Source organism: Kitasatospora sp. NPDC085464, assembly GCF_044541955.1.
Taxonomy (GTDB): Bacteria; Actinomycetota; Actinomycetes; order Streptomycetales; family Streptomycetaceae; genus Kitasatospora.
In genome coordinates this window covers 1-57,671 of sequence record NZ_JBITTM010000022.1, presented here as the reverse complement: position 1 = coordinate 57,671, position 57,671 = coordinate 1, and the positions used below count along the sequence as shown (strand labels likewise).

General features: G+C 73.9%; 40 protein-coding genes and 1 rRNA gene (1 of these 41 running past the window's edge). 12 read left to right on the top strand and 29 right to left on the bottom strand.

Translation table 11 applies throughout. From position 1 onward, the window contains the following. The 4 genes from ACIGG8_RS20680 to ACIGG8_RS20665 all read right to left on the bottom strand — a co-directional run. On the bottom strand, positions 1-1,146 hold the 5' portion of the coding sequence (locus tag ACIGG8_RS20680) for an IucA/IucC family protein (RefSeq protein ID WP_396549661.1). It extends 678 nt beyond the left edge of the window; the window shows 1,146 of its 1,824 coding nt (coding positions 1-1,146); it begins with the start codon at positions 1,144-1,146; the stop codon falls past the left edge of the window. Then, positions 1,124-2,545 (bottom strand): lysine N(6)-hydroxylase/L-ornithine N(5)-oxygenase family protein, encoded by a 1,422-nt coding sequence (locus tag ACIGG8_RS20675; RefSeq protein ID WP_396549660.1) that lies wholly within the window; start codon positions 2,543-2,545, stop codon positions 1,124-1,126. The genes ACIGG8_RS20680 and ACIGG8_RS20675 overlap by 23 nt, the downstream gene beginning before the upstream one ends. A gap of 155 nt (positions 2,546-2,700) precedes the next feature. Next, positions 2,701-3,372: a GNAT family N-acetyltransferase gene (locus ACIGG8_RS20670; RefSeq protein WP_396549748.1), complete on the bottom strand. Its 672-nt coding sequence runs from the start codon at positions 3,370-3,372 to the stop codon at positions 2,701-2,703. After that, on the bottom strand, positions 3,264-5,090 hold the full coding sequence (locus ACIGG8_RS20665; RefSeq protein WP_396549659.1) for an IucA/IucC family protein: 1,827 nt from the start codon (positions 5,088-5,090) through the stop codon (positions 3,264-3,266). The genes ACIGG8_RS20670 and ACIGG8_RS20665 overlap by 109 nt, the downstream gene beginning before the upstream one ends. Positions 5,091-5,589: 499 nt before the next feature. Between ACIGG8_RS20665 and ACIGG8_RS20660 the strand changes: the two genes are divergently transcribed. Next, complete coding sequence (locus tag ACIGG8_RS20660) at positions 5,590-6,792, top strand: trypsin-like serine peptidase (RefSeq protein WP_396549657.1); 1,203 nt, start codon at positions 5,590-5,592, stop codon at positions 6,790-6,792. Positions 6,793-6,846: 54 nt separating this feature from the next. Further along, positions 6,847-7,965, top strand: a complete 1,119-nt coding sequence (locus tag ACIGG8_RS20655) for a trypsin-like serine peptidase (RefSeq protein WP_396549655.1) — start codon at positions 6,847-6,849, stop codon at positions 7,963-7,965. A 122-nt stretch (positions 7,966-8,087) separates the two neighbouring features. Here the strand turns inward: ACIGG8_RS20655 and hflX are convergent, their stop codons facing one another. From hflX to miaA, 5 genes are all read right to left on the bottom strand, one after another. Next, positions 8,088-9,590 (bottom strand): GTPase HflX, encoded by a 1,503-nt coding sequence (hflX, locus tag ACIGG8_RS20650; protein WP_350523380.1) that lies wholly within the window; start codon positions 9,588-9,590, stop codon positions 8,088-8,090. A 342-nt stretch (positions 9,591-9,932) separates the two neighbouring features. After that, positions 9,933-12,113 carry a RelA/SpoT family protein gene (locus ACIGG8_RS20645; protein WP_396549653.1) on the bottom strand — a complete coding sequence of 727 codons (2,181 nt, stop codon included), beginning with the start codon at positions 12,111-12,113 and terminating at the stop codon, positions 9,933-9,935. Positions 12,114-12,305: 192 nt separating this feature from the next. Further along, positions 12,306-13,217 carry a diaminopimelate epimerase gene (dapF, locus tag ACIGG8_RS20640; protein ID WP_396549651.1) on the bottom strand — a complete coding sequence of 304 codons (912 nt, stop codon included), beginning with the start codon at positions 13,215-13,217 and terminating at the stop codon, positions 12,306-12,308. Positions 13,218-13,249: 32 nt separating this feature from the next. Continuing rightward, the gene (locus ACIGG8_RS20635) at positions 13,250-13,762 is read right to left on the bottom strand and encodes a hypothetical protein (protein WP_350523383.1); all 513 of its coding nucleotides are present in this window, start codon (positions 13,760-13,762) and stop codon (positions 13,250-13,252) included. Between the two features lie 227 nt (positions 13,763-13,989). Then, positions 13,990-14,934 (bottom strand): tRNA (adenosine(37)-N6)-dimethylallyltransferase MiaA, encoded by a 945-nt coding sequence (gene miaA / locus ACIGG8_RS20630; protein ID WP_396549649.1) that lies wholly within the window; start codon positions 14,932-14,934, stop codon positions 13,990-13,992. 208 nt (positions 14,935-15,142) lie between these two features. Between miaA and ACIGG8_RS20625 the strand changes: the two genes are divergently transcribed. After that, positions 15,143-15,388 carry an antitoxin gene (locus ACIGG8_RS20625; RefSeq protein ID WP_396549647.1) on the top strand — a complete coding sequence of 82 codons (246 nt, stop codon included), beginning with the start codon at positions 15,143-15,145 and terminating at the stop codon, positions 15,386-15,388. Between the two features lie 6 nt (positions 15,389-15,394). Here the strand turns inward: ACIGG8_RS20625 and ACIGG8_RS20620 are convergent, their stop codons facing one another. Further along, entirely contained in the window at positions 15,395-16,093 is a 699-nt protein-coding gene (locus ACIGG8_RS20620; RefSeq protein WP_396549646.1) for a class III extradiol dioxygenase subunit B-like domain-containing protein, read from the bottom strand. A gap of 78 nt (positions 16,094-16,171) precedes the next feature. Continuing rightward, a complete protein-coding gene (gene miaB / locus ACIGG8_RS20615) occupies positions 16,172-17,674 on the bottom strand; it encodes a tRNA (N6-isopentenyl adenosine(37)-C2)-methylthiotransferase MiaB (protein ID WP_350523387.1) in 1,503 nt (500 codons plus the stop codon). A gap of 140 nt (positions 17,675-17,814) precedes the next feature. Here miaB and ACIGG8_RS20610 point away from each other — a divergent pair, with 140 nt between their 5' ends. Further along, positions 17,815-18,834 carry a TAXI family TRAP transporter solute-binding subunit gene (locus tag ACIGG8_RS20610; protein ID WP_396549644.1) on the top strand — a complete coding sequence of 340 codons (1,020 nt, stop codon included), beginning with the start codon at positions 17,815-17,817 and terminating at the stop codon, positions 18,832-18,834. Between the two features lie 103 nt (positions 18,835-18,937). On the opposite strand, the gene ACIGG8_RS20605 is transcribed toward ACIGG8_RS20610, so the two are convergent. Together ACIGG8_RS20605 and ACIGG8_RS20600 are read right to left on the bottom strand one after the other, a co-directional pair. After that, positions 18,938-20,362, bottom strand: coding sequence for a HAMP domain-containing sensor histidine kinase (locus ACIGG8_RS20605; RefSeq protein ID WP_350523389.1), 1,425 nt, complete (start codon positions 20,360-20,362; stop codon positions 18,938-18,940). A gap of 6 nt (positions 20,363-20,368) precedes the next feature. After that, positions 20,369-21,127 (bottom strand): response regulator transcription factor, encoded by a 759-nt coding sequence (locus tag ACIGG8_RS20600; protein ID WP_396549642.1) that lies wholly within the window; start codon positions 21,125-21,127, stop codon positions 20,369-20,371. A gap of 389 nt (positions 21,128-21,516) precedes the next feature. On the opposite strand from ACIGG8_RS20600, the gene ACIGG8_RS20595 reads away from it, so the two are divergent. From ACIGG8_RS20595 to ACIGG8_RS20575, 5 genes are all read left to right on the top strand, one after another. After that, complete coding sequence (locus ACIGG8_RS20595) at positions 21,517-22,290, top strand: amino acid ABC transporter ATP-binding protein (protein WP_350523391.1); 774 nt, start codon at positions 21,517-21,519, stop codon at positions 22,288-22,290. 118 nt (positions 22,291-22,408) lie between these two features. After that, positions 22,409-23,308: a glutamate ABC transporter substrate-binding protein gene (locus ACIGG8_RS20590; protein ID WP_350523392.1), complete on the top strand. Its 900-nt coding sequence runs from the start codon at positions 22,409-22,411 to the stop codon at positions 23,306-23,308. Between the two features lie 50 nt (positions 23,309-23,358). After that, positions 23,359-24,009: an amino acid ABC transporter permease gene (locus ACIGG8_RS20585; protein WP_350523393.1), complete on the top strand. Its 651-nt coding sequence runs from the start codon at positions 23,359-23,361 to the stop codon at positions 24,007-24,009. A gap of 150 nt (positions 24,010-24,159) precedes the next feature. Continuing rightward, a complete protein-coding gene (locus tag ACIGG8_RS20580) occupies positions 24,160-25,008 on the top strand; it encodes an amino acid ABC transporter permease (RefSeq protein WP_396549641.1) in 849 nt (282 codons plus the stop codon). A gap of 122 nt (positions 25,009-25,130) precedes the next feature. Then, positions 25,131-26,906 (top strand): FAD-dependent monooxygenase, encoded by a 1,776-nt coding sequence (locus tag ACIGG8_RS20575; protein WP_396549639.1) that lies wholly within the window; start codon positions 25,131-25,133, stop codon positions 26,904-26,906. A gap of 16 nt (positions 26,907-26,922) precedes the next feature. Here ACIGG8_RS20575 and rny read toward each other — a convergent pair whose 3' ends face one another. The 6 genes from rny to ACIGG8_RS20545 form a co-directional block, all read right to left on the bottom strand. Next, positions 26,923-28,392 carry a ribonuclease Y gene (gene rny / locus ACIGG8_RS20570; protein WP_396549638.1) on the bottom strand — a complete coding sequence of 490 codons (1,470 nt, stop codon included), beginning with the start codon at positions 28,390-28,392 and terminating at the stop codon, positions 26,923-26,925. Positions 28,393-28,524: 132 nt separating this feature from the next. Beyond that, on the bottom strand, positions 28,525-29,637 hold the full coding sequence (locus tag ACIGG8_RS20565) for a regulatory protein RecX (RefSeq protein WP_396549636.1): 1,113 nt from the start codon (positions 29,635-29,637) through the stop codon (positions 28,525-28,527). Between the two features lie 4 nt (positions 29,638-29,641). Continuing rightward, the gene (gene recA, locus ACIGG8_RS20560) at positions 29,642-30,760 is read right to left on the bottom strand and encodes a recombinase RecA (RefSeq protein WP_396549634.1); all 1,119 of its coding nucleotides are present in this window, start codon (positions 30,758-30,760) and stop codon (positions 29,642-29,644) included. 197 nt (positions 30,761-30,957) lie between these two features. Then, a complete protein-coding gene (locus ACIGG8_RS20555) occupies positions 30,958-32,229 on the bottom strand; it encodes an AI-2E family transporter (RefSeq protein WP_396549633.1) in 1,272 nt (423 codons plus the stop codon). Positions 32,230-32,276: 47 nt separating this feature from the next. Further along, positions 32,277-32,471 (bottom strand): DUF3046 domain-containing protein, encoded by a 195-nt coding sequence (locus tag ACIGG8_RS20550; RefSeq protein ID WP_350523398.1) that lies wholly within the window; start codon positions 32,469-32,471, stop codon positions 32,277-32,279. 153 nt (positions 32,472-32,624) lie between these two features. Continuing rightward, entirely contained in the window at positions 32,625-34,223 is a 1,599-nt protein-coding gene (locus ACIGG8_RS20545) for a S8 family serine peptidase (RefSeq protein WP_396549632.1), read from the bottom strand. Between the two features lie 206 nt (positions 34,224-34,429). On the opposite strand from ACIGG8_RS20545, the gene ACIGG8_RS20540 reads away from it, so the two are divergent. Continuing rightward, positions 34,430-39,187 (top strand): ATP-dependent helicase, encoded by a 4,758-nt coding sequence (locus ACIGG8_RS20540; protein ID WP_396549630.1) that lies wholly within the window; start codon positions 34,430-34,432, stop codon positions 39,185-39,187. Positions 39,188-39,615: 428 nt separating this feature from the next. Here the strand turns inward: ACIGG8_RS20540 and ACIGG8_RS20535 are convergent, their stop codons facing one another. The 8 genes from ACIGG8_RS20535 to ACIGG8_RS20500 all read right to left on the bottom strand — a co-directional run bounded on the left by ACIGG8_RS20535 (position 39,616) and on the right by ACIGG8_RS20500 (position 52,717). Then, the gene (locus tag ACIGG8_RS20535; protein WP_049660741.1) at positions 39,616-39,984 is read right to left on the bottom strand and encodes a helix-turn-helix domain-containing protein; all 369 of its coding nucleotides are present in this window, start codon (positions 39,982-39,984) and stop codon (positions 39,616-39,618) included. A gap of 316 nt (positions 39,985-40,300) precedes the next feature. Further along, on the bottom strand, positions 40,301-40,783 hold the full coding sequence (locus ACIGG8_RS20530; RefSeq protein WP_396549628.1) for a CinA family protein: 483 nt from the start codon (positions 40,781-40,783) through the stop codon (positions 40,301-40,303). Between the two features lie 16 nt (positions 40,784-40,799). Beyond that, positions 40,800-41,438, bottom strand: coding sequence for a CDP-diacylglycerol--glycerol-3-phosphate 3-phosphatidyltransferase (pgsA, locus tag ACIGG8_RS20525; RefSeq protein WP_350523401.1), 639 nt, complete (start codon positions 41,436-41,438; stop codon positions 40,800-40,802). Then, positions 41,435-42,925 (bottom strand): 30S ribosomal protein S12 methylthiotransferase RimO, encoded by a 1,491-nt coding sequence (gene rimO, locus ACIGG8_RS20520; protein ID WP_396549626.1) that lies wholly within the window; start codon positions 42,923-42,925, stop codon positions 41,435-41,437. Before rimO ends, pgsA begins: the two co-directional genes overlap by 4 nt. Positions 42,926-43,021: 96 nt before the next feature. Further along, the gene (locus ACIGG8_RS20515) at positions 43,022-43,885 is read right to left on the bottom strand and encodes a RodZ domain-containing protein (RefSeq protein ID WP_350523403.1); all 864 of its coding nucleotides are present in this window, start codon (positions 43,883-43,885) and stop codon (positions 43,022-43,024) included. A 340-nt stretch (positions 43,886-44,225) separates the two neighbouring features. Then, the gene (locus ACIGG8_RS20510) at positions 44,226-46,907 is read right to left on the bottom strand and encodes a DNA translocase FtsK (protein WP_396549625.1); all 2,682 of its coding nucleotides are present in this window, start codon (positions 46,905-46,907) and stop codon (positions 44,226-44,228) included. Positions 46,908-47,054: 147 nt separating this feature from the next. Continuing rightward, on the bottom strand, positions 47,055-47,693 hold the full coding sequence (locus ACIGG8_RS20505) for a response regulator (protein WP_350523416.1): 639 nt from the start codon (positions 47,691-47,693) through the stop codon (positions 47,055-47,057). Between the two features lie 344 nt (positions 47,694-48,037). Next, on the bottom strand, positions 48,038-52,717 hold the full coding sequence (locus ACIGG8_RS20500) for a HAMP domain-containing protein (protein WP_396549623.1): 4,680 nt from the start codon (positions 52,715-52,717) through the stop codon (positions 48,038-48,040). 414 nt (positions 52,718-53,131) lie between these two features. Between ACIGG8_RS20500 and ACIGG8_RS20495 the strand changes: the two genes are divergently transcribed. Together ACIGG8_RS20495 and ACIGG8_RS20490 are read left to right on the top strand one after the other, a co-directional pair. Then, positions 53,132-55,693, top strand: a complete 2,562-nt coding sequence (locus ACIGG8_RS20495) for a SpoIIE family protein phosphatase (protein ID WP_396549621.1) — start codon at positions 53,132-53,134, stop codon at positions 55,691-55,693. 340 nt (positions 55,694-56,033) lie between these two features. Next, positions 56,034-56,597, top strand: a complete 564-nt coding sequence (locus ACIGG8_RS20490; RefSeq protein ID WP_396549619.1) for an acetate uptake transporter — start codon at positions 56,034-56,036, stop codon at positions 56,595-56,597. Between the two features lie 84 nt (positions 56,598-56,681). Here the strand turns inward: ACIGG8_RS20490 and ACIGG8_RS20485 are convergent, their stop codons facing one another. Continuing rightward, the gene (locus tag ACIGG8_RS20485; protein ID WP_396549618.1) at positions 56,682-57,527 is read right to left on the bottom strand and encodes a phosphatase PAP2 family protein; all 846 of its coding nucleotides are present in this window, start codon (positions 57,525-57,527) and stop codon (positions 56,682-56,684) included. Between the two features lie 61 nt (positions 57,528-57,588). Beyond that, positions 57,589-57,671: ribosomal RNA gene (gene rrf, locus ACIGG8_RS20480) — 5S ribosomal RNA — on the bottom strand; the annotation flags it as partial.

Sequence of the window (57,671 nt, the reverse complement as noted above, 5' to 3'; positions counted from 1 at the left end):
CAGGGTGCGGGCGCGCTCGCCGCCGTCCAGGAAGGGGCCGAGCGGTTCGCGCCAGATCGCGCCGAGGAGTTCCTTGTACTGGTACGGGGCCTCGGGCATCGCGCCGTAGACGGGGTGGTCGACGGTGACGGAGGCGATCTCGCCGAGGAGGATCACCCGGCACTCGTCGCGCAGGAACGGGTCGGCGTCGCGCAGGCCGTGCAGCCAGGCGGTGACGGCGGGCGCGGCCAGGGTGCGTTCGGTGGGCAGGCCGCGCCAGACCAGGGTGTTGAGGATGGACAGGGGCAGCTTGACGGTGCAGCGCTCGGGGTGGGCGGTGTTGAAGAAGGAGCGGATGGACTGCTGGGGCAGCCGTGGGTCGCCGTCCGAGGGCAGCGGGACGATCTCGCCGGAGGCGATCCAGGGCGCGAACAGGGGCAGGACCGTCTCCTCCCACTGCCAGGGGTGGACGGGCAGCAGCAGGTAGTCGTCGGCGTCCGGGCCGAGGGCGGCGCGCAGTGCCCCGACGTCGTCCAGCTCGCGGGCGTACAGCTGCTCGGGGTGTTCCAGGCCGGGCACGCCCCGGTACTCGGCGAGCCGGCGGTGGACGGCGATCCAGGGCAGTGGGCGCGGGCTGCGGGCCTCCGGGGCCCAGCGGGCGGCGTCGCCGGCGGAGAAGCCGATCCGGCCCTTGTTGGGGACGATCCAGGGGTGGCCGCCCTGCCGGCCCTCCAGCGCGGTGTGGTCGAGCTCGGCGAGTTCGGCGGCGGTGAGCGCGGTGGCGAGCTGGCGGGCGTCGGAGGTCAGGGTGGCGGAGAGTTCGCGGATCAGGTGGGCGGTGGTCTCGCCGCGCATGCCGAGGGTCTGCCGGGCGTACGGCAGGAAGCGCAGCGGGTCCAGTCCGTCGGGGCGGGAGCAGCTGATCGACTCGGGCTCGACCTGCCATCCGTCGTAGGCGCCGCGCCGGGCGGTGAAGCGGTACTCGACCTCGGGCAGCTTCAGCAGGTACTCGCCGTCGAGGGCCCCGGGCGCGGGTTTGAGCAGTTCCTCGTAGGCGAACTCGCCGAGCATCTTGGCGAGCAGGGCGCGGCCGGCCCGCTGCCAGTGCCCGGCGGTGAGGTGCGGGGGCAGGTAGAGCGGCGGTTCAGCGGCCGACGGTTGCGGCACGGGTCAGCTCCTGGGGGCGGGGGAGGACGGGGGTCTGTTCGAGGGGTGCGCTGACGGGCGGTGGCGGGACGGACGGCGCGAAGCCGGTCCAGGCGGTGCGGTCGGGCAGCCGGTGGACGGTCCGCCCGGTGACGGCGTTGAGGATCACGGCGGCGCGGTGGGCGCCGAGTCCCAGGTCGGGGGTGCCGACGCCGTGGGTGTGCAGTTCGGCGTTCTGGACGTAGAGGCCGCCGGTGAGCCCGGGCCGGGTGGCGACCCGGTGGTCCAGGTCGACCCGGTAGCGCCCGGCCTCGTCCCAGTCGATGAGGTCGGCGAGCGGTTCGAGCGCGGCCGGGCGGGCGGCCCGGTAGCCGGTGGCGAGCACGACGGCGTCGGTGCGCAGGAGGTGCTCGGCGCCGGAGTCGGTGTGCCGGCAGTGCAGTTCGAGGCCGCCGCGGGTGCCGGTGACGGCGGTGCCGGTGACGGCGGTGCCGGGGGTGATCTCGACCGGGGCGTCGTCGATCGGGCGGCCGATGGTGCGCTCGTAGAGGTGGTCGTGGATCTCGGCGAGGGTCTCGGCGCTGGCGGCCTTGTGGAGCTGCCACTGGGCGGTGACCAGGGCGTCCCGGACGGGTCCGGGCAGGCCGTGGAAGTAGCGGGTGTAGTCGGGGGTGAAGTGCTCCAGGCCGAGCTTGGAGTACTCCATGGGTGCGAGGGCCCGGGTGCGGGTGAGCCAGCGCAGCCGGACGCCGTCGTCCCCGTGGCGGCGGAGCAGGTCGAGGAAGACCTCGGCGCCGGACTGCCCGCTGCCGATCACGGTGATGTCCCGGGCGCCGGCCAGGTCGGCGCGGCGGTCCAGGTAGTCGGCGGAGTGGAAGGCCCGTGGGTGGTCGGCGAGGCCGGCGAAGGCGTCGGGCAGGACCGGGCGGGTGCCGACGCCGAGGGCCAGGTTGCGGGCCCGTACGGTGGACCGCCGACCGGTCGCGGTGTCGGTCAGCTCGACCCGGTAGCAGGGCTCCTCCCCCGGTGCGGCGGCCCAGTGCAGGGCGGTGACCTCGGTGCCGAAGCGGCAGTTGGCCAGCCGCTCGGCGGCCCAGCGGCAGTAGTGGTCGTACTCGCGGCGCGGCAGCTGGAAGCGCTCGGCGAAGTAGAACGGGAACAGCCGGTCCTGTTCGCGCAGGTAGTTGAGGAAGGACCACGGGCTGGTCGGGTCCACCAGCGAGACCAGGTCGGCGAGGAACGGCACCTGCATCCGGGCGCCGTCCACCAGCATCCCGTGGTGCCAGCGGAACTCCGGGCGCTGGTCGCAGAAGAGCGTGCGCAGGCCGGGGACGGGCTGGGCGAGCGCGGCGAGCGAGAGGTTGAACGGGCCGATGCCGACGCCGAGCAGGTCGTACGGCGGCGGTGCTGGGGTGTCCACGGGGTGTCCTAGGCGGGGTCGGGGCCGGGCTGATCGGCCGGGGCCGGGGGCGGATCGGCCGGGGCCGGGGGCGGGACGGTCGGGCCGGGAGGGATCGGGGCGGGGCGTGGTCGGCCCGGGCGGGTCGGGTGCTGCACGGGCCCCGCGGGTCGGGGCTACACGGCGCGGGGAGCCCGGGCCCGCACCATCAGGGCGGCGCGCTTGTCGGGCAGGTCGAGTTCGGCGGCCGCCCGGAACCCGGCCCGTTCGAAGGCCCGGACCGAGCGCCGGTTGCGGACGTCCGGTTCCGCGACGACCCGCTCGCAGGCCGGGCGGCGGCGCAGGATCCGTTCGGCGAGCGCGGCCAGCAGGACGGCCCCGAGCCCCCGGCCACGGCTGGCGGCGGGGCCGAGCAGCAGGTGGACGCCGGTGTCGTGCGGCCGGGCCGGGTAGTGCGCGGCCAGCGGGTCGAGGTCGGCGCGGTAGACCTCCCAGTAGCTCATCGGCTCGCCGTCGAGCAGGCCGAGGCAGGGGACGCTGCGGCCGTCGCCGTCCAGCTGCGCCCGGACGTGCCGGCCGGTGGCCTCCGGCGGCCCGGCGAGCTCCCAGAACGCCGCGACCTCGGGGTCGTTCATCCACCCGGCGAGCAGCTCCAGGTCGGCGGGCAGCCGGACCGGGCTGAGCCGGAACTCGCCGGCCGGGGTGGGGATCGCGCCCCACCCGGGCAGGTCGTCCAGCATCAGCCACCCGCCACCGGGTTGGGGATGTCCACGTAGACGGACTGGCTGGCGACCGGGCCGACCAGTTCGTCCATGCCGTTGATCCGGGTGAGCAGGTTGGCCTTGCAGGGCAGCGTGGGCGCGTCCAGCAGCAGGGCGGGCAGCGCCGAGCCGGTGGCGGCGACCCGCGGTCCGGCCAGGAACCGGCGCAGCGCGGCCAGCAGCACCGTCTCGTCGGCCAGTCGCTGGGAGCCGAGGGCGCCGATCAGGCCGAGGACGTGGTTGATCCCGAGGTAGTAGGCGAAGTGGTGGTCGATGACCGGGTCCGGCAGGAAGGTGTCGCTGTCGGCGCCGAGGCCGGGCAGCCGGGTGGTGAGCCGTTCGGCGGCGCTCTCCCGGTAGTAGTAGCCCTGGTTGTCGCGGTAGCGGCCGCCGCTCGGCCAGCCGTCGGCGTCCAGCAGGACGAGGCTGTTCTGCTGGTGCGCCTCCAGGGCGATGCCGCCCCGGCCGTCCAGCCACAGGATGGGGAGCACCACGGCGTCCAGGTAGCGCAGGAACCATTCGGCCGTCACCGTCGGCAGCGGGCGGCCGCAGCGCACGGCGAGCGTCCGCAGGGTGTCGCCGAGCCGGGAGGGCACGGTGTCGCCGGTGCCGAGCGGCTGTTCGGCGACCAGTCCGGCGACGCACAGCGCGCGCTCGGCGGGCGCGAAGGGCTGGGCGCGCAGCACGGTGTCCAGGCCGCCCGGGTCGCCGAGCGCCGGGTGGTCGACGCCGATCCAGGCCGGGTCGCGGACGATGTCGAAGCCGGGGTGGGCGGCCCGCCACTCGGCGGCCAGGCCGCTCTCCAGCAGCCGGTGCATCTCCAGGCCGCGGTGCAGTTCCTTGCGCAGGTTCTCCCGGCGGGAGTTGGTGATCCGCAGGCCGAGCGAGAGCTTGAGCATCCAGGGGGTGCCGGGCCGGTAGACGGTGCGCACCGAGGAGGTGGGGTGCCAGGGTTCGCCGGCCGGGCCGAGGTCGTGCAGCAGTCCGTCGGCGAGCAGCGCGGCGACGGCCGGGCGGTGGGCGAGCTCGCGGGCCTGCCAGGGGTGCAGGGGCAGGGCTGCGGTGCCGGGCGGCAGGGCGAGGCGGCCGTCGAGCAGCCCGGCGGTGAGCCGGTCGGCGCTCTCGGCGACGGCGGATCCCGCGGCGAGCAGCTCGCGGTCCACGGCGTACCAGTGGAGTTGGAAGGAGCCGTGCAGTTCGGGCGAGTAGGCGGCGCTCTGCGCGGGGCCGAGGCCGTCGCGGCTCTTCGGGGTGGGGTGCAGCGGGTGGCCCAGCAGCAGGGACTGCTCGGCGGCGAGGAAGTGCGAGCGCTCCGGTCCGCCGGGCACGGCGGCGGTGCGGCGGTGCGCGAGGATCTCGGCGGTGCGGACGACCGAGTCGGCGACCCGGGCGGCGAGGTCGGCGACCTGCCCGGGGTCGGGTCGCTCGGCGGCCGCGGCGGCGAGCAGCGCGGCGGCGGTGACGGCGTCCACCGGGGCGTCGGCCCCCTCCGGCACGACGCCGCCCGCGCCGGCCGCGAGGGTGGCCGGACCGAAGCGGTGCCAGCCGCCGGGCGACCAGTAGCGGACCGGGGCGGTGAGCCGGGCGGCGCCGCCGAGGACGGCGATCCGCAGCCGGCCGTCCGGGCCGGGCCGGGCCCCGGTCTCCCGCGTCCAGCAGCGCAACAGGGCTTCCACGGCGGCCTGTTCGGCGGCGACGGAAGGGTCGGGGTGCAGCAGCGGGTCGGGCCCGGGCTGGTGCTCCTCGCGCACGGGCTCCGCCGGCTGCGGCGGTTCGGGCGGGGCTCCGGTGAGGGCGGTGCTCAAGGCTGCTCCTTGGGGCGCGTGGGGGTGCGGACGCGCGCTGTGGTGGAGGGGTCGGCGAGCGCTCTCACCGTCGCGTCAGGTAAGGGTTACCTATCCCTGAGGGGTGATCACAAGGACGGCTCACTCGTCCGGGTGAAGATCGGGGATTGTCCACCATCGGGGCGAAATGCCCTGCTGTGCCAACGAGCCGACCGGTCCCACGTCACGGACCGGCGACCTCCTGACGGGCCCGCAACCGGGGGGCGGACACGGTCGTCCTCGTCCGCGATGGAAGACTCCAGGACGGCGGGCCCGCCCACGGCGGACCGGCCGCGCACGGACGACCCGTCACCGGACGGGCCGACACCGACCGGGCCGACACCGGACGGACGGGCCCTCACCGGGCAGGCCGACACCGGGCAGGCCGACACCGGCCGGGCCCGGAAACGCCCCGGCGACGACCGGCCCGGAACAGACCGACCCAGCACAGAACCGACCGAGCACAGGGGGAAGCGCACAGATGCCTACGATCCACCGATCAGCCCTGGCCGCCGCCGTGGTCGCCGGAACCCTGCTCGCCGTGAGCGCCTGCGGGCCGGACGGCCCGGCGGGCGACGGCCCGGGCAGCGCCGCGCCGCCGCCGTCCTCGGCCGCGGCGACCGGCGGCAGCGGCGGGGGTGGCGTGATCGGCGGGATCACCCTTCCCTCCGGCCTGCCGACCAGCCTGCTGGAGGGCCTGCCGAGGAGCTGGGACGACCTGAAGAAGTGGAAGTTCGAGGACTGGGACAAGTGGGCGTCCAAGCACGTCTTCGACAACCCGGTGGTGAAGGATTTCTGGGACCCGGACAAGATGGGCGACTCCAAGCCCGCCGAGCCGGCCCCGCCCGCCACCAAGCCCGCCCCGGCCACCCCCGCGCCCGCCACCGACGACGGCGTGACCGACCCCGAACCGCCGGTGGTCAACGCCGTCGCGCTGCCCCGCCCGTACACCAAGCAGCCCTCCGGCAAGGTGTTCTTCTCCGCCAAGGGCGGCCGCGGCAACTGCTCGGCGACGGTGATCGCCGACCCGCAGCACCCGGGCCGGAGCAACCTGGTCTGGACGGCCGGCCACTGCGTGCACGAGGGCAAGGGCGGCAGCTTCTACAAGGACCTGGTGTTCGTGCCCGCCTACAACAACTCGGGCGCCTCCAGCGGCGGCAAGCGCGCACCGCTGTCCGAACTGGCCCCGCTCGGCACCTGGTGGGCCGACCAGGTCACCACCTCGCCGCAGTGGATGGTCGAGGGCGGCGGCACCGGCGACGCCGCCAACCAGTACGACTTCGCCGTCATGCGCGTGCACAACCAGAACGACACCGGCAAGTCCCTGGAGGAGACGGTCGGTTCGGCCGTCCCGGTGTGGTTCGACGCCCCGCGCGACAAGCTGAACGTCTCGGCCGTCGGCTACCCGCTGCTCAAGCCGTTCGACGGCCAGGAGCTGTACAAGTGCGACGGCGGCAAGCCGACCCGGCTCTCCTTCGACGCCAAGCGCCCGACGATGCTCACGATCGGCTGCAACATGACCCAGGGCTCCAGCGGCGGCGGCTGGTTCGCCACCATGCCCGACGGGAAGACCGCCCTGGTCAGCAACACCTCGATCGGCACCCAGGACCACACCTCGCTCAGCGGCCCGTACCTGGAGACGGTCGCCAAGCAGGCCCTGGACTGGATCTCCAGGAAGCAGTAGCCGCCACCGGGGGGCGGAACGGAAACACCAGCACAGCACGGGGGACGATCCAGCATGCCGACGAACACCAGCCGGGCACGCCGCGCCAGGACGGCCGGCGCCGCGCTGCTCGCCGCGGCCGCCCTGGCCGCGGCCGGCTGCGGCCCGGACGGTCCCGCCCGGCCGGTCGCCCCGCCCCCCGCCCTCCCCACCTCCGCGCCCACCAGCCTGGGCGACCTGACGGGCTGGAAGCTGGAGGACTGGACGAAGTACGTCGCCGACAGCAGGTTCGCCAACGAGACGGCGGCGGGCTTCTGGTCGGCCGCCCGGATGGACGCCGCCAAGCCCCGGCCCACCCCGGAGTACTCGCTCACCGCCCCAGCCGCCGCCGGCGTCGAACGGGACGCCCCGCCCGCCGCCGTCCCGGCCCAGCCCCAGCCGCACCCGTACGGCCAGGCCACCGCCGTGGTCGGCCGGCTCTTCATGACCACGCCGCAGGGCGACGCGGCCTGCTCCGCCACCGTGGTCGCCGACCCGGTCAACCCCGGGCGCAGCAACCTCGTCTACACCGCCGCGCACTGCCTGCACGACGGCAAGGGCGGCGGCTGGCAGAAGAACCTGGTGTTCGTGCCCGGCTTCAACCGGGACGGCCAGGCGGCCCGCGGCAAGCCGCACTCCGACGCGCAGAGCGCCCCGTACGGCCGGTGGACGGCGGTGCGCGCGCTGGTGTCGCCGACCTGGCTCCAGGAGAGCGGCGTCGGCGCCCACAACCAGTTCGACTACGGGATCCTGCGGGTGCGCGCCGAGAACGGCTCCGGCGCGTCCCTGGAGGAGACGGTCGGCGGCTCGGTCCCGGTCTGGTTCAACGCCCCGCGCGACCGGATCACCGCGGCCGCGGCCTACGGCTACCCGGCCGAGCGGCCCTTCGACGGCACGGAGCTGGACCACTGCGACTCCCCGGTCCCGCCCGGCCGCCTCTCCTTCGACCCGACCCGCCCGCCGATGTACGTGATCGGCTGCGCCATGACCGCCGGGTCGAGCGGCGGCGGCTGGTTCGTCACCAGGGACGGCAAGCCCAACCTGATCAGCGTCGGCGCGATCGGCGACCGCAGTCCGGCCGGGTACCAGGCCGGCCCTTCGCTGCAGGACCAGGCGAAGCAGGCCTTCGACTTCTTCGCCAAGAACGTCCGCTAGCCCCGTCCGCCGGCCCCGTCAGCGAGCCCTCCGACGGGCCCCGGCCTACGACCCGCGCGAGCACGCGGAGGGCCCCTAGAAACCGCCCGGCGGTTTCTAGGGGCCCTCCGTGCGCTTGCGCGTCAGCCCTGCAGGGCCACCGCGAAGTGCTCCAGCTCGGCGGCCAGCTCGGCCGCCACCTTGGCGTGCAGCAGCGTGCCCTCGCCGGTGTGCTCGGTGGAGAGCAGCTCGCCCTCCGCGTGCACCCGGGAGACCAGCGCGCCCTGGGTGTAGGGCACCAGGGCCCGCACCTCGACGGCCGGTCGCGGCAGCTCGTCGTCGATGAGCTTGAGCAGCTCCTCGATGCCCGCGCCGCTGCGGGCCGACACCACGATGGCGTGCGGCTCGCGGCGCAGCAGGCGCTGCAGCACGTGCGGGTCGGCGGCGTCCGCCTTGTTGATCACCACGATCTCCGGCACGTTCTGTGCGTCGACCGAGACGATGACCTCGCGGACGGCGGCCAGCTGCGTCTCCGGCTCGGGGTGCGAGCCGTCCACCACGTGCAGGATGAGGTCCGCGTCGGCGACCTCCTCCATGGTCGAGCGGAAGGCCTCGACCAGGTGGTGCGGCAGGTGCCGGACGAAGCCGACGGTGTCGGCCAGGGTGTAGACCCGCCCGCTCGGGGTCTGGGCCCGGCGGACCGTCGGGTCCAGGGTGGCGAACAGCGCGTTCTCCACCAGCACGCCCGCGCCGGTGAGCCGGTTGAGCAGGGAGGACTTGCCGGCGTTGGTGTACCCGGCGATGGCCACCGACGGCACCTGGTGGCGCTTGCGCTCCTGGCGCTTGGTGTCGCGGCCCTTCTTCATGTCGGCGATCTCCCTGCGGAGCTTCGCCATCTTCTCGCGGATCCGGCGCCGGTCGGTCTCGATCTTGGTCTCACCGGGACCACGGGTGGCCATGCCGCCGCCGGACGAGCCGGAGCCGCCACCACCCATCTGCCGGGACAACGACTGACCCCAGCCTCGCAGCCGCGGCAGCATGTACTGCATCTGGGCGAGCGAGACCTGCGCCTTGCCCTCCCGGGACTTGGCGTGCTGGGCGAAGATGTCCAGGATCAGGGCCGTCCGGTCGACGACCTTGACCTTGACCACGTCCTCCAGGTGGATCAGCTGGCCGGGGGTGAGCTCACCGTCGCAGACCACGGTGTCGGCGCCGCTGGAGGCGACGATGTCGCGCAGCTCCTTCGCCTTGCCGGAGCCGATGTAGGTGGCCGCGTCGGGCTTGTCGCGGCGCTGGATGACGCCGTCCAGCACCTCGGAGCCGGCGGTCTCGGCGAGCGCGGCGAGCTCCGCCATGGAGTTCTCCGCCTCCTCCAGCGTGCCGTCGGTCCAGACGCCGACGAGCACCACGCGCTCCAGGCGGAGCTGGCGGTACTCGACCTCGGTGACGTCTTCGAGTTCGGTGGAGAGGCCGGCAACCCGGCGCAGGGCGGCGCGCTCGCTGCGGTCGTACTGGTCGCCGTCGTAGTGGTGGCCGAGGTCCTCGTCGATGGCCGCGAGGTCCTCGTCCATGAGGGCTTCCGCCCGCAGACCGTCGAAGCGGCGCGGAGCGTCGGCGTGGTCGCGGGTGTCGAACGTGGAGGTCATTCTGTCCTTTGGCTCGCTGGTACGGGTGGCTCGGGGGACCGGACGGTCCCCTCAGGAGTCTGCCCAGCTGCCGCCCCGGCTACCGTCCGGGCGGGGTGAGCTACCCCTCGGGTCCTCGGGTGACACCCGGGGCTCCTGTGCCCTGGGAACGCCGCGGACCGGCCGTGAATTCCCCATGATGGTCGCACGCCCGGCGCGGGCGGGTCATCCCCATTTCACCGGAGCGCGGCGGGTCGGCCCGGCCCGACCCGCCGTGCCCCCGGGCCGTGGGGGGCCGGCACCCAGCCCCCGGCCCGGCGCTCGACCCCCGGCCCGGTGTCCGACCGCCCCCCGCGCCGGCGCCTACCCTCCCGCCGGGCCGTGCGGACGGCTGACGTCGAACACCCCGGAGACCCGCAGCATCGCCCGCATCAGCCCCGGCAGCGCGCCCGGCGCGGGCAGTTCGACGGTGTAGGTGTGCCGGACCCGCGACTCCTGCGGCGGCTCGACCTCGGCCGACACGATGCCGACCCCCTGGGCGGAGATCGCCGCCGTGAGGTCGGCCAGCAGCCGGGGCCGGTTCAGCGCCTCGGCCCGCAGGGTGGCCCGGTGCCCGGCCGCCGGGGCGTCCTGCGGCTGCCAGCGGACCTCCAGCGCGACCCGTCCGTCGGCCCGCATCCGCTCCCCCGCCGGGCAACCGGTGCGGTGCACGGCCACCGCGCCGCCGCGGATCGGGTAGCCGGCCACCTCGTCCGGCGGGACGGGCGTGCAGCAGCGCGCCAGCCGTACGGTCGCCCCGGGCCGTCCGGCCACCGCGACCGGGGCGGCCCGCTTCTCGGCGGTGCGCCGGCCGGGCGGGGCGGGCTGGGCCGCGGCCGGGCCGGTGCGGACGGCCGGCAGCCGGGCCGGCGGGTCGGCCAGCCAGCGCTCGATGGCCAGCCGGGCGGCGGGGGTGCGGGCGTGCGCCAGCCATTCGGGGGCGGGGCCGGAGGGCTGGCCGCCGCCCGCCGGCAGGGTCTCGGTGAGCACCGCGATCAGGTCGCCGTCCTCCAGCACGGTGGAGAGCGCGCTGAGCCGCCCGTTGACCCGGACCCCGATACACCGGTGGCCGGTCTCCTCGCCGAGCAGGTAGGCCGCGTCCACGCACGTGGCGCCGGCCCTCAGCTGAAGCGTTTCGCCGCCTTCCGTCACCACGGTGATCTCGCGGTCGCCGGCCAGGTCGGCGGTGAGCGCGGACCAGAAGGCGTCCGGGTCGGGCGTCTCCTGCTGCCACTCCAGCAGTCGGCTGAGCCAGCCCGGCCGGGCCGGGTCGGTGCGGTCCAGTTCGTCGGCGTCCTGGGCGGTGGCGGCCGGGGAGGGGTCTCCCAGCGCGACCACCCCGGTCTCGGCGACGTCGTGCATCCGGCGGGTGCGGACCAGCACCTCGACCACCGCGCCGCCGCTCAGCGCCACGGCGGTGTGCAGCGACTGGTAGAGGTTGAACTTGGGCGCGGCGACGAAGTCCTTGAACTCCCCGGGCAGCGGCGTCCAGCAGGTGTGGAGTTCGCCGAGCACGGCGTAGCAGTCCGCGTTCTCCTCGACCACCACCAGCAGCCGCCCGAAGTCGGCCGGCCGCGGGCCCTGCGGCCGGCCGTCCGGTCCGGGCGCGCCGGTCCGTCTGAGCAGCACCCGGTGCAGCGAGACGCAGTGCCGGGGCCGGACGGTCACCTCGGCGGCCACCCCGGCCTCGGCCAGCTGCCGGGCCAGCTGCCGGGCGAAGGGCTCCAGCACCGTGTCCGGCCCCGCCTCGTGACCGGCCATCAGGGCGCGGGTGCGGGCGTGCTCCTCGGGGTGCAGGGTGGCGAAGACGATGTCCTCCAGCTCCGCCTTGAGCACCTGGATGCCGAGCCGTTCGGCCAGCGGGATCAGCACGTCCCGGGTGACCTTGGCGATCCGCACCTGGCTGGCCGGCTTCATGTGCCGGATGGTGCGCATGTTGTGCAGCCGGTCGGCCAGCTTGATCACCATCACCCGGACGTCGTCCCCGGTGGCGACCAGCATCTTGCGGAAGGTCTCTGCCTCGGCGGCGGCACCGAAGTCGACCTTCTCCAGCTTCGTCACCCCGTCGACCAGGTAGGCGACTTCGGGCCCGAAGCTCGCGCCCACCTGGTCCAGGGTCAACTCGGTGTCCTCGACGGTGTCGTGGAGCAGCGAGGCGACCAGGGTGGTGGTCCCGGCGCCGAGTTGGGCCAGGATCATGGTGACGGCCAGCGGGTGGGTGATGTACGGCTCGCCGCTCTTGCGCTTCTGGCCGCGGTGGCTGGCCTCGGCGAGCCGGTACGCCCGGGCGAGCAGGCCGAGGTCGGCCTGCGGGTGGTGCCGGCGGTGCACCCGGACGAGCGGTTCCAGGGCGTCCGGCACGGGCGGCCGCCCGGTGGCCAGTAACGCGGCCCGGCCGGCCCGGCCGAGGGCTGCCCGGCCGAGCTCTCCGAGGGGCCTCCTGGCCCCGGCCTGCCGTACGGTCGTCGGCTGCCCCGTCAGGGACTGCCCGGCTTCGATGGTCATCGGCACCTCCGGCAACGTCGCCGGGCGCGGCCCCTCCAGAGGGGGTGATCCTGCTACCCCTCCCAGGGGTGATCGACCCGGTGGTCCATGCTACCGAGCAGAGCACGTTCCGCGACGCCGTGGTTCCCGTCCGCGACCGGTATCACCCGATCGGGGGGATTCGTCACCGCACGAATTGGGCAAACCGGGCCGTCAGCCGCGGTGCACGGACTCCCACCAGCGCCCGTCCAGCCGTCCCTCGGCCACGATCACCGCCGGCCCGGTCATCTGCACCCCGCCGTCCGGGTGCTCGGTGATGACCAGTCGGCCCCCCAGCACGTCCACGGTGTACGCGACGGACTCGCCGGTGACGGCCGGGTCGACGCCGTCCCGGCGGATGGCGGCCACCGCGACGGCGCAGGCCCCGGTGCCGCAGGAGCGGGTCTCGCCCGAGCCGCGCTCGTGCACCCGCATCGCGACGTGCCGCGGCCCGCGGTCCACCACGAACTCGACGTTGACGCCCTCCGGGTAGACGCCCTCCGGGCTGGTGAGCGGCGCGTCGACCAGCTTCCCGGCGTGGTCGAGGCTCTCCACGAAGGCCACCGCGTGCGGGTTGCCCATGTTGACGTTCAGCGCCGGCCAGCGCCGCTCGCCGACCGCGACCTCGATGCCGTCCGGCCCGGGCAGCCGGGCGCGGCCCATGTCGATGGTGACGTCGCCGGGCGTGCCGTCCTCGGCGGCCTCCGCGACCGTCGCGGTGAGCACCCCGGAGCGGGTCGCGACGGCCAGCTCGCCGGGCTTGGCCAGGCCGGCCTCGACCAGGAAGCGGGCGAAGACCCGCAGGCCGTTGCCGCACATCTCGGCGATGCTGCCGTCGGAGTTGCGGTAGTCCATGAACCACTCGGCCCGGTCGGCCATCCCCCTGGCGGCCGGGTCGGCGGCCGAGCGCACCACGCGCAGCAGCCCGTCCCCGCCGATGCCGGCCCGCCGGTCGCACAGCGCGGCGACGGTCTCGGGACCGATCTCCAGCGCGCCGTCCGGGTCCGGGAGGATGACGAAGTCGTTCTGGGTGCCGTGCCCCTTGAAGAAGGGGATGCCGTCGTGCCGGGGAGAGGATGTGCTCACCCTCCCGATGGTACTGAGCCGGGCGGAGGCGCTCAGCGCAGGTAGGCGACCCGCCAGACCGCGAGCGCGCACGCGGTCAGCGCGATCAGGGTGTAGACCACGATCGCCTTCCAGCCGGCCCGCTGCCCGGAGCCCCGGCGCGGCAGCCCGGGCCACGTGTAGCCCGCGTGCCGGGCGGCCATCGCGCCCCAGCCGACCGAGGCGGCGGTGAGCAGCAGCCCGAGCATCCCGACCATGGTGGCGCGCGCGCCGGCCGAGCCGAAGGCGAGCGGGAAGGCGAACATCAGCGAGCCGAGGGTGCCCATCAGGGCGATCGGCAGCGTCTGCCACCAGCGCAGTCGGCGCAGCGGGCGGATCTCCCGCTCGTGCACCGCGCCGCCGGGCGGGGTGCGGGTGTCCAGGGCGGGCACCGCGGCCGCGTACGAGGTCGGCGCCTCCAGTCCGGTCAGCACGGGGAGGTCGCCCATCGTCGACTCGTCGAACTCCTCGGCCGGCGCGGTGACGCTCCCGCTCTGACCGGGCTCGGGGCCGGTACCCGTCGACACACGGCCTCCCCTGACTGTTCGACACGAGCGGACTCGCGGCCGGGCACGGTCGGCCCGTTCGGCCGACCCCTATGGCATCGATGATGGCATGTCCAGGGGGGCGTTCCGGGCCTGACCGGGGTCGGCGGGTGATCCGTGGCCATCACGTGATCGGGCCGTGACCGCCGGTTCGTCCTGCACGCCCACCTGCGCGCGCAGGTGCACCGCCGAATTGGCCGGAACCCGTCCTAGACGGCCGGAACTCCCTGACGCTCGATCAGTTCGAGGGAGTGCCCGAGCAGCTCCGAGGGGTCGGTGCCGGCCGGTCGGGAGAGCCAGTTGATCCGGTCGTCCCGGCGGAACCAGGACTCCTGGCGGCGGGCGAAGCGCTTGGTGGCCCGGACGGTCTCGGCCCGCGCCTCGTCCTCGGTGCACTCGCCGGCGAAGTGGTCGAGCACCTGCTGGTAGCCGAGCGCCCGGGAGGCGGTCTTCCCCTCCCGGAGCCCGATCCGCTCCAGCGCCCGCACCTCGTCGAGCAGCCCGGCCTCCCACATCCGGTCGACCCGCAGCGCGATCCGCTCGTCCAGTTCAGGGCGCGGCACGGCGACGCCGATCTGCACGGCGTCGTAGACGGCGGTGTTGGTCGGCAGGTTGGCGGTGAACGGCAGGCCGGTGATCTCGATGACCTCCAGCGCCCGGACGATCCGCCGCCCGTTGCTGGTCAGGATCGCCTCGGCGGCGGCCGGGTCCAGCTCGGAAAGCCGCCGGTGCAGCACGTACGGGCCGGCCTCCGCCAGCTCGGCCTCCAGCCGGGCCCGCACCTGCGGGTCGGTGCCGGGGAACTCCATCTCGTCGATCGCCGCCCGGACGTACAGCCCGGAGCCGCCGACCAGGACGGGCGTGCGCCCGGCGGCGAGCAGCCGGTCGATCTCGGCCCGGGCCAGCCGCTGGTACTCGGCGACGCTGGCGGCCTCGGTGACGTCCCAGACGTCCATCAGGTGGTGCGGCACTCCGCCGCGCTCGTCCACGGTGAGCTTGGCGGTGCCGATGTCCATGCCCCGGTACAGCTGCATCGAGTCGGTGTTGATCACCTCGCCGCCGAGGCTGCGGGCGAGGGCGACGGCCAGGTCGGACTTGCCGGCGGCGGTCGCGCCGACGATCGAGATGACACGCGGGGTGCGGAGGCTGCTCACCGTTCCAGTCTCGCAAAACCCGCGCGGCGCCGGGGACCGGGCTGCCGGTCACCCGCCGCGGCGCGACGACGGGACCGTTCCCGGGGCCCTCCTCCGGACCGCTTCCGGCCGTTTCCCCAGGTGGTGCCCGGTTTGCGAACGCCTCGCGGGGTACGGACGTTGTGCAGGGGACGGGGACCGACGGACGACAGGGAAGGGTGAGACCGCCATGGGTCTGATGGACAACCTCAAGGGCAAGGCCGAGGAGCTCAAGGAGAAGGCCGGCGAGCTGGCCGGCAAGCACAGCGACCAGATCGAGCGGGCCGTGGACAAGGCCGGCGGCGCGATCGACAAGGCGACCAAGGGCAAGTACAGCGACAAGATCGAGCACGGTGCCGGCAAGGCCAAGGACGCCGTCGGCGACTTCGCCCACAAGCCGAAGCCGGGCGAGCCGGGGCAGCCCCCGCGGTCCTGACGCCTGTCAGGACCAGGACGCCACGAAGTACCCGACCCCGTACGGCGCCTCCTGGTAGCCCAGCCGCCCGGTCAGGCCGGCGCCCTCCGCGGCGCCGGCCAGCACCTGCCAGGGCGCCCGTCCCCCGGCCTTGAGCTCGGCGGCCAGGCCCGCGTCCAGCGCGGCCAGGGCGGGCAGGTCGGCCGAGCCCAGGGCGGCGGCCAGCGCCGCGTCGAAGCCCTCGGCCCGCTCGTCCAGGTAGCCGGGCGCCTTCACCGAGCGGCAGGCGCTGCCGTCGCCGAGCACCAGCAGGGCGACCCGGTCGGCGAGCCCGGCCAGGCCCTGGCCGAGGCCGAGCATCCGGTCGGCCGGGGCGTCGGCGGGCACCGCGCAGGCGTGCGTCGGCAGGGTCACCCCGGCGCGCTCCAGCAGCCAGGCACCGACGGTCAGCGAGGGCGCCAGCTCCGGCCCCTCGATCCGCTCCCCCGGCAGCTTGGCGACCAGCGGCACCCCGTAGCGGTGGAAGGAGCCGGCCCCGCCCTCGGTCCACACCTCGGCCTCCGGCCCGGTGCCGACCACCACGACCAGCTGCGGCCCGGCCGCGACCAGCGCCGCCAGCGCCTCGTCGCAGGCGGCGCGCAGCGCGTCCAGCTCGCTCGCCGCCCCGGCGGCGACCTCCGGGACGAGCAGCGGCGGACAGGGGCACACGGCGGCGGCTACCAGCATGTGGATCACTCTAGCCAACGACGACGGCGGCCCGGTGGGACTCGGGAGTCCCACCGGGCCGCCGGTGCGGGCAGCGCGTCAGTCGCCGCAGCAGGCCCCGCCCGCCGGCGCCGCCAGGGGCAGCGCGGCCGGGGCGCCGACGGACGGCAGTCCGAGCATCACGCCGGCCGGCTTGGCGGCGGGCTTGGCCTGGCGCTTCTCCCAGGCGTCACCGGCCCGGGTGCGGCGCACCGCGAGCGTCGGGCCCTCGGCCAGCAGGTGGTGCGGGGCGGCGTAGGTGATCTCGACGGTCACCATGTCGCCCGGGCGCACCGGCTCCTCGGGCTTGGTGAAGTGGACCAGGCGGTTGTCGGGCGCCCGGCCGGAGAGGCGCCGGGTCTGGTCGTCCTTCTTGCCCTCGCCCTCGGCGACCAGGATCTCCAGGGTCCGCCCGACCTGCTTCTTGTTCTCCTCCCAGGAGATCTCCTCCTGGAGGGCGATCAGGCGGTCGTAGCGGGCCTGCACGACCTCCTTCGGCACCTGGTCCTCCATCTCCGCCGCCGGGGTGCCGGGGCGCTTGGAGTACTGGAAGGTGAAGGCGTTGGTGAAGCGGGCCTCGCGGACGACGTGCATGGTGTCCTCGAAGTCCTCCTCGGTCTCGCCGGGGAAGCCCACGATGATGTCGGTGGAGATCGCCGCGTCCGGCATCGCCTCGCGGACCTTCGCGATGATCCCGAGGAAGCGTTCCTGGCGGTAGGAGCGGCGCATCGCCTTGAGCACCCGGTCCGAGCCGGACTGCAGCGGCATGTGCAGCTGGTGCATCACGTTCGGCGTCTCGGCCATCGCGGCGATCACGTCGTCGGTGAAGTCGCGCGGGTGCGGCGAGGTGAAGCGGATCCGCTCCAGGCCCTCGACCTGCCCGGCGGCGCGCAGCAGCTTGGAGAAGGCCTCGCGGTCGCCCAGGTCGGAGCCGTAGGCGTTGACGTTCTGGCCGAGCAGGGTGACCTCGATGACGCCCTCGTCCACCAGCGCCTCGATCTCGGCGAGGACGTCGCCGGGGCGGCGGTCCTCCTCCTTGCCGCGCAGCGCGGGGACGATGCAGAAGGTGCAGGTGTTGTTGCAGCCGACCGAGATCGAGACCCAGGCGGCGTACGCGGAGTCGCGGCGGGTCGGGAGGGTGGAGGGGAAGGTCTCCAGCGACTCCAGGATCTCGACCTGGGCCTTGCGCTCGATCGCGGCCCGCTCCAGCAGCGCCGGCAGGTGCCCGATGTTGTGGGTGCCGAACACCACGTCGACCCAGGGGGCGCGCTTGACGATGGTGTCGCGGTCCTTCTGGGCCAGGCAGCCGCCGACGGCGATCTGCATGCCCTGGTGGCGGCTCTTGACCGGCGCCAGCTGGCCGAGGTTGCCGTACAGCTTGTTGTCGGCGTTCTCGCGCACCGCGCAGGTGTTGAACACCACCAGGTCCGGGTCGCCCTCGGGCCCGGCCTTGACGTAGCCCGCCTCCTCCAGCAGCCCGGACAGCCGCTCGGAGTCGTGGACGTTCATCTGACAGCCGTGCGTGACGACCTTGTAGCTCTTCAATCCGCTCTCACCGCTCACCAGACCAGGGTACGGGCAGCCGCGCAGCGGTTTTCCCGAAGCTTCCCCGTCCCGTCCCGGGAGCCTCCCCAGCCCTTTCACCGAACATTCCCGGTCCCGTTCCACTCCCGTTCGGCCGGAGCGCCTGGCAGTATCCCTGCATGGCCCCCACCACCCCGTCCCGCCTCGGCGCCGCCGTCCGCACCGCGGCGCGCAGCCCGCTGTGGCGGACGGTGCTGGTGCTGGTGCTGCTGGTCGCCGGCTTCGGCGGCTGGTGGCTGTCAGCGGGCCGCTCGCCCGGGTACCCGCGCGGGGAGGTCCGCTTCGCCACCGGCGTGCAGCGCGGCGTCTACGACCGGTACGGGCAGCTGCTGCAGGCACACGTCTCCGGGACGATGCCGGGGGTGCGGCTGGCCCTGGACAACACCGAGGGCTCGATAGAGAACCTCAACCGGGTGATCACCGGCCGGGACACCTTCGCGATCGCCACCGCCGACGCGGTCGCCGACTACCAGGGCCCGGACAAGGGTCGGCTGCGGGCGATCGCCCGGCTCTACGACGACTACCTGCAGCTGATCGTCCCGGCCAACTCCCCGGTGCACCGCACCGCCGACCTCAAGGGCCTGCGGGTCGGCGTCGGCCTGCCGCAGTCCGGGGTGAACCTGGTGACCAAGCGGCTGCTGGCCGCGGCCGGGCTGGACCCGGAGCGGGACATCGTCCCGGTGCCGAAGGGGGTCGGCGAGGCCGCCGACGACCTGCGCACGGGCGAGCTGGACGCGTTCTTCTGGTCCGGCGGCCTGCCCACCAGCGCGCTCACCGACCTCTCCGACCACGTCAAGATCCGGATCGTGCCGCTGAGCGACCTCTCCGAGGCGCTGCACAAGGCCGAGGGCGGCGGCACCGACGCCTACCGGGCGGCCACCATGCCCACGGGCACCTACCCGAACGCCGAGCCCAAGGACGCCGTGGCCACGGTGGCCGTGCCCAACCTGCTGATCACCCGGGACGACGCGGACCCGGACCTGGTCGAGGGCATGACCCGCGCGGTGATCGACAGCCGCGACCAGATCGGCGCCCAGGTGCACGCCGCCCAGCTGGTCGACCTGCGCACCGCCGTCTACACCGACCCGCTCCCGCTGCACACGGGCGCGGCGCGCTACTACCGCTCGGTGAAGCCCTGACGGTGCCCCCGGCCCGTGACGACGCCCCGCCCTTGACGATGCCCCGCCCTTGACGATGCCCCGCCCTTGACGGGGCGCGCCCGGCACCGGCCACCGGGCCCGGCTACTTCTCCGGCCGCGGCACCGCCAGCGTCACCGCGAGCCCGGTCGGCTTGACCGGCGCGAAGCCCAGCGAGCCGCCGCCGGCCGCCAGCAGCGTGCGGGCGATGGACAGGCCCAGCCCGGAGCCGTCCACGTTCTGGTGCCGGGGGCTGCGCCAGAAGCGGTCGCCGGCCCGGGCCAGCTCGTCCTCGGTGAGGCCGGGCCCGGCGTCGGTGACGGTGACCGCGACCTCGTCCCGGCGCACCGAGACCCGCAGGCGCACCTCGCTGCCGGCCGGGCCGAACTTGAGCGCGTTGTCCACCACGGCGTCCAGGGCCGAGCCGAAGCCGATCGGGTCCGCCATGCCGACCGCCAGCGCCGGACCGTCCCAGCGCAGCGCGATCCCGCGCTGCTCGGCGACCGGCCGCCAGGCGTCCACCCGGGCCAGGGTGAGCTCGGCCAGGTCGGTGCGCTCCGGTTCGGGGCGGGCGTGCTCGGCGGTGGCCAGCCCGAGCAGGTCGTCCAGCACCCGGGCGAGCCGGGTGCCCTCCTCCCGTACGCCGCTGAGCTCCTCCTCGTGGCCCTCGGGCAGCTCCAGGCCGAGCACCTCGACCCGCAGCAGCAGTGCCGAGAGCGGGTTGCGCAGCTGGTGGGAGGCGTCCGCGACGAAGGCCTTCTGCTGGTCCATGGCGAGCACCACGTGGTCCGCCATCTCGTTGAAGGAGCGCGCCAGGCGCTGCAGTTCGGGCGGGCCGCCGCCGGGGGCGACCCGGGCGGCCATCCGGCCGGTGGCGATGTCGTGGGTGGCCCGGTCCAGGGTGCGCACCGGGCGCAGCACCCATTCGGTGAGCCGGACGGCCAGCAGCACGGCGACGATCATCGCGGCGGCCTCGCCCGCGACCAGTACCAGCCACTTGTGCAGCACCCGGGTGCGCAGCGCCCCGGTGGGGGACTCGCTCAGCACCACCGCGACCACGTCGCCGTCGCGCACCACCGGGGCGGCGACGGTGATCGTCCGGTCCGGCGTCCACGGCCAGACCTGCGGCGGGTTGTGGCTGCGCCGCCCGTCCAGCGCCTCCTGGAAGGCCTGGGCGCCCCAGCCGGCGGTGGGCACCCGCCAGTCGGCGGGCGCGGCGGCGATCGGCAGGCCGTCGCGCTGGAAGATGCCCAGGCGCACGCCGTAGAGGTCGAAGTAGCGGCGGACCTCGGCGTCGATCGAGTGCTGTCGGCTGAGGTCCCCGGGGGCGGGCTCCGGATCGCCCTTGCGCGCCGAGTCGGCGGCGCCGGAGGTCGGCAGGTCCTGGGCGAAGCGGGCGGCGTCGTCGAGCCGGTCGACGACGACCCTGGTCTGCTCGGCCGCCGCGACCGCCGCCGCGAGCGGCAGCCCCAGGGCGGCCAGGACGCAGAGCATGAGGGCGATCAGGATGCCGAGCAGGCGGGTGCGCACGTGCGGTCAGTGCTCCGCGGGGGCGTTCGCGGCCGGGTCCGCAGCGGCGGGCGCCGGGGACTCGGGGATCAGGCGGTAGCCGACGCCGCGGACGGCCTCGACCAGGCCGGGCAGCGCGAGCTTGTTGCGCAGCGAGCCGATGTGCACCTCCAGGGTGCGCCCGTTGCCCTCCCAGCCGCTGCGCCAGACCTCGCTGAAGATCTGCTCGCGCCGGTAGACCACGCCGGGGCTCTGCGCGAGCAGGGCGAGCAGGTCGAACTCCTTGCGGGTGAGCGGCACGTCGCGGCCGTCCACGCTGACCCGGCGGCGCTCCCGGTCGATCCGGATGCCGCGGGACTCCAGCGGGCCGCGCTGCTGCGGCACGGCGTCCGGCGCGGGCACCGACGCCGAGGAGGGGGCGGCGCCGCGGCGGGCCACCGCGTGGATGCGCGCGAGCAGCTCGCCCATGTCGTACGGCTTGGTGACGTAGTCGTCGGCGCCCAGGTTGAGGCCGTGGATCCGGGAGCGGACGTCGGCGCGGGCAGTGACCATGATCACGGGCACGCCGCTGCCGGCCCTGATCCGGCTGCACACCTCGAAGCCGTCGCGATCGGGCAGGCCGAGGTCGAGCAGCACCACCCGGTACGGATCGTTGCCGTCCGGCACCAGGGCGTCCAGGGCCTCGTGCCCGCTTCGCGCGTGCCGGACCTGGAAGCCGTGCCGGCCCAGTACCGCGACGAGCGCGGCGGCCACGCGTTCGTCGTCCTCGACGAGCAGCAGTCGCATCCTGTTCTCCTCCTTCCCCCACGTGATCACCGGTGATCGCCGGGCCGATCGGTCCCGCCCGGTCCTGCGCAGTATGGGCCAGCGGACGGTCCTGCGCCAGGTTCGACCGCGCACCGGGCTCGTGGGGGACGGGGAGCACCGGCGCGGATTCCCGCTGTGACATGCCCCGTCGGCGCGTTCGCGAACAGTACGTACCGAGCGTGTGGCCGTTTCGTGATCCTCAAGTTCCGCTCAGATCGGCTGACGGCGCGCGGTCGGGGCTCCTATGGTCGGCCCACCGGGGGCTGCGGCTCCGCCGGTCGCGGCTCCCGGATTCGCACCACCATTGCCTCCCAAGGGAGTTGAGACTTCTCAGGTAGGCACGATCCGACACAGAGGGAGCAGGCGCGATGACCGAGAGCCCGGTCCAGGACTCCACCCCCGCAGCCGCCCCACTGGTCGTGCTGAACAACGTCAACAAGCACTACGGCGCGCTGCACGTCCTGCAGGACATCGACCTGCAGATCGCCCAGGGCGAGGTGGTCGTGCTGATCGGCCCGTCCGGTTCGGGCAAGTCCACGCTCTGCCGGACGATCAACCGGCTGGAGACCATCGACTCCGGCACGATCACCATCGACGGCCGGCCGCTGCCGGCCGAGGGCAAGGAGCTGGCCCGGCTGCGCGCCGAGGTCGGCATGGTGTTCCAGAGCTTCAACCTCTTCGCGCACAAGACCGTGCTGGAGAACGTCGTCATCGGCCAGGTCAAGGTGCGCAAGGTGCCCCGCCCGCAGGCCGAGAAGACCGCCCGGGAACTGCTGGACCGCGTCGGTGTCGGCGCGCAGGCGGACAAGTTCCCCGCCCAGCTGTCCGGCGGCCAGCAGCAGCGCGTGGCGATCGCCCGCGCACTGGCCATGAAGCCCAAGGTGATGCTCTTCGACGAGCCCACCTCGGCGCTCGACCCGGAGATGGTCAACGAGGTGCTGGAGGTCATGCGCCGACTGGCCGCCGAGGGCATGACGATGGTCGTGGTCACCCACGAGATGGGCTTCGCCCGCTCCGCCGCCAACCGCGTGCTGTTCATGGCCGACGGCAAGATCGTCGAGCAGAACACCCCCGATGCCTTCTTCACGGCGCCGCGCTCCGACCGCGCCAAGGACTTCCTCTCGAAGATCCTGCACCACTGACGCTTCGAGACCACGCGGGGCCGCCTCCGGCAACAGTGCCGATCGGCCCTGCCCGCGCACGACCTCCAGACTCCAGAGCCCGGTTGAAACCGCGGCCCAGCCCCAGGAGAACGCCCTCATGAGGACTTCCCGCACCCTCGCCGTCGCGCTCTGTGCCGTCGCGCTCACCGCCACCGCCGCCTGCGGCAAGGACGGCACCCCCGGTGCCGCCGCCAGCGCGAGCAACGCCCCCAAGCTCCCGGCCTACACGGTCAAGACGGACGCCAAGGTCGACTCGCCGGTCATCGCCGAGGCCAAGAAGCGCGGCCAGCTGATCATCGGCGCCAAGGCCGACCAGCCGAACCTCGGCTGGGAGGACGTCGCCAGCGGCGACCGCAGCGGCTTCGACATCGAGATCGCCAAGATGATCGCCGCCGACCTGGGCTTCACCCCGCAGCAGATCAAGTGGCAGACCCTGGTCTCCTCGCAGCGCGAGCCCGCCATCCAGAAGGGCCAGATCGACTTCTACGTCGGCACCTACAGCATCAACGACGAGCGCAAGAAGACCGTCTCCTTCGCCGGCCCGTACTACATCGCCGGCCAGGACCTGCTGGTGAAGCAGGACAACACCTCGATCACCGGCCCGGAGAGCGTGGGCGGCAAGAACGTCTGCACCGCCACCGGCTCGACCTCGATCAAGAACATCCAGCAGTACAACCCGAAGATCACGCAGTTCGACACCTACTCGGCCTGCGTCGAGAAGCTCCTCTCCGGCGAGGTCGACGCCGTCACCACCGACGACGCCATCCTCAAGGGCTACGCCTCCAAGTACGCCGGCAAGCTCAAGGTCGTCGGCAAGCCGTTCACCAAGGAGAACTACGGCGTCGGCCTCGGCAAGGACGACACGGTGCTGCGCAACGCCATCAGCGACGCCCTCAAGGCCCACGAGGACAACGGCGACTGGAAGAAGGCGTACGACGCGACCCTCGGTGCCTCCGGCTCCGCCGCGCCGGACGTCCCGGCCCTCGACCGCTACTGATCCGCCCTCCGCACGACATTCCCGACCCTGATTGAGAGGAGGGCCGCCGGATGGGGTTCCTGTTCGAGGACGACAACTTCGCGTTGTTCCGCGACGGCTTCCTGCAGACGATCGAGCTGAGTGCCCTCAGCGCACTGCTCGCCCTGCTGCTGGGCACCCTGCTGGCGGCCTTCCGGGTCTCCCCGGTGCCGGTCCTGCGCGCCTTCGGCACCACCTGGGTGACGCTCTTCCGCAACACCCCGCTGACCCTGCTGTTCTTCGCCGTCACCTTCGGCCTGCCGCCGCTGGGTGTGCACTTCAGCCACATGACCTTCGCGGTGCTGGCGCTCGGCGGGTACACGGCCTCGTTCGTCTGCGAGGTGATCCGCTCCGGCATCAACACCGTGCCGCTCGGCCAGGCGGAGGCCGCCCGCAGCCTGGGCATGACCTTCGGCCAGACCCTCACCCTGGTCGTCCTGCCGCAGGCCGCCCGGACCGTCCTGGCGCCGATGAGCAGCGTGTTCATCGCCCTGCCGAGGAACTCGGCGATCGCCGGCGCGTTCAGCGTCGCCGAGCTGTACAGCTCCCAGCAGACCTTCTCCGAGCGCGGCTACTCGATCTTCGCAATCTTCTTCTGGGTGGCCTGCGCCTACCTGCTGATCAGCGCGACGGTCGCCACGTTCTTCCGCTTCCTGGAATCCCGACTGGCGGTGGCCCGATGAGCGAGCGCAGCGAGCGAATCATCAACAGGTGCGCACGGGCGAACGCCCCTGCCGAGCGCAGCGAGGTGGGCGCATGAGCGAGCGCAGCGAGCGAATCATCAAGAGGTGCGCACGGGCGAACGCCCCTGCCGAGCGCAGCGAGGTGGGCGCATGAGCCTGTTCCAGCGCCCCGCGACGGCCAGTGTCCTCTACGACACCCCCGGCCCCAGGGCCCGCTCCCGCTACCGCCTGTTCGGCGTCCTCTCGCTGATCGGCGTCGCCGGCCTCCTCTGGTACGTCGTCAGCGCGCTCGCCGACAACGGCCAGTTCGACGCGGACATGTGGGACGCGTTCCAGTACAACACCGTCCAGCAGATGATCCTGGACGGTCTGCTGGCCACCCTGAAGGCCTTCGGCCTGGCCGCGGCGTTCTCGCTCACCCTCGGCGCGCTGCTGGCCGCCGGGCAGCTCTCCGACCACCGGCCGGTCCGCTGGCTCTGCGTCGGCTTCGTCCAGTTCTTCCGGGCGATGCCGCTGCTGATCCTGATCGTCGCCCTCTACTACGCGTTCTTCGCCAAGGACCCGATGTGGGCGCTCGTGCTCGGGCTCACGCTCTACAACGGCTCGGTCCAGGCGGAGATCATCCGGAGCGGCGTCAACGCCGTCCCGCGCGGTCAGGGTGAGGCGGCGTACGCCCTCGGCATGCGCAAGACCCAGGTGATGAGCGGCATCCTGGTGCCGCAGGCCGTGCGCTCGATGCTGCCCACGATGATCGGCCAGCTGGTCGTCACCCTCAAGGACACCTCGCTCGGGTACATCATCACCTACAACGAGCTGCTGTTCATCGGCAAGAAGATCGCCAGCCAGCCGCTGAACGCCGCCGGGTTCCCCTACATCCCGGTGGTGCTCGTGATCGGCCCGATCTACATCGTCATGTGCCTCCTGCTGACCGCGCTCGCGCGCTGGATCGAGGCCCGTGGTCGTCGCGGCGCGAACCGGCGCACTTCAGCTGCTGCTTGACGGACACGCAGGTGAACTGTTGCATTGCTCTTCGTGACACCTCCCGGGAGCATCCACGCGGCATATGCGGCAGCGGTAACTGACGCCGGCCGATCGGCCGGTTCGTGCCCGGAGGTCCCCTCATGGACCCGGTGATCGTGGTCGGGGCCGGACCGGTCGGTCTGGCCCTGGCCCTCGCCCTCGCCCGGCACGAGGTGCCGACCATCGTCCTTGACGAGGGCTCCGGGCTCTGCCCCGAAGGCCCGCGCAGCCTCGTCGTCGGCGCCGACACCGCCGCCTTCCTGACCCGGATCGGCTACCCGCGGGCGGTCTCCGACTCCGCCCTCTGGGACTCCTTCACCATCTGGCGGCGCCGCCAGGAAGTGCTGCGGATCGACCTCACCGACTCGCCCACCTTCCACCTCCCCCAGCACCGCCTCCAGCGCGGCCTGCGCGACGCCCTGACCGGCACCCCGCTGATCAAGCTGGTCCCGCTCAACCGGGTCGTCGAGCTCGAACAGGACCGGGACGGCGTCAGCATCCGCACCGTGGGCACCCAGAACGGCACCGCCACCTGGTGGCGCGGCAGCCACCTGGTCGGCTGCGACGGCGCGAGATCCACCGTCCGCAAGCTCCTCAAGATCCGCTTCCCGGGCCGCCCCGCGGTCGACCGCAACGCCATCGCCACCGTCCGGGTCGACCTGCCCTTCGACGGCGCCCGGCTGCACCGCGAGCCCCCGTGGCGCGGTGACCGCGAGGCCTCCGCCCGTCCGCTGCCGGACGGCATCTGGCGGCTCGACTGGCGGCTGCCCCCGGGCCGCCCCGCCCCCACCGAGACGGTCGACCCGCACGCCACCTGGCCGGGCATCGTCACCGGCGACACCCTGCTCACCCGGGTCACCGCCACCCTCACCGGCTGGTGCGGCGAACTCCCCCGCTTCGAGCTGCTCGCCGCCGCCGACCACACCGCCCAGCAGCGCCTCGCCGCCCGCTTCCGGGTCGGCCGCTGCTTCCTGGCCGGCGACGCCGCCCACCTGCACGGCGCGCTCGGCATGCAGAACCTCACGGACGGGCTGCGCGACGCCGACAACCTCGCCTGGCGGCTCGCCCTCGCCTGGCACCTCCACTCCGGCGGCCCGCAGCCCGGCGGCTCGCTGCTGGACGGCTACGAGGCCGAACGGCGCGGCGCGGTCGGCGCCCGGCTGCGCGCCGTCGACCAGTCCATGCCGCTGCTGCGCCCGCTGCGCGGCTGGCAGCAGACCCGGCGCTCGCTGCTGGTCGGCGGCTTCCGCAAGCACGCCCCGCTGCTCGCCGACGGCCAGCTCGGCACCGGCCGCTTCGGCGGTGCGCCGGCCTACCCGGCGGCGCCCTCCGGCGTCCCCGGGAGGGTCCCGGTGCAGCGCGGCTCGCGCGGCACCACCTCGCTCAGCGAGCTGCTGCCCGCCACCGCCCCCGGCGTGCTCGTCCCGGACCTGCCGGTGCTCGCCGCCGACGGCACCCCCGACCACCTGCACGCCCGGCTCGGCGCCACCTTCCTGCTGCTGCTGGTCGCCCCCGGCACCGCCGTCTGGTCGTCCGAGCACTGGCTCGGCGCCGGGCTGATGCCCCGGCTCGCCGAGGTCGCCGCCGCCCTGCCGGTCCCCGCCGAGGTGCTGGTCACCGAGGACTACCCGGGCGCCGGCCCGCACACCGTCCTGCTGATCCGCCCCGACGGCCACCTCGTCGGCGTCACCCAGGGTGCCGTCGCCGAGGACCTGCTCGCCCTCGCCGACCGCGCCCGCGGCGGCCCGGCGACCCTCGCGCCGGCCCCGGAGCCCGAGGCCGAACCCGAGCCCCGGCCCGACCTCGAACCCCGGTCCGACCGTGAACCCCGGCTCGCCGACCGGCACGCCCCGCAGCAGGTCGACAGCCCGAGCTAGTGCCGCCGTCGGCCCGTCAGCTCGCCACCGCCGTCGCGCGGCTCTCGCGGACCACGGTCACCCGGATCTGCCCCGGGTAGGTCAGCTCGGCCGAGACCTGCCGGGCGACCTCGCGGGCGATCAGCTCCGCATCGAGGTCGTCCACCGCGTCCGGACGGACCATCACCCGGACCTCGCGGCCGGCCTGCATCGCGTAGACGTCGGCCACGCCCGGGTGCGAGCGCGCGATCTCCTCCAGCCGCGCCAGCCGACGGGCGTACAGCTCCAGCGACTCCTTGCGCGCCCCGGGCCGACCGCCCGAGCAGGCGTCCGCGGCCTGGGTCAGCACGGCCGTGACGGTCTCGGGCTCCACCTCGTTGTGGTGCGCGGCGATCGCGTGCACCACCTCCGGGGACTCGCCGTGGCGCCGCGCGAGGTCGGCGCCGACCGCCGCGTGGCTACCCTCGACCTCGTGGGTGAGCGCCTTGCCGATGTCGTGCAGCAGCGCGGCGCGCCGCACCGGCTCCGGGTCCACGCCGAGTTCGGCGGCCATCATCCCGGCCAGGTGCGCGGACTCCAGGAGGTGCCCGAGCACGTTCTGCCCGTACGAGACCCGGTAGCGCAACGAGCCCAGCGTGCGGACGAGTTCGGGGTGCATCGCGCCGACCCGGGCGTCCAGCAGGGCGTCCTCGCCGGCCCGGACGCAGCTCAGCTCGATCTCCGCGCGACTGCGCTCGTGGAGCTGCTCGATCCGGGTCGGGTGGATCCGTCCGTCCTCGACCAGCTGCTGCAGGGTGAGCCGGGCGGTCTCCCGGCGGACCGGGTCGAAGCAGGACAGCTGCACCGACTCCGGGGTGTCGTCGACGATCAGGTTCACTCCGGTGACGGCCTCGAAGGCGCGGATGTTGCGGCCCTCGCGGCCGATGATCCGGCCCTTCATCTCCTCGTTCGGCAGCCGCAGGACGCTGACGGCGCTCTCCGCGGTCTGCTCCGTCGCCAGCCGCTGGATGGCGACGGCGAGGACGGACCGCGCCCGGCGCTCGCCCTCCTCCTTGGCCTCGCGCTCGATCTCCCGGACGGTGACCGCGGCCGCCAACCGGGCCGAGGTCTCGGCCTCGTGCAGGAGTTCGGCGCGGGCCTGCTCGGCGGAGAGCCCGGCGGCCCGCTCCAGGGCGGCCGCCCGGCGGGTCACCAGCACCTCGGCCTCGACCCGGGAGCGCTCCGACTCGGCCGCGCGTTCGGCCAGTTCGTCCTCGCGGCGGCGGAGCCTGCGCAGCTCCTCGGCCAACTGCTCCTCGCGGCGGGCGAGTTCGGCCTGTTGCCGGGCGGCCTGCTGTTCGGCCCGGTGCCGGGCCCGCTCGGCCTCGGCCAGCGCGCTGCGCCGGTCCGCCCGCAGCCGTCTGATGACCAGCCCGGCGAACACCACGAGCACGGCCAGGAGGAGAGCCGCCGAACCGGCGATCGCCGGCAGCGGGCCGCTCGGTCCGGCGCCCACCGACATCGTCATGCCGCCCACTCCTCGTCCCCTGCGCGGGCCGCCGTCCGGAGGCGCCCCGGGCACTGAAGGCGAGGCTAGGTGGGGGTCACGAAACGGTCAAGACTTGGCCTGGTCACCACCAAGAAGCCCACGAAACCGCCACTACTCCCACTCCGTTTCCGACAGGCCGCCCGGCTCCTCGTCCAACGCGGCGCGCACCACCCGGAACGCCAGCCCCTCGGAGTAGCCGCGCCGGGCCAGCATGCCGACCAGCCGCCGGGTGCGGACCTGCCGGTCCAGGCCGCGGGTGGACCGCAGCTTGCGCTCGACCAGGGCCCGGGCCGCGTCCGTCTCGTCGTCGTGGTCGACCTGGGCGACGGCCTGCTCGACCAGGTCGGCGGCCACCCCCTTGGTGCGCAGCTCCTGGGCCAGCGCCCGCCGGGACAGGCCCCGGACGGCGTGCCGGGACTCCACCCAGGCGGCGGCGAAGGCGCCGTCGTCGATCAGCCCGACCTCTTCGAGCCGGGTGAGCACCTCGTCGGCGACATCCTCCGGGATCTCCCGCTTGCGCAGGGCGTCGGCGAGTTGCTTGCGGGTCTTGGCCGCGCCGGTCAGCAGCCGCAGGCAGATGTCCCGGGCGCGGGTCTCCGGATCGACCGCTTCCTCGGCCTGCTTCCGGGAAGCACGACCGGCGCGCTCCTGGCCGAACAGCCCGCCGGCCGGAAGCCCGCCATCCGCAGGACCCTCGTCCGGCAGTCCCTCACCCGGCAGTCCGTCGTCCGGCAGTCCCTCGGCGGAACGCCCGCGCCGGGTACGGCCCCGGCGGGCGCCGGAGCGGGGGGTCGAGGCGGCCACACCCCCGTGACCGGCCGCCTCGTCGTCGCCCCAGCCGTGGTCCGTGCCCGTCGACGCGGGGCCGGGCAGGCCCGCTCCGGGCTCCTCGGCCGCCAGGGCCGAGCGCCGGCGACGGCGGCCGGAGGGCAGTTCGGAGGCTGAGACCAGCCCGAGCGCGTCGACCGAGGCCTCCGCCGGCCCCTGCCCGGGCGCCGCGCCGCGCACCGCCCGGGCCGGGGCCCGGTCGAACTCCGGCTCCCGGCCGGATGTCCTCTGCGCGGTGGACGGCCGCTCCCGCCGCCCCCGGCGGGGGCGCGACGGCGCGGGAGGCTCCGGCGCGGGCTCCGGCTCCTCCGCGACCGCGGCGAACCAGTCCGGCGGCCCGTGGTCGTCGTCCTCCGGGCCCGCCGGGCCGCCGCCCACCATGTCGTACTGCGTCAACGGCTCAGGCCTTGGCCGCCGCCGTCTTCTTCGCCGCGGCCGTCTTGGCGACGGTCGCGGTGATCGGCTTCGCGGTTGCGTCCGCGGCCGCGGCCGCGTCAGCCTCGCCCGCAGCCGGCTCCTCGGTCTTCGGGCCGATGCCGAGCTTGCCCTTGATCTTCCGCTCGATCTCGTCGGCGAGCTGCGGGTTGTCCCGCAGGAAGTTGCGGGCGTTCTCCTTGCCCTGGCCGAGCTGGTCGCCCTCGTACGTGTACCAGGCGCCCGACTTGCGGATGAAGCCGTGCTCGACGCCCATGTCGATGAGGCCGCCCTCGCGGCTGATGCCGACGCCGTAGAGGATGTCGAACTCGGCCTGCTTGAACGGCGCGGCGACCTTGTTCTTGACCACCTTGACGCGGGTGCGGTTGCCGACCGCCTCGGTGCCGTCCTTCAGGGTCTCGATCCGGCGGATGTCCAGCCGGACCGAGGCGTAGAACTTCAGCGCCCGGCCACCGGTCGTGGTCTCCGGCGAACCGAACATCACGCCGATCTTCTCGCGCAGCTGGTTGATGAAGATCGCGGTGGTGTTCGACTGGTTCAGCGCACCGGCGATCTTGCGCAGCGCCTGGCTCATCAGGCGGGCCTGCAGACCGACGTGCGAGTCACCCATCTCGCCCTCGATCTCGGCGCGCGGGACGAGCGCCGCGACCGAGTCGATGATCACCAGGTCGATCGCGCCGGAGCGGATCAGCATGTCGGTGATCTCCAGGGCCTGCTCACCGGTGTCCGGCTGGCTGACCAGCAGGGCGTCGGTGTCCACGCCGAGCTTCTTCGCGTACTCCGGGTCGAGCGCGTGCTCCGCGTCGACGAAGGCGACCGTGCCGCCGGCCTTCTGGGCGTTGGCCGCCAGGTGCAGGGTCAGGGTCGTCTTGCCGGAGGACTCGGGGCCGTAGATCTCGATCACTCGGCCGCGCGGGATACCGCCGACCCCGAGGGCGACGTCCAGGGCGGTCGACCCGGTGGAGATCACCTCGACGGGCTCATTGGCCTTCTCGCCCAGGCGCATCACCGAGCCCTTGCCGAACTGCCGCTCGATCTGGGCGAGCGCGGTTTCCAGGGCCTTCTCGCGGTCCGTACCTGCCATGGCTTTTTCCCTCGGGTTCTGTGCTGTGCGCTTCATCGTCATCGACGCTAGCGCGTCCCACTGACAAACGAGTCCGACCGGGCTCGGCCTGTGGAAAACTCTTCGCCGGAGAGTACAAAGAACATCTGTTCGATTCAAGCGTCGCACGTCGGCACGGTGGCGCCCCGGGTCCCGCCCCCCGGGGCGCCGCCCTCGCCTCACTCCCCGTCCCCTCCGACCATCCGCCGCAGCCGCCGCGCCGCCTCCCGGCGCAGCTCCCGCCGGGCCCGCCGCTGTTCGCCCCGGTCGATTCGGGGGTCGGTGGCCACCTCGTAGCGCCGCACGTACGTCCCGACGAAGCCCTGCAGGGTCGCCGCCGCCGGGATCGCGATCAGCGCGCCCACCGCACCGAGCAGCGCCGCGCCCGCGATCACCGCGCCGAAGGCCACCGCCGGGTGCACGTCCACGGTCCGCGCGGTGATCCTCGGGTGCAGCAGGTAGTTCTCGACCTGCTGGTAGACCACCACGAAGACCAGCACCCAGAGCGAGTCCACCGGCTCCACGGTCAGCGCCACCAGCACCGGCAGCGCACCGGCCAGGTACGTCCCGATGGTCGGCACGAACTGCGACATGACGCCCACCCAGATCGCCAGCGCCACCGCGTACGGCAGGTCCAGCAGCGCGAACATCACCCAGTGCCCGGCGGCCGACACCACCGCGAGCAGCGCCCGGGAGTAGAGGTAGCCGCCGGTCTTGGCCAGCGCGATCTCCCAGGCCCGCAGCACCTCGCCCTGCCTGGCGGGCGGCAGCAGCGAGCAGACCGTCCGGCGCACCCGCGGTCCCTCGGCGGTGAAGTAGAAGGTGAACAGCCCGACCGTGAAGGCCTGGAAGAGCCCGCCGATCACGGAGGAGGAGACGCCCCAGACGTTGTCGGCGGCCTGCTGGGCGTAGTTCTCGATGGTGCCGGAGTCCTTGAGCAGCCGCTTCTGCAGCTCGTCCAGCGAGAGGTCCTGGTGGAAGGTCCGGTTGACCCAGCCGATCAGGTTGTCGACCAGGTGCGGCAGGTCTCCGGCGATCTTGCCCACCTGGTCGACCAGCAGCGTGCCGAGCGCGGCGAGGAACCCGGCCACCGCGACCCCGACTGCGACGAACACCAGGAAGGTGCCGACCCCCCGGCGCACCCCGCGCGCCGCCATCCGGTCGACGGCGGGCTCCAGCGCGAGCGAGAGGAAGAAGGCCACCAGCAGCATCACGAAGAGGTCGATCAGTTGCCGGAAGGCCCAGTCCGCGAGCTGGAACAGTCCGACCAGGACGAGGAACAGCACCATCGCCCTGGGCAGCCAGCGCGGCATCCCACCGCCCCACAGGGCGCCGCCGCCCTCCCGCTCGCCACCGCTCCGGGCGTCGTCGGCGGGCCCTCCGGCGGCCCGCGCACCCCCGGTGGCCCGCACCGCCCTGTCCGAATTCTTCTGTTCTGCGCTGCTTGTCACCGGGACAGTCTGTCCCATGCCCGGAGGCCCGGAGCGGACCCCGAAGGTCAGCGCAGCAGCGTCGAGACCCCCTGGGTCTCGCAGACCACCCGCCAGACGTCCTTGGCCTCCCAGCCCGCCTCCAGCGCCTGGCGCACGGTCCGCCCGCCCAGCTCGCTCATCACGTGGTCGCTTGCGAACGACTCCGCGTACGCCTCCCCGAAGTGCGCGTGCATCCGTCGCCAGAACTCCGTCAGCCTCATGCCCCAAGTATCCCGGACCGGCCACCCGCGCCCCGGACCGGCCACCGCCCGGCCGCCGGCGCACACCCGACCCCGCCCGGCCGCCGGCGCACACCCGACCCTGCCCGATCCGGCCCGTCTCCGCCCGGCCCGGGACCCCGTGCGCCCCCGGGCTCACCGCGGCAGTGCCAGCAGCCCCGCCCCGAAGTACTGCCGGTCCCCGCAGGCGTAGGGTCCGGGCGGGCAGCCCGCCGCCGCCGTGCTCGCGAGCAGCGCCGCCAGCGCGTCCGAGTCGAAGTCCGGGTGCAGCGCGGCCGCCACCGCCACCGCGCCGGTCACGTGCGCGGCCGCCATCGAGGTGCCGGCCAGCGCCGCGTACTGGCCGCCCGGCCAGTCGGAGACGATCGCGTTCTGCGGCCCGCCGTCCGGGTCGCCGCCGGGGGCGGCCAGCGAGACCCGGCCGCGCCCGAAGTTGGTGTAGGCGGACGGGTGGCCGTCCCGGTTGACGGCGGTGACGGTGACGACGCCGGGCAGCTCGCCGGGCAGCCGGACGCACTCGGTGCCCAGGTAGCGGGTCTGCGCCGGGCCGGAGACCCGGTCGTTGGGGCTGCGCTCGTCGGTCCGGGGGGCGCCGAGGTCCTGCGCGTCGTTGCCCGCCGAGGCGACCACCACCGCGCCCTTGCTCCGGGCGTACCCGGCGGCCCGTCCGACGGCGGCGGTCAGCGCGGCCTGGTCCCGGTCCTCGGGGCAGTTGTACTTCCACGGGTCCGCGAAGTAGCTGTTGTTGACCGCCTTGGCGCCGTGGTCGGCGGCCCAGAGCAGCCCGCAGACCATGTTCTCGGCGTAGTACTGCCCGAGCGGTCCGAGCAGCCGGACGGCGGCGATCCGCACGCCCGGCGCGACCCCGGTGACGCCGCGGCCGTCCCGGGCGGCGCCGACGATCCCGGCGACGTGGGTGCCGTGGCCGCTCTCCCCCACTCCGGGGTCGGGCCGCCAGGCGCCGGTGCGGGCGTCGGGCCGGCCGTCGGCGCAGGAGGCGGAGGCCTTCGGGTCGACGGCTGCGCGCAGGTCGGGGTGGGTGTCGTCCACGCCGGAGTCCAGCACGGCGACCAGCACCCGGTGCAGCGCCTCGGGGTCCGGCACGACGCCCGCGGGGGCGCTGTTCGGTCCCGGGGAGGCGTCGCCGGTGCGGAGCGCGGTCGCGCCGAGCATGGCGAGGTTCCAGGCGCCGCCCTCGGCGGGGTCGGGCACGGTGGCGGTGCCCGACCCGGCCGCCCGGTCGTCCCCGGCGCGGACCGCGCGGACCGCGCCGAGGGCGCCGAGGGCGCCGAGGGCGTCCGCACCGACGGCCCCGTGCCCGCCCCGGTCCGCGCCCACCGTGAAGTCCCCGGCCCCGTCCACCGCCCGGGGCGGCGCCACCACCGGCGCGGTGCGGGTCGCGCCGACGGCGGCGATCCCGGGCCGGCTGCGCACCTTGTCCGCGAACCTCCCGGTCGCGTACGTCAGGACGGCCCCGATCTGCGGGTACTCCTGCACCACCTGCCCACCCGCCGCCCGGCTCTCCGCCCCGGCCCGGGCCGCCCCGGACGCGTCCTCCCGCTCGGCCAGCACCAGGTAGCTGAGGTAGGACCGACCGGGCCCGGACACGGACGGGACGGCCCCACCCAGCACGAGGGCCGTGAGCAGCATCGCGAGCAACGCCCGGGCGGGCCCGCCGACCCGGCGGCGCCGGGCGGCGCGGGCGGGCCTGCCCGGCGGGTGCGCCTGCGCCATCGCACGGTCTCCGCTCGTCGTTCCGGTGGGTCACGAATGGATCAAGCTTCCGAATCATCACCATATGAGCGGATTGTCGTTTCTGCCCCCTGGCTTGCACCCCCCGCCTCCCGGGACGGCCCAGCCGCACCCCGCCTCCCCGGACGCTCCCGCCCGCCGGCCCCGCCCCGCGCCCGGTTGTCGGTCCCACCCGGCACCATGGGGGCATGGCGCCCCAGCACCCGATCCCGCCCGCCGACGACCCGCTCGCCGGCTTCGCCCCGACCACCCGGGCCTGGTTCACCGGCGCCTTCTCCGCCCCCACCACCGCCCAGGCCGAGGCCTGGCGCGCCATCGGACGGGACACCGACGTCCTGGTGGTCGCCCCCACCGGCTCCGGCAAGACGCTCGCCGCCTTCCTCTCCGCGCTGGACCGGCTCAGCAGCACCCCGCCGCCGGCCGAGACCAAGCGCCGCTGCCGCGTCCTCTACGTCTCACCGCTCAAGGCCCTCGCGGTGGACGTCGAACGGAACCTGCGCGCCCCGCTGACCGGCCTGCGCCAGGCCGCCGTCCGGCTCGGCCTGCCCGAGCCCGAGGTCCAGGTCGCCATCCGCTCCGGCGACACCCCGGCCGCCGACCGCCGCCGCTTCGCGACCCACCCGCCGGACATCCTGATCACCACCCCCGAGTCACTGTTCCTGCTGCTCACCTCCGCCTCCCGGGAGGCCCTGCGCGGGGTGGACACGGTGATCCTGGACGAGGTGCACGCCGTCGCCGGCACCAAGCGCGGCGCCCACCTCGCGCTCACCCTGGAGCGGCTGGACGAGCTGCTGGACCGCCCGGCACGCCGGATCGGCCTGTCCGCGACGGTCCGCCCGGTCGAGGAGGTCGCCCGCTTCCTGAGCCCGCAGCGCGGCGCCGTCGTCGTCCAGCCCCCCGCCGACAAGGACTTCGACCTCTCGGTGGTCGTCCCCGTCCCCGACCTGGACGACCTGCCCGCCGCACCGGCCACCGGCGGCGCCGCCGACAGCGACCCGCAGCGACAGACCTCGATCTGGCCGCACGTCGAGGAGCGGATCGTCGACCTGGTCGAGGCGCACCGCTCGACCATCGTCTTCGCCAACTCCCGCCGCCTCGCCGAGCGCCTGTGCAACCGGCTGAACGAGATCGCCCACGAGCGCGCCACCGGCACCGTCACCCCCGGGGCGCACGCCCCGGCCCAGCTGATGGGCGGCTCCGGCGCCGCCAAGGGCGCGCCCGCGGTCATTGCCCGGGCCCACCACGGCTCCGTCTCCAAGGAGCAGCGCTCCCTGGTCGAGGAGGAGCTGAAGGCCGGCCGGCTGCCGGCCGTGGTCGCCACCTCCAGCCTGGAGCTGGGCATCGACATGGGCGCCGTGGAACTCGTCGTCCAGGTCGAGTCCCCGCCCTCGGTCGCCTCCGGCCTGCAGCGGGTCGGCCGGGCCGGCCACCAGGTCGGCGCCGTCTCCACCGGCGTCTTCTTCCCCAAGTACCGGGGCGACCTCGTGCAGTCGGCGGTGGTCACCGAGCGGATGCGGGCCGGCCGGATCGAGGCGCTGCGCATCCCGCGCAACCCGCTGGACGTGCTCGCCCAGCAGCTGGTCGCGATGACGGCCCTGGACTCCTGGCCGGTGGACGACCTGCTCGCCGTGGTCCGCCGCGCCGCGCCCTTCGCGACCCTCCCGCAGTCCGCCTTCGACGCCGTCCTCGACATGCTGGCCGGCCGCTACCCCTCGGACGCCTTCGCCGAGCTGCGCCCGCGCGTGGTGTGGGACCGGGTGGCCGGCACCGTGACCGGCCGCCCCGGCGCCCAGCGCCTGGCCGTCACCTCCGGCGGCACCATCCCCGACCGCGGCCTGTTCGGCGTGTTCATCGCCGGCACGACTGCGTCCGACTCGAAAACGGGCAAAAAGGGCGGCGGCCGGGTCGGCGAGCTCGACGAGGAGATGGTCTACGAGTCCCGCGTCGGCGACGTGTTCACCCTCGGCACCACCTCCTGGCGGATCGAGGAGATCACCCACGACAAGGTGCTCGTCACCCCCGCCCCCGGCATCCCCGGCCGGCTCCCGTTCTGGAAGGGCGACACCCTCGGCCGCCCGCTCGAACTCGGCCGCGCCCTCGGCGCGTTCACCCGCGAACTGGGGGCGCTGCAGCCCGAGGCCGCCACCGAACGCCTCAAGCGGGCCGGGCTGGACGACTGGGCCGCCGCCAACCTGCTCGACTACCTCGCCGAACAGCGCGCCGCCTGCGGCCACCTCCCGGACGACCGCACCATCGTGGTCGAGCGCTTCCGGGACGAACTCGGCGACTGGCGGATCGTCATCCACTCCCCCTTCGGCGCCCAGGTGCACGCGCCCTGGGCCCTCGCCCTCGGCGCCCGGCTGCGCGAGAAGCACGGCCTGGACCCGCAGGTCATGCACGCCGACGACGGCATCGTGCTCCGCCTGCCCGACGCCGACCTGCTGTCCCCCGACTTCGACTTCGCCGCCCCCGCCGCCCCGTCCGCCCGGCCCGGTGCGGACGAGGCCCCGGTCGGCGCCGACGCCGCCCTGTTCGAGCCCGGCGAGATCGAGCAACTGGTCACCGACCAGGTCGGCGGCTCCGCCCTGTTCGCCTCCCGCTTCCGCGAGTGCGCCGGCCGCGCCCTGCTGCTGCCCCGCCGCAACCCCGGCCGCCGCACCCCGCTGTGGCAGCAGCGCCAGCGCGCCGCCCAACTCCTCGAAGTCGCCTCCGAGTACGGTTCGTTCCCGATCGTCCTGGAGGCCGTCCGGGAGTGCCTGCAGGACGTCTTCGACGTCCCCGGCCTGGTCGAGCTGATGGGCGACCTCGAATCCCGCGCCGTCCGCCTGGTCGAGGTCACCACCCCGGAACCCTCGCCCTTCGCCCGCTCGCTGCTCTTCGGCTACGTCGCCCAGTTCCTCTACGAGGGCGACTCCCCGCTCGCCGAGCGTCGCGCCGCCGCCCTCTCGCTGGACTCCCGGCTGCTGTCCGAACTCCTCGGCCAGGCCGAGCTGAGCGAACTGCTCGACCCCCGGGTGCTCGCCGAGCTGGAGGCCGAACTCCAGCGCCTCACCCCGGAGCGCCGGGTCAAGGACGCCGAGGGCGTCGCCGACGCCCTGCGCCTGCTCGGCCCGCTCACCGAGGCCGAGTTGACCGCCCGCGGCGCCGAACCGCTCTGGGCGCTGGAGCTGGAGGCCGCCCGCCGGGTGATCCAGGTCCGGATCGCCGGTGACCGGCGCTGGGCCGCGATCGAGGACGCCGGGCGGCTGCGCGACGCACTCGGCACCCCGCTGCCGGTCGGCGTCCCCGAGGCCTTCACCGAGCCGGTCAAGGACCCGCTGGGCGATCTGATCGCCCGCCACGCCCGGACCCACGGCCCGTTCACCGCCGCCGAGGCCGCCGCCCGCTACGGCCTGGGCAGCGCCGTCGTGACCGGCGCGCTGCACCGCCTCACCGCCGCCGGCCGCCTGGTCCAGGGCCAGTTCCTCCCGCCCACCGCCCGCCGGCACCCTTCGCCGGAAGCGCTCGGCGCCGCCCCCGTCGACCGCACCGCACCGGAGTGGTGCGACGCCGAGGTGCTGCGCAGGCTGCGCCGCCGCTCGCTGGCGGCCCTGCGCCAGGAGGTCGAGCCGGTCCCGCCGCGCGCCCTGGCCGCCTTCCTCCCGCAGTGGCAGCACCTGGCCGGCCACCGGCTGCGCGGCCCGGACGGTCTGCTCCGGGTGGTCGAACAGCTGCAGGGCACCGCGCTGCCCGCCTCCGCCCTGGAGAAGCTGGTCCTCCCGGCCCGGCTCGCCGACTACTCCCCCGGCCTGCTGGACGAGTTGACGGCGGCCGGCGAGATCGGCTGGTGCGGCGCCGGGGCGCTGCCCGGCAAGGACGGCTGGCTCAGCCTCCACCTCACCGAGAACGCCCACCTGCTGCGGCCCGAGCCCGTCCCGCCCGCGCTCACCCCGCTGCACAGCGCCCTGCTGTCGGCGCTGGCGGGCGGCTACGGCCTGTTCTTCCGCCAACTCGTCCAGCAGCTGCCGGAGGAGACCCCGGAGCCCGCGGTCGTCGAGGCCCTCTGGGACCTGGTCTGGGCCGGTTACGTCACCAACGACACCCTCGCCCCGCTGCGCGCCCTGCTCGGCTCCGGCCGGACGGCGGGCGCAACCGCCCACCGCGCGCCCCGGTCCACCCCGCGCGGTCGCTACGGCACCGCCGGCCGCGCCCTGGGCCGCCCCGGCGGCGCCCTGCGCAGCGGCCCGCCGACGGTGGCCGGGCGCTGGTCGCTGCTGCCCGCCCTCGCCGCCGACACGACGGTCCGGGCCACCGCGCAGGCGCAGAACCTGCTGGACCGGCACGGTCTGCTCACCAGGGGGGCGGTCGCGGCCGAGCGGGTGCCCGGCGGCTTCGCCGGGGTCTACCGGGTGCTGGCCGCGATGGAGGAGCGCGGCCGGGCCCGTCGGGGCTACTTCGTCGAAGGCCTGGGCGGCGCCCAGTTCGCCATGGAGGGCGCGGCCGACCGGCTGCGCTCGGTCAACGGCCGCTTGGAGCGCACCGCGGCCACCGAGTGGCCGGCCGCCCCGGCCACCGAGCCGCCCCAGACGCTGGTGCTGGCCGCCGCCGACCCGGCGAACGCCTACGGCGCCGCCCTGCCCTGGCCCGAGCCGCCCACCGCCCCCGGCGGCAAGGAGTCCACGGCCCACCGCCCGGGCCGCAAGGCGGGCGCCCTGGTGGTCCTGGTGGACGGCGAGCTGGCGCTGTACGTCGAGCGCGGCGGCAAGTCCCTGCTGGCCTGGCCGGAGGACGGGGGCACCCGGGCGCTCGCGGCGGGAGCACTGGCCGCCGCCGTCCGCGGGGGCGCGCTCGGCAGCGTCACGGTGGAGCGGGCCAACGGCGAGCCCGCCCTCGGTTCGGAGCTCGGCCGCGCCCTGGAGGAGGCGGGCTTCCACGCCACCCCGCGCGGCCTGCGCCTGCGGCCGTAGTCCGTCGGCGCATCCGCCGCCGGGCACGCCGGAGGCCGCGGGGTCCCGGACCCCGCGGCCTCCGGCCACGTCGAATCACCCGATCGGCGGCGGTTGTGCCTCCACCGGTCGTACCGCCTCAGTGCTCCGGCGACGGGCCGGTCCGGTCGCGTTCCGGTCGGCGTGGACCGGGATGAGGCCGAGGCCCCAGCCTCCGGCCGCGAGCAGCCCCAGCGCCGCACCGTCGACCGCCTGCCCCCGGAGGACCAGGAGCCACCAGGCAAGCCAGGCCGCCACTGCCGCCAGGGCCCACCGCACCGGACGCCGTTTCCGGAGCAACAACCGCGCCCGCGCCCGTATTCGGGCTGCCGGGCGCATCTTCGCGTCTCTCCGCACGATCGCCCTCCCTTCGCTCGCCCCGGGCGGCGATGCCCGGGTCGAGGCCGGGATCAGGCGGCGACCACGTCCATCGCGGCGGCCTTGGGCGACATGTTCGCCCGGTCGGTGCCGGGGGCGGGAAGCGGAACCGGTTCGAGTACCGGCCTCAGCAGATCACCTTCGGAGAGGGTGGCCATCGCCGCAAGTTCGGCGAGCGACAGTTCGTCGCTGACCTCGCGCATGACCTCGGACATCCGGACGTCGAGTGCGTCGCAGATGGCGGAGAGCAGCTCCGAGGAGGCCTCCTTCTGTCCCCGCTCGACCTCGGAGAGGTACCCGAGCGAAACCCTGGCGGCCGCCGACACCTCGCGGAGTGTGCGGCCCTGGCGCTGGCGCTGCCGACGCAGTACATCGCCCAGTAGGCGACGGAGCAGGATCATCGGTGCCTCCCTCCTCGGACTGCGGATCGAGATGTCACGCCCCCACCGTACCGCCTTGCCCGCTTCGCGTGCGGGGACCCTGGTCGTGTTCACTCTGGGCTGCAAGGCTGTCCCCCTCCTCGTTCCGGTGTCGTACCCGGGTTCGCGGGCCCCTCGTGGTACCCGACGCGGCCCACCCGGCCACCGTCACGTAACTCGTTCGCCACCTGGTTTCTGCCCAACCAGGCTGTTGGATGTAACACGATCCTCCAGCTGTGCCATACCCGGGCGCCAGATCGGCAGATCTCGGTTCGGTGGAGATCCGTCGGAGGGGCCCCTACCGTGCGAGCCGGCCGACGAGCAGCTCCAGTGCGGCGGTCACCGCTCCGTGACGGATTGTGGCACGGCCGCCCGACAGCAGGAGCGAACTGACCAGAGTTCCCCCCGGGCCGGCGACCGCCAGGTGTACGGTGCCCACCGGCTGTCCGTCCTGCGGGTCCGGACCGGCCACCCCGGTCGTCGCGAGCCCGTACGTGGCCCCCAGCAGCCCCCGCACGCCCTCGGCCATCTGCCGGGCCACCACCGGGTGGACGGGCCCGTGGACGTCCAGCAGGCCCTCGTCCACACCGAGCACGGAGGCCTTGAGCTCGGTCGCGTACGCCGTGACGGAACCCCGGAAGGTCGCGGAGGCCCCGGGGACGTCCACCAGCGCGGCGGCCAGCAGACCGCCGGTCAGCGACTCTGCGACGGCCAGCGTGCCGCCCTCGGCCCGCAGCGCGGCGTGCGCCCGCTCCGCCAGCCGGTAGTCGTGCTCCGCCACCCGGTCCCCCTGTCGCTCAACGGCCCGCGCGTTCCGCGGCCTGTCCCTCGCGGCGCAGGCGCAGCGCCTGTCCGACGTAGTCCAGCGCGGTGCCGACGGTCAGCAGCACCGCCAGTCCCATCAGCACGGCCCGCCCGGTGGCCAGCCACCCGGTCAGGGCCAGGACGTACATGCCGACCGCGGTGCCCTGGGTCAGCGTCTTGAGCTTGCCGCCTCGGCTGGCCGGGATGACCCCGTAGCGGATCACCCAGAACCGCATCAGCGTGATGCCCAGCTCCCGGGCCAGGATCACCACGGTGACCCACCAGGGAAGGTCGCCGAGCAGCGAGAGGCCGATCAGCGCGGAGCCCATGATCGCCTTGTCCGCGATCGGATCGGCGATCTTCCCGAAGTCGGTGACCAGGCCCTTGCGGCGGGCCAGTTCCCCGTCGAACAGGTCGGTGATCATCGCGATGGCGAACGCGGCCCAGGCGACCGAGCGCCACTTGGGGTTGTGCCCGCCGTCGGCGAACAGCAGCAGCACGAAGACCGGGACCAGCAGCACCCGGACCATCGTGAGCACGTTGGCGATGTTCCAGATCCCCGGGGTCGCCGGCGCCGCGGCCACCGGTCTGCCCGGGTGGGCCGCGGCCGGGGCGCCGGGCCCCTTGGTCATTCCCCGGCTCCCGGGACCGAACGGACCCGCACCTGCTCCAGCGCCTCGGCGATCAGGTCGACGCCCTCGCTGGCGACCACCTTGGCCCGCCAGAACTGCCCCACCTCGGGGGCTTCGACGCCCTCCAGGGTGGTCAGGCCGTCGGTCTCCGGGGCCTGGTGGCCGGCCCGGCCCTCGACCACGCCGTCCTCGATCGACTCGATCAGCACCTCGACCTCGGTGCCGATCCGCTGCTCGGCCCGCTGGGCGGTCATCTCCTCGGCCAGCCGGCTCAGCCGGTCCAGCCGCTCGGCGATCACGTCAGCGTCGAGCTTGCCGTCGTAGGTCGCGGCCTCGGTGCCGTCCTCGTCGGAGTAGCCGAAGACGCCGATCGCGTCCAGCCCGGCGTGGGTGACGAAGCGCTCCAGCTCCGCGAAGTCCTCCGCGGTCTCGCCGGGGAAGCCGACGATGAAGTTGGACCGGGCGCCGGCCTGCGGGGCCTTGTCGCGGATGGTGCCCAGCAGCTCCAGGAACTGGTCGGTGGAGCCGAAGCGGCGCATCCGGCGCAGTACGGCGGGCGCCGAGTGCTGGAAGGACAGGTCGAAGTAGGGCACCACGTCGGTGGTCCCGGTCATCGCGTCGATCAGGCCCGGGCGCATCTCGGCCGGCTGCAGGTACGAGACCCGCACCCGCTCGACGCCCTCGATCGCGGAGATCTCGCCGAGCAGCGTCTCCAGCAGCCGGATGTCGCCGAGGTCCTTGCCGTACGAGGTGTTGTTCTCGCTGACCAGCACGATCTCGCGGACGCCCTGCCCGGCCAGCCACTGGGCCTCGTGCAGCACGTCGGAGGGGCGGCGGGAGATGAACGAGCCGCGGAAGGCCGGGATGGCGCAGAAGGAGCAGCGGCGGTCGCAGCCGGAGGCGAGCTTGACCGAGGCGACCGGGTTGTCGTCCAGCCGCTTGCGCAGGGTGCGCGGGCCGGAGGCCGGGGCGAGGCCGTCGGGCAGGTCGGCGATCGGCTCGGCGGCGGCCTCGGCGCCGTGGCCGGGCAGCGCGACGGCCTCGGCGGCCGTCTGCCGCTCGGCGGGGCTGATCGGCAGCAGCTTGCGGCGGTCGCGCGGGATGTGCGGGGCGTGGTGGCCGCCGGAGAGGATGGTCTGCAGGCGGTCGGAGATGTCGGCGTAGTCGTCGAAGCCGAGGACACCGTCCGCCTCGGGCAGCGCGTCGGCGAGCTCCTTGCCGTACCGCTCGGCCATGCAGCCGACCGCGACGACGGCCTGGGTCCGGCCGTGCCCCTTGAGGTCGTTGGCCTCCAGCAGGGCGTCCACGGAGTCCTTCTTGGCGGCCTCGACGAAGCCGCAGGTGTTGACGACGGCGACGTCCGCTTCGGCGGCGTCGTCGACCAGCGACCAGCCGTCGGCCTCCAGTCGCCCGGCGAGTTCCTCGGAGTCCACCTCGTTGCGGGCGCATCCGAGCGTGACAAGGGCGACAGTACGGCGTTCAGGCATAGGCCCAAGATTAACGCGCGGCCTCCGGTGCCGTTCGCCCCGGAGGCCGCGCGCCTCGATTCGGCCGGTCGTGACGGCCCTCGCCGACCCCTGTGGTCAGCCCGCCTGCGGGTCTCCGGGGGTGTACGTGACGTGCACCACCTGCCCGTCCTTGCCGAGGAGACCGAGGTCCTTGCCGTTGACGTACGCGTGCACGGCTCCGCCGTTCCCCAGCACCAGCTTGATCTGCTTGGGGTCGGTGAAGGTCTGGTCCTGGCCGTCGTTGATGTTGTTCTGGAACAGCGACTTGCCGCTGCCGTCCATCGCCGAGACCCAGCTGGTGCCCTCGGCGACCAGCTTCACGGTGACCTTGTCGGCCGGGACGGCGGCGATCGCGGCGGCGCTCGGCGCGGGCGCCGGCGGCTGGACGGTGGGCGTCGCGACGGGGGCGACCGATCCGGTGCCGGAGCCGCTGGGCAGCGGCGCGCTGGCGGAGCCGGTGGTGCCGTGCCCGTCCTTGCCGCTGACCAGGTTGAACCCGATCAGGGCGACCACCGCGACGATCGCGGCGACCATGGCGGCCGCCCAGTTCGGCCGGCCGCGGCTGGGCACCTTGATCGGGCCGCTGTCGATCAGCTGGCCCGCCGGGCGCTTGGCGGCGGGCGGGCCGCCGTGCGCGGCGTCGTAGCGCGCCACCAGCCCGTCGCCGTCCACGCCGACGGCGCGGGCGATCAAGCGGATGTGCCCGCGGGCGTAGAAGTCACCCCCGCAGCGGCCGAAGTCGTCCTCCTCGACGGCATGGACGATCGGCACCCGGATGCGGGTGGCGGTACTCACCTGGTCCACCGTGAGGCCCGCGTCGATCCGGGCGGCGGACAGCACCCGGCCGATGCTCGGGGCATCGGCCGCCTGCGCCGCGTCGTCGGTCGGTTCGACGGACGACGGGGCGTTCTCGTGGTCGGAGGACTTGCCGATGGTCACGGGGCACGCCTTTCGAGCGGATGGCCACCTGCTGGGGAACAGTCTAGGGGCGTGGGCGGATCGTTTCTCAAGCGGAACGGGACCGAATGCGTGCACCCGCCCCGGCCGGGGTCCGGCAGCCCGTTGACCGGTCGTCAACGGAGCCGCACGCGGGCTCCCCGGGGTTCGCTTTCCGGCCTGTGACGCGGTGTGCGGGCGTTCGGTTCCCCGCAGCGCGCCTACCCTCCTCCGAACGAGTGACACCCCGTCCGGGGCACGGGGACTCAGGCTCCCCGGACAGCCCCGGGCCGCCCCGGCCGCGCACCCGTCCGGCGCGCGGGGCGCCGGACGGCACGGCCCGTCAGCCCCGCAGGGTCACCAGCACCCCGTCCAGCTCGTCCGGCTTCACCAGGACGTCGCGGGCTTTGGAGCCCTCGCTGGGGCCGACGATCCCGCGCGACTCCATCAGGTCCATCAGCCGGCCCGCCTTGGCGAAGCCGACCCGGAGCTTGCGCTGGAGCATCGAGGTCGAGCCGAACTGGGTGGAGACCACCAGCTCGGCCGCCTGGATCAGCAGGTCCAGGTCGTCGCCGATCTCCTCGTCGATCTCCTTCTTCGGCCCGCCGCCGACCGTCACGTCGTCCCGGTAGACGGCGGACAGCTGGTCCTTGCAGTGCTGCACCACCTTGGCGATCTCCGCCTCGGTGACGAACGCGCCCTGCATGCGGATCGGCTTGCTCGCGCCCATCGGCAGGAAGAGCGCGTCGCCCTTGCCGATCAGCTTCTCCGCGCCGGGCTGGTCCAGGATGACCCGGGAGTCGGCCATCGCGGAGGTCGCGAAGGCCAGCCGGGACGGCACGTTGGCCTTGATCAGGCCGGTGACCACGTCCACCGAGGGCCGCTGGGTGGCGAGCACCAGGTGGATGCCGGCCGCGCGGGCCAGCTGGGTGATCCGGACGACGGAGTCCTCGACGTCGCGCGGAGCGACCATCATCAGGTCCGCCAGCTCGTCGACGATCACCAGCAGGTACGGGTACGGCCGGAGCTCCCGCTCGCTGCCCAGCGGCGGGGTGACCTTGCCCGCCCGCACCGCCGCGTTGAAGTCGTCCACGTGCCGGAAGCCGTACGCCGCGAGGTCGTCGTAGCGCATGTCCATCTCGCGGACCACCCACTGGAGGGCCTCGGCGGCCTTCTTGGGGTTGGTGATGATCGGCGTGATCAGGTGCGGGATGCCCTCGTACGCCGTCAGCTCGACCCGCTTGGGGTCGACCAGCACCATCCGCACCTCGTCGGGGGTGGCCCGCGCGAGGATCGAGGTGATCAGGCAGTTGATGCAGGACGACTTGCCCGCACCGGTCGCGCCGGCCACCAGGATGTGCGGCATCTTGGCGAGGTTGGCCATCACGGTGTGGCCCTCGACGTCCTTGCCCATGCCGACGACCATCGGGTGCGAGTCCTCGGCGGCCGTGCGCGAGCGCAGCAGGTCGCCGAGGTTGACCATCTCGCGGTCCCGGTTGGGGATCTCGATGCCGACCGCGGACTTGCCCGGGATCGGGCTGATGATCCGCACGTCCGGGCTGGCCACCGCGTACGCGATGTTCTTGGCGAGGGCGGTGATCCGCTCCACCTTGACGGCCGGGCCGAGCTCGACCTCGTAGCGGGTGACCGTCGGGCCGCGGGTGAAGCCGGTGACCCGGGCGTCCACCTTGAACTCGCTGAAGGTGCCGGTGAGCTGGGCGACCACCTCGTCGTTGAGCGCGCTGCGGGCCTTCGCGGGGCCGCCGCGCTCCAGCAGGTCGAGGGAGGGCAGCGCGTAGCCGACGCCCTCGCCGAGCTGGAGCTGCTCCATCCGCACCGGGGCCGCGCCGTGCTCCTCGGGGGCGCCCGGGCCGCCGCTGCGGGCGGCCGGGACGGCGGGCTCCTCGGGCGGTGCGGTGCGGTCCTGCACCTGGTGCATCATGTCCGCCACCGCGGAGGAGGCGGGCACGCCGTAGACCAGTGCGCCGTCCAGGTCGGCGGCCGCGCCGGCGGCGAGGTTGCGGGTGGTGTACGGGTCCAGCGGCTCCTTGTCGAGGGAGACCCGCACGGCCTCCGCCGGGTCGTCCGGGTCGGCCTGCCTGCGCCGGCGGCGGCGCCGGCGGGCGGCGACCTCGTCCGTCGGGTCGTCAGCGCCGCTGTCCACGGTGAACGGCAGCGCGTCGGGGTCGGCGTCCTCCGGCGGCTCGGTGGACAGCTCACGCCCCGGCGCACGCCCCCTGCGCACCTGGTCCTCCGGCCCGGGCTCGACCACGCCGAGCCGCATGCCCATCCACCGCACCCGCTCACCGATCCGGTTGACGGGCGTGGCGGTGACCACCAGCAGGCCGAAGAAGGCCAGCAGCAGGAGCAGCGGCACGGCGAGCGCGGGCCCCGCGGCGGCCATCATCGGGGTGGACGCGGCCCAGCCGATGATGCCGCCGGCCCCCCTTATCCGGGAGGCGCCGCTGCCCATCATGGGCGCGCCGCAGCCGATGTGGACCAGACCGAGGACGCCGACCAGCAGCGTGCTCAGCCCGATCATGATCCGGCCGTTGGCCTCCGGCAGCTCCGGGTGGCGCCAGAGCCGGATCGCGATCGCGGCCAGCAGGAACGGCACCAGCACGTCGAGCCGGCCGAACAGCCCGGACACCACGGCGGTGGCCGCCTCGCCCAGCCAGCCCTGCGGGCTGAACCAGGTGCCGGCGCCGGTCACCAGCGCGAGCGCGAACAGCAGCAGGCCGACGCCGTCCTTGCGGTGGGCCGGGTCGAGGTTCTTGGCACCGTCGCCGAAGCCGCGGAAGATCGCGGCGATCGGGCTGGCGATCGCGTTGAGGGCGCCCATCAGCACCGACCTGGACGGCGGTGCCGGCGGTGGGGCCGACTTGGCCGCGGCCTTCTTCGCGGGAGCCGCCTTCTTCGCCGCCGCCTTCTTCGCGGGCGGCTTGCCCGGGGCTTTCGCCGCGGCCTTCTTGGACGGTCCCGGACTCGTCTTACGTGCTGCGTTTCCGGGCGTGCGAGTGGCCATGGGTCAGCAGCCTACCGGGGTGGACCACCGGTGCACATGTGCCCGAGCCGGGCCGCCCCGACGTGTCGCAGACACACCGTCACGCTGACCGGGATTCACCCGGACGCCGCACGGGACCACCCTGACGGGTGAACGCGGGGCAGCGGATCAGGAGCTTCCGGGGCGCATCGCGTCGAGCGCCCGGCGCAGCGCCACCAGTTTGCGCTCCAGGTGCGCGGCGGTCGCCGCGACGCCCGCGTCCTCGCCCCCGTCCAACTGCTTGCCGAGCGCCTCCGCCTGCTCCTCGACCGCCGCCAGCCGCGCGGACAGCTCGCCCAGCAGCGCCCCGCCGAGGACCGGCTCGCCGCCGCCCGCCTCCAGCTGCAGCCGCAGCAGCGCGGCCTGCTCCTTCAACTGGCAGTTCTTCACGTACAGGTCGACGAAGACGGAGACCTTGGCGCGCAGCACCCACGGATCGAAGGGCTTGGAGATGTAGTCCACCGCGCCGGCCGCGTAGCCACGGAAGGTGTGGTGCGGGCCGTGGTTGATCGCGGTCAGGAAGATGATCGGGATGTCCCGGGTGCGCTCGCGGCGCTTGATGTGGGCGGCGGTCTCGAAGCCGTCCATCCCGGGCATCTGGACGTCCAGCAGGATCACCGCGAAGTCGTCGGTGAGCAGCGCCTTGAGCGCCTCCTCACCGGACGCGGCGCGCACCAGCGTCTGGTCCAGGGCCGAGAGGATCGCCTCCAGCGCCAGCAGGTTCTCCGGTCGGTCGTCGACCAGGAGGATCTTCGCCTTCTGCATCAGGGCTCGCCCTCCTGTCGCCTGCCTGCCGCCCGGTGCAGGCACCCGCGTACTGCCCACCGCTACCCCGGTCATGCTAGCCGCACCCCCTCGCCCGGCACATCGCCCCGTCGTGACCGATCCGGAGCGGCGCACAGCCAGTGCCCCGGCGCACGCTCAGCAGGGCGTCGTCATCCGGTCACTGTTCGCAACGATCGGTGACCCTACCGGGTTCCCGGGCCGGTCCGCCAGCAAACCGGCCGCCCGGGAGGCGTGAACCCCGGGGCCCGCGACGGCGTTCACGCCGCCCCCGGCCCCTGCGCACCCGCCGGGGTGCCCCCGCACGGCCGGGAGCACCCACCACCCGCTCAGCCGCGGTCGCCGCTCAGCCACTCGCTCATCACCGTCAGCAGGTGGTCGGTCTCCACCGGCTTGGTGATGTGGTCGGTGGCGCCCGCCTCCAGGGACTTCTCCCGGTCGCCCTTCATCGCCTTGGCGGTCAGCGCGATGATCGGCAGGCCGGCGAACTGGGGCATCCGCCGGATCGCCTCGGTGGTCGCGTAGCCGTCCATCTCCGGCATCATGATGTCCATCAGGACCAGCGCCACGTTCTCGTGCTGCTCCAGCATCTCGATGCCCTCGCGCCCGTTCTCGGCGTACAGGACGGTCAGGCCGTGCTGCTCCAGCACGCTGGTCAGGGCGAACACGTTGCGCACGTCGTCGTCCACGATCAGCACCTGCTGGCCGTCGAAGCGCCGGTCGCCGTTGACCGGCCGGAGCGGCACGGGCTCCACCGCCCGCGGCCCGGCGGCGCTCTCCAGGGCGGCGCTGCGCCGGCGCTCCACGGCGCCGCGGCGGCGTTCCTCGGCCAGCTCGCGGACTTCCTGGGCCCAGTGGTCGGCGGGGTTCTCGCCGACCGGCACCGGCAGGCCCACCGGGGTGACGCCGACCGAGGCGCGCGGCGCCTGGGCACCCGCCGCGGACTGGCGCTCGCCCGGGCGCGGCTCCCCGGTGGTCTCCGGGGCCTCGGTGCGCAGCGGCAGGTAGAGCGTGAACGTGGAGCCCGCGCCCAGCTCGCTCTCGGCGTGGATCTCGCCGCCGAGCAGCCGGGCGATCTCCCGGCTGATCGACAGGCCCAGGCCGGTGCCGCCGTACTTTCGGCTGGTGGTGCCGTCGGCCTGCTTGAAGGCCTCGAAGATCTCCCGCAGCTTGTTGCCGGGAATGCCGATGCCGGTGTCGGAGACGGCGAAGGCGATCAGGGCGTCGTCCGGGTCCTGGATCGAGCCGGACTCCAGCAGCCGCTCGCGCACGTGCGGCGGGACGCCCGGACCGGCCAGGCTGATCTCGAAGTCCACCGCGCCGGCGTCGGTGAACTTGACCGCGTTGGAGATCAGGTTGCGCAGCACCTGCTGGAGCCGCTGCTCGTCGGTGTGCAGGGTGACGGGCAGGGCGGGCGAGACCCGGACGGCGAAGTCCAGGTTCTTGTCCAGCGCGACCGGCTGGAAGGTCGCCTCCACGTAGTCGACCAGCTGGACCAGGGCGATCCGGGCCGGGCGGACGTCCATCTTGCCGGCCTCGACCTTGGACAGGTCGAGGATGTCGTTGATCAGCTGGAGCAGGTCGGAGCCGGCGCCGTGGATGGTGTCGGCGAACTCGACCTGCTTGGGCGAGAGGTTGCCCTCGTTGTTGTCGGAGAGCAGCTTGGCCAGGATCAGCAGCGAGTTGAGCGGGGTGCGCAACTCGTGCGACATGTTGGCGAGGAACTCGCTCTTGTACCGGGAGGCCAGGGCGAGCTGTTCGGCGCGCTCCTCCAGGACCTGGCGGGCCTCCTCGATCTCGCTGTTCTTGATCTCGATGTCGCGGTTCTGCTGGGCGAGTTGCTCGGCCTTCTCCTGCAACTCCTCGTTGGTGCGCTCCAGCTCCTCCTGGCGCGCCTCCAACTCCGCCGACCGCATGGACAGTTCGGCGGTGAGTCGCTGGGACTCCAGCAGCAGGCCCTCGGTCTTGGTGTTGACGCTGATGGTGTTGACCGTGACGCCGATCAGGTCGGCGATCTGGTTCAGGAAGTCCAGCGCGACGGTGGTGAAGGAGCTGAAGGTGGCCAGCTCGATCACCCCGAGCAGCCGGCCCTCGAACAGCACCGGCAGCACCACGATGTGGGCCGGGGAGGCCTCGCCGAGGCCGGAGGCGATCTTGAGGTACCCGGGGGGCGCCTCCTTGAGGATGATCGCCCGCTTCTCCACCGCGGCCTGACCGATCAGCGACTCGCCGGGGCGGAAGGTGGTCGGCATCGCCCGCCGCTGGTAGCCGTAGCTCCCGATCAGGCGCAGCACGGTGTCGTTCTCGTCGTCGTCCTCGGTGATCAGCTCGGCGGTGCGGCCGGCCGGCTGAGCGAGGAAGAAGGCGCCGTGCTGGGCGGAGACCACCGGGGTCAGCTCGGTCATGATCAGCGAGGCGACCGCCTCCAGGTCCCGGCGGCCCTGGAGCAGGCCGGAGATCCGGGCCAGGTTGGTCTTCAGCCAGTCCTGCTCCTGGTTGGTGCGGGTGGTCTCGCGCAGGTTGGCGATCATCTGGTTGATGTTGTCCTTGAGCTCGTCGAGCTCGCCCGCCGCGTCCACGTCGATCCGCAGGCTCAGGTCGCCCCTGGTCACGGCCGTGGCGACCTGGGCGATCGCGCGCACCTGCCGGGTCAGGTTGTTGGCCAGTTCGTTCACCGACTCGGTCAGGTCCTGCCAGGTGCCGTCGACCCCCGGCACCCGGGCCTGGCCGCCGAGCCGCCCGTCGGTGCCCACCTCGCGGGCGACCCGGGTGACCTCGTCGGCGAACGCGGAGAGCTGGTCGACCATGGTGTTGATGCTGGTCTTGAGCTGGAGGATCTCGCCGCGCGCGTCGACGTCGATCTTCTGCGAGAGGTCGCCGCGGGCGACCGCGGTGATCACCAGCGCGATGTTCCGCACCTGGCCGGTGAGGTTGTTGGCCATCAGGTTGACGTTGTCGGTCAGGTCCTTCCAGATGCCGGCCACCCCCGGCACGCTGGCCTGGCCGCCCAGGGTGCCGTCGGTGCCCACCTCGCGGGCCACCCGGGTCACCTCCACCGCGAAGGAGGAGAGCTGGTCGACCATGGTGTTGAGGGTCGCGGCGAGCGCCGCCACCTCGCCCTGCGCGTCGATGGAGATCTTCTTGGAGAGGTCCCCGCGGGCCACCGCACCGGCGACCTCGGCGATGTTGCGCACCTGACCGGTCAGGTTGGACGCCATGAAGTTGACGTTGTCGGTCAGGTCCTTCCAGATGCCCGACACCCCGCGCACCCGCGCCTGGCCGCCCAGGATCCCCTCGGTGCCCACCTCGCGGGCCACCCGGGTCACCTCGTCGGCGAACGCCGACAGCTGGTCGACCATGGTGTTGACGGTGGTCACCAGCTCCAGGATCTCGCCCCGGGCGTCGACGGTGATCTTCTTCGACACGTCGCCGCGCGCCACCGCCGTGGTCACCTCGGCGATGTTGCGGACCTGGCTGGTCAGGTTGTTGGCCATCAGGTTGACGGAGTTGGTCAGGTCCTTCCAGATGCCGGCCACGCCGGGCACGCTGGCCTGCCCGCCGAGGATGCCCTCGGTGCCGACGTCCCGGGCGACCCGGGTCACCTCGTCCGCGAAGGCGCCCAGCTGGTCCACCATCGTGTTGATGGTGTTCTTCAGCTCCAGGATCTCCCCGCGCGCGTCCACCTGGATCTTCTGCGACAGGTCGCCCTTGGCGACCGCGGTGGTCACCTGGGCGATGTTGCGGACCTGGTCCGTGAGGTTGTTCGCCATGAAGTTGACGTTGTCCGTGAGGTCCCGCCACACCCCGGCCGCCCAGGGCACCTGCGCCTGACCGCCCAGCCGGCCCTCGGTGCCCACCTGACGGGCCACCCGGGTCACCTGCTCGGCGAAGGCGCCCAGCTGGTCCACCATCGTGTTGATGGTGTTCTTCAGCTCCAGCATCTCGCCGCGCGCGTCCACCTCGATCTTCTGCGAGAGGTCGCCCCGCGCCACCGCCGTCGTCACCTGGGCGATGTTGCGGACCTGGCCGGTCAGGTTGTCGGCCATGAAGTTCACCGAGTCGGTGAGGTCCCGCCAGACCCCGGCCACGCCCGGCACCTGGGCCTGACCGCCCAGCCGCCCCTCCGTCCCGACGTCCCGGGCCACCGCGGTGACCTGCGCGGCGAAGCCGTTCAGCTGGTCCACCATGGTGTTGACGGTGTTCTTCAGCTCCAGCATCTCGCCGGCCACCTCGACGGTGACCTTGCGGGACAGGTCGCCCTTGGCGACCGCGGTCGTCACCTGGGCGATGTTGCGCACCTGCGCGGTCAGCCGGCCGGCCATGGTGTTGACCGAGTCCGCCAGGTCCTTCCAACTGCCCGACACGCTACGGACCTTGGCCTGGCCGCCGAGCTTGCCCTCGGTGCCCACCTCGCGGGCCACCCGGGTCACCTCGTCGGTGAACTCCGAGAGCTGGTCCACCAGCCCGTTGACGGTCCGCCCGATCTTCAGGTACTCGCCGCGCAGCGGGTGGCTCACCCCGTTGCTGTGCAGCGAGCGCAGCTCCATCTTCTGGTCCAGGTCGCCCTCGGCGATCGAGGTCAGCACCCGGCCGACCTCGGCCATCGGGCGGGCCAGGTCGTCGATCAGCGCGTTGCAGTTGTCGACGGCCGCCATCCAGGCGCCCTCGCCCGCACCGGTCTCCAGCCGCTCGTTCAGCCGGCCCTCGCGGCCCACCGCCCGGCGGACCCGAGCCAGTTCACCGGTCAGGTGCTGGTTGCGCTCGGCGACCTCGTTGAACACCGCGGCGATCTCTGCCAGCGGCCCGTCGCCCGGAATCGTCAACCGGCGGCGGAAGTTGCCGTCCCGCATCGCGGTCAGCGCGGACAGCAGCTTGCGCAACTCGGCGGGCTCCGCGCCGCGGTTGTGGCTCGCTCGCCGGCCGGCCGCGTTCCGCGGCGCGGTCCCGGAGCGGCCGCCGCGCTGGGCGGGCGGCGTCGTACCGGTTGCGTCCTTGGTGGCCGAACTCAACGGGCCCCTCCCACATCGTGAACTGTCCGGTGACCGCCCGTGCCGGTGCGGCACGCGCCCGGGCACCGGCCCGGCTGGGCTGCGTACCGGCGGCCCACGGCGCACCGGCACCCACACGACCGTACTGCTCGTACCGGTCATCGCGGACCCCCCAGTCTGGCAGCACCGGCACCCGGTGCACGGCCGGTTGCGCACGGTTGGTGCCGCACCGTCCGAAACAGGTGGGCAGAATCACCCTCTGGTGCCTGTTTCGGCTCCCCGCCCCCACGGGGAACCAAGCGGAAAGTAGGGTGGAGCGCTGCACCGGGCCACGACCCGACCCAGCGCCGCCGCTCACCCCGACGGCGCGCACGGGGAAAGTCGGCGCCGCACCCCGGACAGCCAGGGCAAGAGCAGCAGAGGAGAAGTGGCAACGTGGTCACCGCGCGCGCAGCCGCCACCTTCGACCCCGACGGCCGGTCCGCGGCCGCCGCCCGGGGGTTCGTCCGGGACGCGCTGCTCGGCTGGGGCCTGCCGGAGGTCGTCGACGACGCCGTCGTGCTGGTCAGCGAGCTGGTCACGAACGCCGTCGTGCACGCCGGCACCGCCGCCGAGGTCTGCTGCCTGCGCGAGGAGGCGACCGTCCGGATCGAGGTCACCGACCACCACCCGGAACGCGGCCTGCCCTCCCTCGGCGACGGACCCGTCACCGCCTCCGACCGCTACGCCGACCCCGACGGTGAGGGCGGCCGCGGCCTGCTGATGTGCTCCGCCCTCGCCGAACGGTGGGGCGTCGAGTACGCGGCCGGCCGGAAGACCGTCTGGTTCCGCCTCCAGCTGCCGGCACACGTGCTCGGCACCCGCTACGCCGTGCCCGCCACGCCCGGCAGCGACCTGCCGAGCAGCGCCGGCCCGGTGCACGTCGCCGTCGTCCAGATCGACGAGGACGGCCGCGTCCTGGCCTGGAACCCGGACGCCGAGGCCCTCTTCCGCTACCCCGCCGGCGCCGTCCTCGGCCGCCCCTGGGCCGACCTCGCCGTCTGGCCGCAAGCCCCGGACCGCGGCCTGGGCCTGACCGACACGCTGCGGCTGGCCCGTTGGGAGGGCGGCTACGGGATCCGCCGCCAGGACGGCCACGAGGTCGAGGTGTACGGCGTCCAGGTGCGCGTGCGGGACACCGAGGGCGTCCCCTCCACCCTCTGTCTGCTCGTCCTCGAACCCGACCGCGCCGTCCTGCGCTCCCCCGCCCGCGCCCTGCCCGGCGAGCGCCCCGACCAGACCGGCCCCCGGCTCGACCTGCTGGCCGGCCCGGTCGCCACCGACGACCTCGACACCCTGCTGCAGCGCACCGTCGAACGCGCCCGCGACCTGCTCGACGGCGACGCCGCGTACCTGCTGCTGACCACCGAGGACGAGACGGAGTTCGAGGTCCGCGCCGCCACCGGCCTCACCACCGGACACCGGCGGCACGCCCGCTTCCCCGTCGAGACCGGCAACCGCTACGACTCCGCCCGACTGCCCTCCGTCCACGAGGACCTCACCGCCCGTCCCACCGGCCTGCCCCTGCTCTCCGACAGCGGCATGCGCTCCCTGCTCACCGTCCCGCTCAAGGTCGAGGGCCGCCTGATCGGCTCGCTCGGCATCGCCGCCACCGCGCCCGGCCGCTACGACAACGAGGACGCGATGCGCCTCCAGTTCGCCGCCGACCGGGTCGCCCTGGCCGTCGAGAGCACCCGGCTGACCGAGCTCGAACGGCTGCGCCGCGGCTCGCTCTCCTTCCTGGTCGAAGCCTCCGACCTGCTGGCCGGCACGCTCGAACACGAGCAGACCCTGGCGCTGATGGCCCAGATGGCCGTCCCCACCCTCGCCTCCTGGTGCGCCGTCTACACCACCGCCGACCACACCTCCCCGGCCCGGCTCGCCTTCGTCCTGCACGAGGACGAGGATCGCATCGACCCCCTGCGCGACCTCCTCGACAAGGCCCCCGTCCCCGAGGCCGGCCCCACCCACGGCGTCCGGTTCTGGACGGCGCCCGCCGAGACCGCCGCGGTCGGCGGCCTGGCCGACAGCCCGGAACTCGCCGGCCTGCTCGGCGAGACCGTCGTCATCGCACTGACCGCCCGCAACCGCGTCATCGGCCTGCTGGCGCTCGGCGTCCCGACCGGCGTCCGGTTCCGCCAGGAGATCCTCGAACTCGCCGAGGACCTCTCCCGCCGCGCCGCGCTCGCCCTCGACAACTCCCGCCTCTACTCCGAGCGCACCGCCACCAGCCAGGCCCTGCAGCGCAGCCTGCTGCCGCCGGACCTGCCCGAGATCCCGGGCGTCGAGGTGGACGTGTACTACCAGGCCGCCGGCGAGGGCAACGAGGTCGGCGGGGACTTCTACGACCTGTTCACCATCCGCGAGGGCACCTACGGCTTCGCCATCGGCGATGTCTGCGGCACCGGCCCCGAGGCCGCCTCGGTCACCGGCCTGGCGCGGCACTCGCTGCGGCTGCTCGCCCGCGAGGGCCTGGACGCCCCGCAGGTACTCCGCCGCCTCAACGCGGCCATCCTGGACGAGGGTTCGCGCAGCCGCTTCCTGACCCTGCTCTACGGCGAGCTGACGCCCCGTCCGGACGGCAGCACCGAGCTGTCCCTGGTCTGCGCCGGCCACCCGCTGCCGCTGCGGCTGCGCACCGACGGCCGGGTCGACCGCGCCGCCACCCCGCAGCCGCTGCTCGGTGTCATGGACGACCTCGACCTGACCGCCGAGACCCTGGTACTCGCTCCCGGCGAGGTCCTGCTGTGCGTCACCGACGGTGTCACCGAACGCCGCGAGGGGCGGCGGATGCTGGGCGACGACGGTCTCGCCGAGGTGCTCACCGGCTGCACCGGCCTGACCGCCGGCGCCGTGGCCGCCCGCGTCCAGCGCGCGGTCGAGCGGTTCGCCCCCGAGCCGCCGTCCGACGACATGGCGATCCTGACCCTGCGGGTACCCAACCAGCGCCAGCCGTGAGCCTCCCCGGCCGGCGCTGCAATTCACGCGGTATCCGACGCTGCAACTCGCGCAGGGCCTGAAGCGGTAGCTGGCGCGGTAAGTGACGCAGTAACTGACGCAGTCACAAATTGTTATCTTCACAAGGGTACAAGCGCCTGCCGCCGGGTAGACCGATCTCACCGGGGAATCCACCCGGAGGGGACGTGACCAGCGGGCTCTCCGCTGGCCCATCATTCTGACCGCAGCCCGCGCACGCCCAGAGCCGTGCGCCCTCGGCGCGGTCGCGCGCATCCACTCGTCGAAACCACACCACAGCGTCACTGCGCCCTGCGCGCGCCCAGAGTGAAAGGAGCCTCCGGTGAGCAACGACGCTACCGGGGCAACGAACGCCCGTTCCACCGGAGCCGACGCGGGTAACCTCGGCTACCTCGCCCTCGGCCTGACACTTCTCGCCTACGGTCTGCTCTCCACCGGCATCCTGCACGGCGCCGGCGCCGGGGACGCGGCCCACCTCGCCCACCTGCTCGGCGGCGTCACCCTCTTCATCGCGGGCCTCTGGCAGCTCCGCGGGGGCGAGGGCTTCACCGGCACCGCGTTCACCAGCCTCGGCGCCTTCTGGGCGACCTGGTCGGCGGCCGGCGGGGCGGGCAAGAACGCCGCCGGTCTGTTCCTGCTGCTGTGGGCCCTGCTCGCACTCACCCTCACCGCGGCCGGCTGGGGCGGTGGGCAGCTCAGCCGTGCCGTCTACGGCCTGCTGACGCTCTCCCTGCTGCTCTCCGCCATCGCCACCTTCGGCGGCTACAGCGGCCTGGGCAAGCTCGCCGGCTGGGTCGCGGCCCTCTCCGGGCTCGCCGCCTGGTACTGGGCCACCTCCGCCCTGAGCAACGGCTCCTGGGGGAAGATCGCCCTGCCGGTCAAGTGACCTGCCGGGCGATCCTTCGGGCAACCGACCGGGCCCCTGACCGGGCTTCCGGCCGGTTGCCCGGTCAGGGGAGCCCGAGACGGCTCAACGGACCTGCTCCAACCGCCCCTCGGCGGAGCGACGGGGTCGGGCCTCCGTTCCGGCGGAGACCCGACCCCGTCGGCGTGCCGCCAACGCCAGCACGGCGTACGCGAAGAGGAGGATCACGACGGCGACGATCCCGTCCGCCCAGAAGTGGTTGGCCGTCACGACCACCACCGCGACCGTCAGCACCGGGTGCAGCACCATGACCCACCGCAGCGAACTGCTCGACACCCGGATCACCGCGACCGCGGCCAGCACGCACCAGGCCACGTGCACCGAGGGCATCGCCGACAACTGGTCGGCCACCACGACACCGCCGACCGCACCCCCGTACACCGACTGCCCGTACAGCGCGGCCACGTCGACGAAGCCGCTCTCGGGCAGCATCCGGGGCGGTGCCACCGGGATGAACTGCACCAGCAGGCAGACCGCGGTCGTGATCACCACCGTGTTCCGCACCCACGCGTACCGCTCGCGGTGCCGCACGAACACCCAGAGCAGCACGCCGAGCATCGCCGCGAAGTGCATCACCGCGTAGTAGTAGTTCGCCAGCCGCACCAGCACCGGGTACGGCGTGATCGCCGCCTGCCAGGAGGCCTCGTCGGGCAACCCGACCACCTGCTCGGCGTGGTGGATCCAGCTCGCCCGGTCCAACGCGTGGTCCGCGCTCATCACCGACAGGTGCCCGACCAGCTGCCACAGCGCGAACAGCGCCAGCAGCGTGCCGGCCTCCCGCAGCAGCGCCGACAGCGACGGTTTCCGGACCCTCGACGCGACGTACGCGCCAGCGTAGAGGCCGGCGGCGGCGCCCCCGGCGGACTGCCAGGTCAGGGTCAGGTTCTGCATTGGCAGAGGGTAACGCAAAAAGCCCCCTTCCCGGATGGGAGGGGGGCTTTTTGGAATGATTGTTCGGCGGCGTCCTACTCTCCCACAGGGTCCCCCCTGCAGTACCATCGGCGCTGTGAGGCTTAGCTTCCGGGTTCGGAATGT

What these genes read in the sequence shown, in the direction of transcription:
- ACIGG8_RS20660 (WP_396549657.1), top strand. Translation starts at nt 5,590, where the DNA reads ATGCCTACGATCCACCGATCAGCCCTGGCCGCCGCCGTGGTCGCCGGA.
- ACIGG8_RS20655 (WP_396549655.1), top strand. Translation starts at nt 6,847, where the DNA reads ATGCCGACGAACACCAGCCGGGCACGCCGCGCCAGGACGGCCGGCGCC.
- hflX (WP_350523380.1), bottom strand. Translation starts at nt 9,590, where the DNA reads ATGACCTCCACGTTCGACACCCGCGACCACGCCGACGCTCCGCGCCGC.
- ACIGG8_RS20645 (WP_396549653.1), bottom strand. Translation starts at nt 12,113, where the DNA reads ATGACCATCGAAGCCGGGCAGTCCCTGACGGGGCAGCCGACGACCGTA.
- ACIGG8_RS20625 (WP_396549647.1), top strand. Translation starts at nt 15,143, where the DNA reads ATGGGTCTGATGGACAACCTCAAGGGCAAGGCCGAGGAGCTCAAGGAG.
- ACIGG8_RS20620 (WP_396549646.1), bottom strand. Translation starts at nt 16,093, where the DNA reads ATGCTGGTAGCCGCCGCCGTGTGCCCCTGTCCGCCGCTGCTCGTCCCG.
- ACIGG8_RS20610 (WP_396549644.1), top strand. Translation starts at nt 17,815, where the DNA reads ATGGCCCCCACCACCCCGTCCCGCCTCGGCGCCGCCGTCCGCACCGCG.
- ACIGG8_RS20600 (WP_396549642.1), bottom strand. Translation starts at nt 21,127, where the DNA reads ATGCGACTGCTGCTCGTCGAGGACGACGAACGCGTGGCCGCCGCGCTC.
- ACIGG8_RS20595 (WP_350523391.1), top strand. Translation starts at nt 21,517, where the DNA reads ATGACCGAGAGCCCGGTCCAGGACTCCACCCCCGCAGCCGCCCCACTG.
- ACIGG8_RS20590 (WP_350523392.1), top strand. Translation starts at nt 22,409, where the DNA reads ATGAGGACTTCCCGCACCCTCGCCGTCGCGCTCTGTGCCGTCGCGCTC.
- ACIGG8_RS20585 (WP_350523393.1), top strand. Translation starts at nt 23,359, where the DNA reads ATGGGGTTCCTGTTCGAGGACGACAACTTCGCGTTGTTCCGCGACGGC.
- ACIGG8_RS20580 (WP_396549641.1), top strand. Translation starts at nt 24,160, where the DNA reads ATGAGCCTGTTCCAGCGCCCCGCGACGGCCAGTGTCCTCTACGACACC.
- ACIGG8_RS20575 (WP_396549639.1), top strand. Translation starts at nt 25,131, where the DNA reads ATGGACCCGGTGATCGTGGTCGGGGCCGGACCGGTCGGTCTGGCCCTG.
- rny (WP_396549638.1), bottom strand. Translation starts at nt 28,392, where the DNA reads ATGACGATGTCGGTGGGCGCCGGACCGAGCGGCCCGCTGCCGGCGATC.
- recA (WP_396549634.1), bottom strand. Translation starts at nt 30,760, where the DNA reads ATGGCAGGTACGGACCGCGAGAAGGCCCTGGAAACCGCGCTCGCCCAG.
- ACIGG8_RS20550 (WP_350523398.1), bottom strand. Translation starts at nt 32,471, where the DNA reads ATGAGGCTGACGGAGTTCTGGCGACGGATGCACGCGCACTTCGGGGAG.
- ACIGG8_RS20545 (WP_396549632.1), bottom strand. Translation starts at nt 34,223, where the DNA reads ATGGCGCAGGCGCACCCGCCGGGCAGGCCCGCCCGCGCCGCCCGGCGC.
- ACIGG8_RS20540 (WP_396549630.1), top strand. Translation starts at nt 34,430, where the DNA reads ATGGCGCCCCAGCACCCGATCCCGCCCGCCGACGACCCGCTCGCCGGC.
- ACIGG8_RS20535 (WP_049660741.1), bottom strand. Translation starts at nt 39,984, where the DNA reads ATGATCCTGCTCCGTCGCCTACTGGGCGATGTACTGCGTCGGCAGCGC.
- pgsA (WP_350523401.1), bottom strand. Translation starts at nt 41,438, where the DNA reads ATGACCAAGGGGCCCGGCGCCCCGGCCGCGGCCCACCCGGGCAGACCG.
- rimO (WP_396549626.1), bottom strand. Translation starts at nt 42,925, where the DNA reads ATGCCTGAACGCCGTACTGTCGCCCTTGTCACGCTCGGATGCGCCCGC.
- ACIGG8_RS20510 (WP_396549625.1), bottom strand. Translation starts at nt 46,907, where the DNA reads ATGGCCACTCGCACGCCCGGAAACGCAGCACGTAAGACGAGTCCGGGA.
- ACIGG8_RS20485 (WP_396549618.1), bottom strand. Translation starts at nt 57,527, where the DNA reads ATGCAGAACCTGACCCTGACCTGGCAGTCCGCCGGGGGCGCCGCCGCC.